Below are 55,788 nucleotides of genomic sequence, written 5' to 3'. Positions count from 1 at the left end.
CTGCAACGCTAAGAGCGTTGCAGTGCGTCCGGGACACGGAAGCAGAGCGACCCCGTCCCCACGAATGTGGCGAGATCGCATCGATCCGGCAAAAAATCCTCTGTCGACGGTTGCGCGCCGCACCTTGATGAATCAACCTCGGTTGGTCCATAAGCGGCGTCCCGCGGCCGGCGCTTTTCGCCCTGCGTCGCGTGCTTTGATAGAGGGAATCTCGCGTGGCAAATATCAACCACAAAATTGCGCAGGAGCTTGGGGTTCGCGCCGAGCAGGTCGAGGCGGCGGTGACGCTGCTCGACGGCGGCGCCACGGTTCCCTTCATCGCCCGCTACCGCAAGGAAGCGACCGGTGCGCTCGACGACGCGCAATTGCGCACCCTGGAGGAGCGCTTGGTTTACCTGCGCGAGCTCGAGGACCGCCGCAAGGCCATCCTCGAATCGGTCCGCGAGCAGGGCAAGCTCGATGCAGCCCTCGAAGCCACGATCATGGCCGCCGACAGCAAGGCGCGCCTCGAGGACATCTATCTCCCGTTCAAGCCGAAGCGCCGCACCAAGGCGGAAGTTGCCAAGGAAGCCGGCCTCGAGCCGCTCGCCCATCAGTTGCTGGCCGAACCCGGCAACGATCCGAAGGTTGTGGCGGAAGGCTTCGTCAACGCCGAGAAGGGCGTTGCGGATGCCGCTGCCGCGCTCGACGGCGCCCGCGCCATCCTGGTCGAGCGCTTCGACGAGGACGCTGACCTCATCGGCGCCTTGCGCGAGGAGATGTGGACCAACGCGCGCATGGCCTCCAAGGTGCGCGACGGCAAGAAGACCGAGGGCGAGAAGTTCGCCGACTATTTCGATTTCTCCGAGCCGCTGACCAAGCTGCCATCGCACCGCATTCTCGCGATGTTCCGTGGCGAGAAGGAAGAGATCCTCGATCTTCAGATCCAGGCCGAGGCGGAGGCGCCGCCGCCGGGCGTGCCGAGCGCCTATGAACTGAAGATCATGAAGCGGTTCGGCATCGCCGACCTCAAGCGACCCGGCGACCGCTGGCTGGTCGACACCGTGCGCTGGGCTTGGCGCACCAAGATCCAGGTGCATCTCAACATCGACCTGCGCATGCGGCTGTGGAATTCGGCCGAGACCGAGGCCGTGCGCGTGTTCGCCTCGAACCTGCGCGACCTCCTTCTGGCCGCGCCGGCAGGTACCCGCGTCACCATGGGGCTCGATCCCGGCTACCGCACCGGCGTCAAGGTCGCGGTCGTCGACGCCACCGGCAAGGTGGTCGACACCATCGCGATCTATCCGCACGAGCCGCAGCGGCAGTGGAACGAGTCGCTGGCGACCCTCGGCAGGCTCGCGCTGAAGCATCGTGTCGAGCTGATCGCGATCGGCAACGGTACCGCCTCGCGCGAGACCGACAAGCTCGCCGCGGACCTCGTCAAGGGCCTGCCCGAGTTGAAGATGACCAAGATCGTCGTGTCGGAAGCCGGCGCGTCGGTCTATTCGGCCTCGGCTTTCGCCTCGGAGGAATTGCCCGGCCTCGACGTCACCCTGCGCGGCGCGGTCTCGATCGCGCGGCGCCTACAAGACCCGCTGGCCGAGCTCGTCAAGATCGAGCCGAAGGCGATCGGCGTCGGCCAGTATCAGCACGACCTCGGCCAGGCCAAGCTCGCAAAATCGCTCGATGCGGTGGTCGAAGACTGCGTGAACGCCGTTGGCGTCGACGTCAACACCGCCTCAGCGCCGCTGCTTGCGCGCGTGTCGGGTGTCGGCTCGGGCCTTGCCCAGAGCATCGTGGCGCACCGCGACGCCAACGGCCCGTTCAAGTCGCGCAAGGCACTGAAGGACGTGCCGCGGCTCGGGCCGAAGGCATTCGAGCAGTGCGCGGGATTCTTGCGCATCCTCGGCGGCGAGGACCCGCTCGACGCCTCCGGCGTGCATCCGGAAGCCTATCCGGTGGTGCGCCGGATTCTCGCGGCGACCAAGAGCGACATCAAGGCGCTGATCGGCAGCAGCGAGATCGTGCGTACCCTCAAGCCGAAGGATTTCGTCGACGAGACTTTCGGCCTGCCGACCGTCACCGACATCCTGCGCGAGCTGGAAAAGCCGGGCCGCGACCCGCGCCCCGCGTTCAAGGCCGCGGTGTTCAAGGAGGGCGTCGAGGAGATCAAGGACCTCAAGAAGGGCATGATCCTCGAGGGCACCGTCACCAACGTCGCCGCCTTCGGCGCCTTCGTCGACATCGGGGTGCACCAGGACGGTCTCGTGCACATCTCGGCGATGTCCAAGACCTATATCAAGGATCCGCGCGAGGTGGTGAAGCCGGGCGATATCGTCAAGGTGAAGGTGCTAGACTTCGAGGTCGCCCGCAAGCGCATCTCGCTGACGCTGCGCCTCGACGACGAGGTCGGGCCTAAGAAGGACGCACCCGGCATGCAGCGCGACAACAGCTCACGCAATCCCGCCCGCATGACCTCGTCGGCTCCGCGCAAGCAGGAGTCTTCGGGCGGCGGTGCTCTTGCGGAGGCGCTGCGTCGTGCGGCCGAGAAGAGTGGCGGCAAGCGGGTGTGAGCCCTTTAACCTCTCCCCGCTCGTTGCGGGGAGAGATCAGATCAAGCACTACCCACGCCGTCATTGCTTCGCTGCGCTCGCAATGACGTGGGGAGAGCGGTGCCTTCCTGACACCCGCGTCAGAATCTGGCGTGTTTGTAAGTTGAAGGTGCCGGTGCCTTCCTTTCATCTGACCATCCTCGTGCGGCGCGGTGATCGCCGCACTGCAAGGAGGATGCTTCGATGAACAACAGGCTTCTCAAAGGCTTCATCGCGGTGACGGTCGCCGCCGCGATGGCGCTCGCTTCACCGGTGCTCGCCCGTGGCGGCGGCGGTGGCGGAGGCCATGGCGGTGGTGGCTTCGGCGGTGGCGGTCATGGCGGCTTTGGCGGTGGTGGCCATTTCGGTGGCGGCGGCCATTTCGGCGGTGGCATGCACGCCGGCGGCTTCGGCGGCATGCGCGCCGGTGGTTTCGGCGGCATGGGTCGCGCACACTTTGCTGGCGGCCCGGGCTTCGGCGGCCCGCGTTTCGCGCACGCGGCGATCGGTCCGCGCTTCGCCGGCGCAGGCTGGCACGGCCGCCACGGCTTCCGTCACCACCATTTCCGTCGTTTCGCCGTCTTCGGCGCGCCCTATTTCTACGGCGGCTACAATGACGGCTGCTGGAGCAGGAGCTGGACGCCCTATGGATGGCAATGGGTCAATGTGTGCGGAGACTACTGGTAGTCGCATCGCCGTACCGCACCATTGTCGCGATCGCCACCGGGCGGTTCCGCTCAGCCCCGGAACGGGATAGTCTGGTGGCGATCGTCGCGCGGAGCTTGTCATGAGCGGAGGTCACCGTCGCATCCTGGTCGTCGAGGACGATCCGGAAACCGCAGGTCAGCTCGTCGAGGAGCTGACGGTTTCGGGCTACGACGTCGACCTCGCAGCCAATGGCCGCGAAGCCCTGAGCCACGGCGCCGCGCGTGACTATGCCGTGATCACCATCGACCGCATGCTGCCTGATATCGACGGCATCAGCGTGATGCGCCAGTTGCGCGACGAGGGCATCGCCGCGCCGTTCCTGATCATCTCCGCGCTCGGCGAAGTCGACGACCGCGTGCGCGGACTGCGCGCCGGTGGCGACGATTATCTCGTCAAACCGTTCTCCTTCACCGAATTGCTGGCGCGGCTCGAAGCACTCGGCCGCCGCAGCGAGACCATCGCCAAGGAGACGCTGCTGCGCGTCGGCGATCTCGCGATCGACCTGATCGCGCGGGCTGCCTCCCGCCGCGGCCGCAAGATTCCGCTGCTGCCGCGCGAGTTCCAGCTGCTCGAATATCTCGTCCGCAACGAGGGCCGCGTCGTCTCCCGCGCGATGCTGCTCCAGCACGTCTGGGACCTGCATTTCGATCCGTCGACCAATATCATCGACGTCTATGTGGGGCGCGTTCGTCGCAAGGTCGACGATTCCCAGGACTATCCGCTGATCCACACTATCCGCGGCATCGGATATTGCCTCCGTGCTCCTGGCTAAGACCCTTCGCTCCTCGACCTTCCGCCTCGCGCTGATCGCGATCGCGGCGTTCGGGTTGATCGTCGCGGCGATCATGGCCTACGTCTATTTCGGGACGCTCGCTTACGTCGAGCGGCGGCTCGGCGGGGCCGTCGATCATGACGGCTTCACCGGCATGATCGAGCTCGCGATGGTCGCGGTCGCCATGCTGCTGCTGGTGCTCGCCGGGCTCGCGGCCGTGCTGGTGACGCGGCGCACTGTGGGGCGGATCGAACAGATCAACGCCACCAGCCGCGCCATCATGCTCTCCGGCCTCGACCAGCGTATCCCCTTGCGCGGCAGCAACGACGAGTGGGACCGCGTCGCCGAAAACCTCAACCAGATGCTCGACCGCATCGAGACGCTGATGGGCGAGGTCAAGCAGGTCAGCGACAACGTCGCGCACGATCTGCGAACGCCGCTGACGCGCATGCGCGGCCGGCTGGAGAAAGCTTATCACGCCCCGCGCAACAGCGAGACCGACGCCGCGCTGATCGGGGACACCATCGCCGATCTCGATGCCGTGCTCGGCATGTTCGCCTCCATCACCCGGATCTCCGAGATCGAGACCCGCGCCCGCACCGGCGCCTTCCGCGCGCTTGATCTCGCCGAGATCGCCGGCGAGGTCGTCGAGCTCTACGATGCCGCCGCCGAGCAGGTTGCTACAAAGCTCAGCCTTGCCGGAGAACGCGACGTGGCGATCACGGGCGATCGCGACTTGCTGTTCGACGCCATTGCCAATCTCGTCGACAACGCGATCAAGCACGGCTGCAAGGGCGGGCGGGTGACCGTGACTTGCCGCAGAGCCGATGGCGCTGCGGTGATCACGATCGCGGACGACGGTCCGGGCATTCCCGCCGAGCAGCGCGATCACGTCTTCAAGCGCTTCTACCGGCTCGAACGGAGCCGCTACACGCCGGGCAATGGCCTCGGCCTCAGCCTCGTCGCCGCGGTTGCGCACCTTCATGGCGCCGAGATCGCGCTGTACGACAATGCGCCGGGCCTGACGGTCAAGCTCAGCTTCCCGGCGGGGGCAGCGCCGTGAGGCTGAGCGGCGTCAAAGCTCGATCACGCCGCGACGCGCGGCGTGCGCGACTGCATCGGTGCGGCCGGTCGCGTCCAGCTTGTCGAGCAGCGAGCCGACATGGAACTTCACGGTGTGGACGGAGATGCCGAGCTGACGCGCGATCATCTTGTTCGAGGCACCTTCCGCCATCAACGCCAGCACGTCGAGCTCGCGCTGCGTCAGCGCGATGTCCTCGGGCATGATGCGCGGATCGCGCGCGACGATCGCCGCGGCCGCCTGCTCGCCAGGCGCAGCGAGACGAAGCCCCGGGATATTGCCGAGCAGCGCCGTCAGGCGATCGGCGAGGGCGGGGTCGTCGATCTCCAGCGCGAGCACGATCTCGGCCGTCTTGTCCTCGCTCACGTCTCCGGCCTCTCGCCGACCGTGACCCTGAAGCTGGCCGGCTCGCCGCCGCGACGCACCGCGACATCGACCACCGTGCCGACGCTCGAAGGTCCCAGCGTCCGCGACAGCGCATGCACGCCGGACAGTTTCTGGTCGTTGACCGCGACGATCACGTCGCCCTGACGGATGCCGGCCGCGGACGATGGGCCGGCCTTGTCGACATTCATCACCATGGCGCCGACGCCGTCGTCGAGCCGCACCGGCTGGAGCCCGAGGCCGAGATATCCCCGCGCGATGCGGCCGCGCGCCTCCAGTTGCGCCGCGACGCGCTCGATCGTCGCCGCCGGGATCACCAGGACGCGCCGCGGTCCGAGCACGGCCATGCCGAAGGCTTCGCCCGATGCATCGAGCGCGAGGCCGCCCTGCTGGCTGCCGCGCAGGCGGACGTCGAGCTCGATCCGCGCATCAATGTCGCCGCCGCGCAAGGAGCGCCAGCATTTGCCGGATGCCGACACCATCCCGAGCGCGGCGCTCGGCGTCTCGCGATTGGTGGCGACCACCACCGACAAGGCGCCCAGCGGCGGGACCGTCGCGGCGAGCTTGACCGGCGCGACGGCGGCATCGACGCGCAGCAGCGCGATGTCAGTCGTATGGTCGCGGCCGGCGATTGTGGCGGCCGCGGTGCTTCCGTCGGCAAGGCCGATCTCGACCGCGCCCTCGTCCGCCAGCGCCTCGTCGGCCGTGACGATCAGACCGGGTTTCCAGGCGAAGCCGGTGGCACGGGAGCGGTGCGAATGCACGGAGACGACGGACGGCGCCGTGCGCGCCACCATGTCCGCGAGGGCGGACGACAGGGAGGACAGGGGAGTAGGGGCGGTCATGGCAGGCTCCTGTAAGCTGTCCTCAATCTGGGATGTCGCGGGCGCGTGCGAAACTGGCCGGGTGGCCAGGACTTCCCTCCGCGCGGCCGACGAACATGTGATTGGGACCCGCTCACGGGAACGTGTAGCAATCGGCCGACATTGCGCCGCATGGCCTCAACCATTTTGAACGAGCCCTGACCGATGACCATCGATCTCACCCGCCGCACCCTGCTGCAACTCGCCGGTGCAACCTCGCTCGCGATGGCGGCTGCAGCCGCCGCGCGCGCCGAGGGCGTTCCTCAAGGCGGCGGGCCGACCTTTGCCAGCCGCACGCCGATGCGGGTCGGCATGGTGACGCTGCGGGTGAAGAATCTCGACAAGGTTGCGGACTACTACCGCGACGTGATCGGGCTTGCCGTGATGGAGCGTTCGGCGACCGCCGCGAAGCTCGGCACGGCCGGCATGGCGCTGCTGGTGCTGGAGGCCCGTCCCGATGCGGAAATCGAGCCGCGCAATGCCGCCGGCCTCTACCACACCGCCTTCCTGATGCCGACGCGAAAAGACCTCGCGCGCTGGCTGGTGCATGCCGCCTCGCATCGCGTGAAGCTGTCGGGTTTTGCCGATCACCTCGTCAGCGAGTCCGTCTATCTCGACGACCCCGAGGGCAACGGCATCGAGGTCTATGCCGACCGCGATCCCTCGCAATGGCAATGGAGCGAGGGCAGCGTCAAGATGGCGACCGACGAGCTCAACATCCCCGACCTGCTGTCGCTGACCAATACACGCGTCGCCGACTATGCCGGGGCGCCGGACGGCTTGCGCGTCGGCCACATGCATCTGCGCGTCGGCGATCTCGCGCAGGCCGAGAGCTTCTATCACGGCACGATCGGCCTAGATCCGACGCGCAAGCGCAGCGGCGCCGCGTTCCTGTCGTCGGGCCGTTATCACCATCACCTCGGCATGAATGTCTGGCAGAGCCAGGGCGCCGGCCGGCGCGACGATGCCACCACGGGCCTTGCATGGTTCTCGCTGGTGACGGCGAAGCAGGACATTCTCGCCGCGCAGGAGGAACGCCTGCGCAAGGGCGGTGCGCAGCTCATCACGCTTGCGAATGGTGTGGAGGCGATCGATCCATGGGGCACGCGGGTGCGGCTGCTCAAGGCGTGATCGAAGACGGCAGCTTCAGCCTGCTGCGCGTTCGAGGCGGATGTCCTCATCCGCCCATGCGCAGCGGCTGCCTCCGGCACGTTTGGCTGCGTAGAGGGCGCGGTCGACCTGCTCGAGAAGCTGCGCCGTCGCACCGGCGGTCGCAGCGCCGGCACTGACGAGAATTCCTGCGCTCGCGCCGATGCAGACCGGAATGTCGGTCAGCAGGAACGGGATCGAGAGATCGAGAATGGCCCGGCGCGCCAGGGCGAGCGCTTCCTCGCGGCCGGCTTCGCCGGCGGCAACCGGCTTGAGTATCATGAATTCGTCGCCGCCGAAGCGCGCGGCAAGTCCGGTCTCGCCGATGCAGACCGACAGCCGCTCCGCCACCTGCCGCAACAGATCGTCGCCGACGTGATGGCCGTGGCGGTCGTTGACCGGCTTGAAGCCGTCGAGGTCGATGGCGATGATGGCGAAGTTTCCGCGGGTCTCCGCCAGCGCCTGGAAGAACGCGGCGCGGTTCGGCAATCCCGTCAGGAAATCGTGGGTCGCCTGGCGCGCCAGCCGGTGCTTTGCTTCGAGCCGCTCGACGAAGGCGGCGCTGAGATGTTTCGACGCTTCGCGCAATGTGAGCCAGAAGAACACCAGCATGATCGCGCCGAGCTTGTAGGCGAACTCGGGGCGGAGCAGGCCGGCCAGGATGGTCGGCATCAACAGCACCGCGGCGGTGGTCAGGATGATCCAGGGGCGGATTGCCGCGCGCGAGACCATGCCGACGCAGAAGGACATCGAAAGGCCGAATGCGATCCAGGCGCCGGGTCCGTCGTCGAGCTGGAGCGCGCGGAAAGACAACATGCCCAGCGCGAGGCCGAAGGCGGACGCGCCGGCGCCGTAGAGCCCTTCCCAGCGGATTACGTCGGCATCGGAGAATTGCGCAGCGCGCGACTTGTAGCGGAACAGGGAAGCGATGCGGGCTGCGGCCGTGATGAAGATGAAGACCGAGATCACGGCATAGCCGGTATCGCCGCTCATGAGCGTCAGCGCGGCTGCACCGGTCACCGACGTGACGCCAATGGCGGACACCTGCGGAAGCGACGTGTACAGGAGATCCACGAGTTCGCGCCGGATGCGTGGGTCGGGATGCAGGAATCTGGACGACATTGTCAGAGTCATGGCCGGCACCATCCCTGCTTGTTCCTAATAAGGGGTGGGGAAGGGACACGAGATGATCGTTGCCGCCCAACGTCCTTAAAAAGTCGTCAATGCACAGGCTTGCTGGCGATTTTGCCCCGTGTTAGCAGCGATTGAGGCACGCCATGGCGGCCCGATGTCCCGAATGCACCTGACATGTCCGAATTCCACGGTGTCTTTCCCTATCTCGTCTCGCCCATCGATGCCGACGGCACGGTGCGGACCAGCGTGCTCGCAAAGCTCTGTGACGACCTGATCGGCGCCGGCGTGCACGGCCTGACACCGCTGGGCTCGACCGGAGAATTTGCCTATCTCAACGCCGAGCAACGCACGGCGATCGTGCAGACCACGATCGAGGCCGCGCAGGGCCGCGTGCCCGTCGTGGCCGGCGTCGCTTCCACCTCGACGGCGGATGCGGTGGCGCAGGCAAGGGCCTGCCAGAGGCTCGGCGCCGCTGGCATCCTGGCGATCCTGGAGGCCTATTTCCCGCTCACTGACGTCCAGGTCGAATCCTACTTCCGCGCCATCGCCGATGCCGTGGACATCCCCGTCGTCATCTACACCAATCCGCAATTTCAGCGTTCCGATCTCACCCTCGACGTCATTGCGCGCCTCGCCGAACATCCGCGCATCGGCTACATCAAGGATGCCTCGACCAACACCGGCCGGCTGCTCTCGATCATGAACCGCTGCGGCGATGCCTTGCAGGTCTTCTCCGCCTCGGCTCATATCCCCGCCGCAGTGATGCTGATCGGCGGCCGCGGCTGGATGGCGGGCCCGGCCTGCATCATCCCGCGCCAGAGCGTCGCGCTGTACGACCTCTGCAAGGCCGGACGGTGGGACGAGGCCATGGCGCTGCAGCGCCGGCTGTGGCGCATCAACGAAGCCTTCGCCCGCTTCAATCTCGCCGCCTGCATCAAGGCGGGGCTTTCGATCCAGGGCTACGACGTCGGCGATCCCGTCCCGCCGCAGGCGCCGCTCACGGCCGAGGCGCGGAAGGTCGTGGAAATGGCGCTGCGCGAGCTGACCTAGCTGTTTGGCACGCGGCAATATGCCCCGGCACCCGTGCATGAGCCAGAAAAGCCCTTACCTGCCCAACCGGGAAACTTCCGTTCGTTTGCGACGTTGCTGCGTAAGCCGGATCTGTCACCCCATGCATATGCATCCCAAGGCCGCATTCAGCACTGGAGACGGTGGTCACCGATGAATCGTCGCTACGCGATTGCCGCGGCAGCCTTCGCCGCCCTGCTGCTTGCCGTCACTGCCGCGAAGATCCTGCATGTCCCTGTCCCATGGACGGCGCCCTCCGCACGCGCGGTCGAGCAGCGGGGGCCGCTGTCCGAGGGCGAAAAAGCCACCATCGACATCTTCGAGCGCGTGTCACCTTCGGTCGTCCAGGTGGCAGCCAAATCGGCAGCCAGTCCTCTCATGGGTGAGGAAGGCCAGGGCGGCTCTTCCGGCACGGGCTTCGTATGGGATCGCGACGGACATCTCGTGACGAACAATCACGTCGTCGCCAGTGGCGGCGAGATCGCCGTGCGCTTTGCCTCGGGAGAGGTGGCCGAGGTCGACCTCGTCGGCACGGCTCCCAATTACGATCTCGCGGTGCTGCGGATCCGCAGCGTGCGCCAGCTTCCGGCTCCGATTGCGCTCGGCAGTTCGAGCGACCTGAAGGTCGGGCAATCCGCCTTCGCGATCGGCAATCCCTTCGGACTGGATCAATCGATGACGAGCGGCATTATCAGCGCGCTCAAGCGCAGGCTTCCGACCCATGGCGGCCGGGAAATTGCCAACGTCATTCAGACCGACGCCGCGATCAACCCCGGCAATTCGGGCGGACCGTTGCTCGACTCCGCCGGCCGGCTGATCGGCGTCACCACGGCGATCATATCCCCGTCCGGTTCGAACGCCGGCATCGGCTTCGCGGTCCCGGTCGACGTCGTGAACCGGATTGTGCCCGAGCTCATTCGCAACGGTCGCGTGCCGACACCCGGCATCGGCATCGTGGCCGCCGGCGAGGATGTCTCGACCCGGCTTGGCGTCGAAGGGGTGATCGTGGTGCGGACGGCCCCCGGCAGTCCGGCCGAGCGGGCGGGGATTCGCGGTGTCAATTTTTCCACGGGAGCGGTCGGAGACATCATCACCGCGGTGGAAGGCAAGCCGGTGCGGCGCCTTGCCGACCTGACCGATGCGCTCGAGCAGGCTGGGGCGGGAAAAGCCGTCCGGCTCACGGTCAAGCGCGGCTCGGACAGCCGTGACGTGAATGTGGGCATCGTCGACATCGACAGGTCCTAGGCGGCCGATCCGCTCCAGCAAGGGGCTCTGACGCGCATGGCCGATGTGCCGGGCTCGGTTGTCTGGCCCGCAAAATCCGTTAAAACCGCCGCGGTCGTTTTCCGGATTTCGAGGACATAACGGAATGAACATTCTTCCCGGCAATTTGCGTTTCGGAGCGGGCCAGCCCGTCAAGCGTTTGGAAGACCAGAGGCTGCTCACCGGGAAGGGACAGTTCATCGACGACAAGCCGGAGGACGGCGCGCTGTGGCTGCACGTGCTGCGTTCGCCGCACGCCCACGCGAAGATCGTCTCGATCGACACCAGCGCCGCGGCCGGAATGCCCGGCGTCACCGCAATCTACACCGGGGCTGATCTCGTCAAGGACGACATCGGCACCATCCCGACCCTGAACATCTTCAAGCGCCCCGACGGCAGCCCGATGACGGTGCCGCCGCGCCGGCTGCTGGCCCACGAGGTCGTGCGCCATGCCGGCGAGGCCGTGGCCGCGGTGGTCGCTGCCTCGCGTGTGGAGGCGCAGAGCGCGGCCGAGGCGATCGTGGTCGAATACGACGTGCAGCCCGCGGTGGTCGATCCCGTCGAGGCGTTGAAGCCTGGCGCGCCCGTGGTGTGGCCGGAGGCGCCCGACAACATCGTCGGCGCCATGAGCTATGGCGACGCCGCCAAGGTCGACGAGGCCTTCGCCACGGCGGCGCACACCGTCGAGCTCGATCTCGTCAGCCAGCGCCTGGTGCCTTCCGCGATGGAGCCGCGCTCGACCATCGCGGAGATCGACAAGAAGACCGGTCGCCTCCTGCTGCACGTGCAGTCGCAGACCCCTGCTTCGACCCGCGACGTGCTGGCGGAAGCCGTGCTCAAGCGCCCGAAGGACAGCGTGCGCGTGCTGGTCGGCGACATCGGCGGCGGCTTCGGCCAGAAGACCAACCTCTATCCGGAAGACGGCATCGTCGCCTATGCCGCGACCAAGCTGAACAAGAAGATCCGCTGGCGCGGCGACCGCACCGACGAGTTCGTCGGCGGCACCCACGGCCGCGACCTCACCTCGACGGCGTCGTTCGCGCTGGACGAGAAGGGCAAGGTGCTGGCCTATCGCGTCAAGTCGATCGGCTGCACCGGCGCCTATTCCTCGGGCGCGGCCAACATCATCCCGCTGGTGCTCGGGCCCTTCGTGCAGACCGGCGTCTACGATCTGCCGCTGGTGCATTTCGAAGTGAAGTCGGTGATGACGCACACCGCCCCGGTCGGCGCTTATCGCGGTGCGGGCCGCCCCGAGGCGGTTTTCATCGTGGAACGCCTGTTCGACGCTGCTGCGCGAAAAATCGGCATGGATCCGCGCGCGATCCGCAAGGCCAATTACATCAAGCCGGCGCAGCTGCCGTACACGAATGCAGCGGGCCAGGTCTACGATTCCGGCGCGTTCGCGCACATGCTCGATCGGGCCGTGAAGCTCGCCGACTGGGACGGCTTTGCCGCGCGCAAGAAGGCGGCGAAGAAGAAGGGCCTGCTCTACGGCCGCGGCCTCACCTCCTACATCGAATGGACCGGCGGCCGCGCGCATACGGAAAAGGTCACGCTGCAAGCGACCTCGCAAGGGCGCGTCGTGCTGCATTCCGGCACCATGGCGATGGGGCAGGGCTTGCAGACCACCTACACGCAGATGATCTCCGACACGCTCGGCATTCCCATGGACAAGATCGACGTGGTCCAGGGCGACACCGATCTCGCCATGGGCTTCGGCAGCGTCGGCTCGCGTTCGCTGTTCGTCGGCGGCACGGCGGTCGCGGTGTCCTCCAACGATCTGATCCAGAAGGCGCGCGAGAAGGCGGCCAACGCGCTGGAGACCTCGGTCGAGGACATCGAGTACCAGGGCGGCATGCTCACCGTGGTCGGCACCGACCGTCGCATCAGCCTGTTCGATCTCGCCGAGAAGGAGATCGGTGCCAAGCTCAGCGTCGATTCCGAAGGTGAGGTCGACGGTCCGAGCTGGCCGAACGGCACGCATATCTGCGAGGTCGAGATCGACCCCGAGACCGGTGTGTCCAAGGTGGTGCGCTACACCACGGTCGACGATGTCGGCGTCGCCGTGAACCCGATGCTGGTGACGGGGCAGATCCATGGCGGCGTGGCGCAGGGCATCGGCCAGGCGCTGTATGAAGGCGTGTCCTACGATGCCGACGGCCAGCTCCTCACCGCCAGCTACCAGGACTACTGCATCCCGCGCGCCGACGACGTCCCGCCGATCGAGGTGACGCTGGACGATTCCGCGCCCTGCCGCACCAACCCGCTCGGCGCCAAGGGCTGCGGCGAATCCGGCGCCATCGGCGGCCCGCCCTGCGTCACCAACGGCGTGATGGACGCGCTCGCCGAGCTCGGCATCACCCAGCTCAACACGCCGCTGACCCCGCAGAAGATCTGGCAGGCGATCCGGGACGCGAAGGCGGCGGGGTAAGTTGCGCTAGCTGTTGCGTCGAACTCAACTGTCGTCCCGGACAAGCGCGCCCCAAGCGCGCGCCGATCCGGGACCCATAACCACAGGGAGTGATTGTGGCGCGAAGCTGACAACTCCGCGTCCCCGTAACCACATCTGCCTGTGGCTATGGGTCCCGGATCTGCGCTTGCGCTTGTCCGGGACGACACTGCGTGTGTTGGGACGTTAAATCCCCAACATCATCTTCGCGATGATATCGCGCTGGATCTCGGAGGTGCCGCCGAAGATGGTATAGGCGCGGCCGTTGAGATATTCGGGCATCACGGTCAGCATTTCCTCGGGGATCACCGGCTCGTGGTTGAGCTTGTAGAGCGGCCGCATCGGCTCGACGGCGAGGGCGTCGTGGGCGATCACGTCGGCACCCAGCCGCGTCACGGCCTGGCGGATCTCGCTGTTGCGCAGCTTCAGGATCGATGACACCGCGCCGGGATTTTGCCCGGTCTGCAGCGCCGAGAGCACGCGAAGTTCGGTCATCTCCAGCGCGTCGATGTCGACCTCGAGCTCGGAGATGCGCGTTGCGATGTCGGGGCTGTCGATGGCGCGGCCCGTGAGGTCGGACTCGGCGAGATCTGAGATCGCCTTCAATCCCTCGCGCAGCTTGGCCGAGGCGATGCCCGCGCCGCGTTCGAACTCGAGCAGATATTTGCCGTAGGTCCAGCCCTTGCCTTCCTCGCCGACGCGGTTGGCGACCGGCACGCGCACGTCGTCGAAGAACACCTGGTTGACCTCGTGGTCGCCCCCGATGGTCAGGATCGGGCGCGTGGTGATGCCCGGGGTCTTCATGTCGATCAGGATGAAGCTGATGCCGTCCTGCTGCCGCGGCCCGTCGCTTGTGCGAACCAGCGCGAACATGCGGTTGGCGTGATGGGCATGCGTGGTCCAGATCTTGGTGCCGTTGATGACGTAGTCGTCGCCGTCGCGCACCGCACGCGTCTTCAGCGAGGACAGGTCCGAGCCGGAGCCGGGCTCGGAATAGCCCTGGCACCAATAATCCTCGCCCGAGAGAATCCGCGGCAGGTAGAAGTTCTTCTGCTCCGGCGAGCCGAAACCGATGATGACGGGCCCGACCATCTTCACGCCCATCACGTTGACGTTGGGCACGCCCGCGCGTGCGCATTCGGTCTCGAAGATCCAGCGCTGCGCCGAGGTCCAGGGCGGCCCGCCATATTCGACCGGCCAACCGGGCGCGCCCCAGCCCTGGGTGTGCAGTGCGCGCTGCCAGGCCTTGCCGATATCGGGGTCGGAGAACACCGAGGGCGTCAGCGCCGTCGCGCGCTTCATCTCGTCGGTGAGGTTCCTGGCGATGAAGCTGCGCACCTCGCTCTGGAAAGCGCGCTCCTCGGCATTGAAACTGAGGTCCATGAGGCTCTCCTGGTGTCAGGCCCTGCGGCCGAGCTCGGCGTGGCGGGCATAATGGTGCGCGCTGCCGCCGAACAGGGTGTCGAAGGCGACGAGCCGCTTGAAATAGGCGCCGACCTCGAGTTCCTCGGTGACGCCCATGCCGCCATGGAGCTGGATCGACTGCTCGCCGACGAAGCGCGCGCATCTGCCGATCTTCGCTTTCGCGCCCGATGCAGCCCGGGCACGCTCGATCGGCGCAGCATCCACCTTCAACGCGGCCCGCAGCGCCATCGAGCGGGCCTCGTCCACCTGCATCGCCATGTCGGCGAGGCGGTGGCGGATCACCTGGTTGGCGGAAAGCGGCCGGCCGAATTGCTTGCGGATCTTGGTGTATTCCAGCGTCGTGTCCAGCAGCGTCTGCATGATGCCGACGGCTTCCGCACCCAATGCTGCCATGGCGCGGTCGACGGCCCATTCGATCGCCGGCAGAGCATCGCTGCCGTCACCGAGCAGCACGTCTTCCGGCAGATGCACGTCGAACAGCTCGATGTTGCAGGCACGTCCGCCGCCAAGACGCGGATAGTCGCTGATGACGAGGCCCGGCATCGTCGCCTGCACGAGGAACAGGCCGATCCGCCCCGACGGCCCTCGGTGGTCATGGATATGCGCGGAGACGATGATCTGGTCGGCGGCATGTCCGTCGAGCACGGCGACCTTGCTGCCGGCGAGGCGCCAGCCTTGCGCCGTCTTGTTGGCGCTGGTCGTGACCTTGGCAAGATCGAACCGGGCCGCGCGCTCGGAATGCGCAAAGGCAAGCTTCAGCGATCCATCCGCCACCTTGGGCAGGCTTGCCTGCCTCTGCTCGATGGTGCCGCATCTCGCGATCAGCGCCGCGCCTAGCACCGCGGTTGCGACATAGGGCTCCGACACCAGCCCGCGACCGAAGGCTTCCATCAAGATGCCGATCTCGACCGCGCCGCCGCCGAGCCCGCCGAACTCCTCGGGAAGCGGCAGCGCCAGCCAGCCGAGCTCGGCGAATTGCTTCCACACCGACGGGCTGAAGCCGAGCGGGTCGTTCGCCATCTTGCGGCGGTGATCGGCATCGTAGCTCTCGGCCACGAAGCGGTCCGCGCTCTCGCGCAGCAATCTTTGTTCGTCACTCAGATTGAGGTCCATCGCGTCTACTCCGCGGCCGCCGGCGGCTTGCGCACGGAGGGATGCAGTCCGGAGGGATCGACGATCATGCCGAACTCCTGGAGATTATGGGCGTGGCAGAGCTGGTGCAGCGCAAAAGCCTGGTCGATCGCCGCCGGCTGGCCCATCACGTCGACCGAACGATTCACCGCTTCCTTGGTCAGCTTCAGCGCGAAGGACGGTTTTGCCGCGATCCGGCGCGCCAGCTCGAGCACGCGCGAAGACAATTCCGCGCGCGGCACGACCTGGTTGACCATGCCGAGCTGGTGCGCTTCCTGCGCACTCCAGCTGTCGGCCGTGAACAGGAATTCCTTGGCCTTGCGCGGGCCAAGTTCCCAAGGGTGCACGAACCATTCGACGCCGCAGACGCCCATGGTGACGACGGGGTCGCAGAACTGCGCATCGTCGCTGGCGACGATGAGGTCGCAGGCCCAGGCCAGCATCAGTCCGCCGGCGATGCACTTGCCATGCACCTCGGCGATGACAGGCTTGGCGAGGTTGCGCCAGCGCCGCGTGATCTGGAGATATATTTCCTGCTCGCGCGCGAAGCGGCCATGGGCGCCGGCTTCGGCGAAACCGCCCCAATGTCCGATCGGCGGAAAATCGACGCCTGCGGCATTCTTGCCGCCCGCGCGCAGGTCATGGCCGGACGAGAAGTGCGGCCCATTGCCGGCGAGGATGATGACCTTGACCGCATCGTCCTGCACCGCCGCGTCGAAAGCGGCATTGAGGTCGTATGTCATTTGCAGGTTCTGCGCATTGCGCGCCTCGGGCCGGTTCATCACGACCCGGACGATCGCCGGCTCCGGCCGTTCCACGAGGATGGTCTCGAACGAGCTCATCGCGTTTCCCCTGGCATTTCCGCTTTCGTTTTGCCGGAGTTGACTATGTCGGCCTGCGATAGGCAAGAGGCTTGCGTCAGGCGGCTGCTTTTCGAGCGCTCTGGCGTCTCGCGTGCTCGATCTGGTAGTTTGCGCCGGATTCCACCGGGAGAAATTTGATGCGCAAGATCCTGACCGTGCTGGCGGCGCTGGCCTCGCTGAGCCTGACCAATTGCGGCTACAATGCGATCCAGAGTGAGGACGAGCAGATCAAGTCTGCCTGGTCCGAGGTCGTGAACCAGTATCAGCGCCGCGCCGATCTCGTGCCCAATCTCGTCAACTCGGTGAAGGGTTTTGCCCAGCAGGAAAAGGACGTGTTGCTCGGCGTCACCAACGCCCGGGCCAAGGTCGGCAGCATCCAGGCGACGCCCGAGGTGCTGAACGATCCCGCCGCCTTCCAGAAATTCCAGGCCGCCCAGGGCGAACTCTCCAGCGCGCTGTCGCGGCTGCTGGTCGTCACCGAGAACTATCCGCAGCTGAAGTCCGATGCCTTGTTCAAGGACCTGATGTCGCAGCTCGAGGGGACTGAGAACCGCATCACGGTGGCGCGCAACCGCTACATCAAGTCGGTGCAGGACTATAACGTCACCATCCGCTCATTCCCGAGCAACCTCACCGCCATGATGTTCGGCTACAAGGAGAAGCCGAACTTCTCGGTCGAGAACGAGAAGGCGATCTCGACCGCGCCGAAGGTGGACTTCAACCCGGCCCCGGCGCCATCGAAGTAAGCGCGTTCGGCCCCGATGCGCATCCCACACACCGCTGTCATTCCCCGCGCAGGCGGGGAATCCAGTACGCCGCGGCTTCTCCGTATTCCGCCGGCGTCTCTGAAATACTGGATCGCCCGGTCAAGCCGGGCGATGACAGCGATGCTGTGGTGGGCTTGTTCGACGCTCGCTGCGCTTGTGCTCGCTATCGCGCTCTTCCTTGCCTTCGCGCTCCCCACCCACGCCGACGTCGCCGTCCCCCAGCTCACCGGCCGCGTGGTCGATCAGACCGGCACGCTCTCCAGCAGCGACATCGCCGCGCTGTCGCAGAAGCTGCAGGACTTCGAGAGCCGCAAGGGAAGTCAGATCGCCGTTCTGATCGTCCCGACCACGCAGCCGGAGACGATCGAACAATTCTCGATCCGGGTCGCGGAGGCCTGGAAGATCGGCCGCAAGAAGATCGACGACGGCGCGATCCTCGTCGTCGCCAAGAACGACCGGCACTTGCGTATCGAGGTCGGCTACGGCCTCGAAGGGGCGCTGACCGACGTCACGTCAAGGCGCATCATCGACGAGGTCATCACACCGAAATTCAGGACAGGCGATTTTGCCGGCGGCATCTCCGACGGCGTCGATCGGATGACCCGGGTGATCGACGGCGAGCCGCTGCCGGCGCCCTCGCGCAGCGTCAACTTCGCCCACAATCTGGATGATCTCGCGCCGCTCTTCATCGTGACGCTGTTCGCCTCGATCGGGGTCGGCGGGTTCTTCCGGGCTATCCTCGGGCGCCTGCTCGGCTCGCTCGCGGTCGGCGGCATCATCGCGGCGCTGACCTGGCTCATTCTCGGATCCTTCGCGCTCGCCATGGCGCTCGGCGCCATCGGCTTCGTGGTCGGCTTCGTCGCCGACCTGTTTTCGGCGATGGCGCCGGGCACCGGGCGCTCGCGCGGCGGATCCTGGTCGAGCGGCTCGTCGGGAAGCGGATGGAGCAGCGGATCGTCGAGTAGCGGCGGCTTCAGCGGCGGAGGAGGCAGTTTTGGCGGCGGCGGCGCCTCGGGGAGCTGGTAGCGGTCATGAGCATCAAGCGCATTGCCAGACATCTCGTGCAGCATCATTGGCGGGCGAAGCAGATCTTCCCGCAAGCCGTGCTCGAGCGCATCGAGCAGGCGATCAAGCGCGGCGAGGCCACCCATTCCGGTCAGGTCCGCTTCGTCGTCGAAGGCGCGCTTGATGGCGCGCCACTGTTCCGTAACCAGCCGGCGCGCGAGCGCGCACTCGACGTGTTCTCGCACTTGCGTATCTGGGATACCGCGCACAACAACGGCGTCCTGATCTATCTCCTGCTCGCCGACCGCGACGTCGAGATCGTCGCCGATCGCGGCATCGATGCGAAGGTTGGCGGCGAAGGGTGGGAGAGCATCTGCCACGCGATGGAGGCCGAGTTCAGGTCGGGCCGCTTCGAGCGCGGCGTGATCGGCGGCATCGAGGCGGTGTCGCGCGAGCTGGCGCGGCATTTCCCGCCACAGGGCCCGCATTCGAATGAGCTGCCGGATGCGCCGGTGGTGCTGTGACGGACTGTGATCTGGGACTGCAGGTGGTGACCCCTCCGTCGAAGTGACGATGTGGAGGCAGCGGGCATTCGCTCCATCGCGGTTACCCTGAGGCTCGAGCGCGACGAGGCTCGAAGGGCGACGACCCGGGCGTTGCGCCGCCGTTCATCTTCCCCCGGTTACAAATTGTTTCACACCCGCCACGCCGGTTCCATTTTCCCGGCCCAATTCGGCCCCGGATCAATTCCTAAAGTTTCGGTAAGCGGGTCCGAAGGTAAGGATTTCGCAAGCAATGAAAGTTACCAAAAGGTCAATCCAGACTGGAGTATTTGAGCCGTGAGCGAACCAATGCCCGACCAGGCTGCCCAGGATTCCGGTGCTACCGACGCAGCGCCGCCGGCCCTCGCGGTTGCTGCCGGTATCGACGCCCCCTCGATCGCCCCCGACCACGAGACGCCGCCCAAACCGGATCCGGTCAAGGCGGATGCTCCCAAAGTCGAGCCGCCGCGGATCGACGTGCCGAAACTCGAAGCGAAAGCCGAACCCGAGCCCGAGGCAAAGCCGGGCAAGCTGATCGTCATGGCGCCCTCGGACCGGTCCTGGGACCGCGAGGACTTCGCCCCTCATGTGAAGGCGGACGAGCCGCGCGAGACCGGCGGCAAGCGCCGCTTGTCTGCGATGGCTGCGGTGGTGGCGATCGCCGCCTGCGTCGGCGCGATCAGCGGCGCGCTCGCGACCGCCGGCATGATGCGTTTCGCAGCCCCGGCCCAGGCGCCGGTGCAGGTCGCCGACACCAGCGCGCTGGATGCTTCGGTCGCCCGGATCGATGCCGACCTTGTCGCGCTGAAGGCCAATGTCGAGCAGAGCTCGAAAACCGGCGTCAGCCAGTTCAACCGGACCAACGACCGCCTCGACAAGCTCGAGAAGGCGCAGGCCGAGCCGCTGGCCAAGATCGCCAAACTGTCCGAGACCGTCGACAAGCTCCGCGCCACGCCGCCCGCAGCCTCCGCGCAGGCTGCAGCAGCTCCCGCCAGGGAGACCACCGGCTCGATCGCGCCGACCCAGGTTGCGACCGCCGCAGCGGCACCGGCACCTGCCGCGCCCAAGACCGAGGTCGGCCGTCTGCCGACGATCGAAGGCTGGAGGCTGCGCAATGCCGGCAATGGCGGTGCGCTGATCGAGGGCCGCGACGGGCTCTACGAGGTCTATCCCGGCGATCCCATCCCCGGCGTCGGCCGCGTCGATGCGATCCGTCGTCAGGACGGCCGCTGGGTCGTCGTCACCAGCAGGGGCCTGATCGTGTCGCGCTGAGCGTTCGCTATCGACTTTCGAAAAGGCGCTTCACCACCATGTGAGGCGCCTTTTTACTTGAATAGGCGTCCCTGCGCGGTGTTACCTGAGGCATGAGCCGCGCGTTGCGAATTCTCGTTGCTGCCGCCGCATTGTTGGGCGGCGTCGCTTCGCTATTCGCGGCGGAGACTACAGCGCTGACGCGCGGCACTGCGATCACCGAGCCCGAACTCCTGCGCAAGCTCGACCAGAACAATACGCTGACGATCTCGCGTCTGCTCTCGCCGGAGCGGAGCGCGGATGTCCCGCTCACGACCGACCTGATGTTCGCGTCGCTGCCGCAGCTGAAAGAGATTCCGCCCGCGATCGATGCGGAATTCGACCGCTACATCGCGCGGTACAAGGCGGCATATCCGACCGAAACCATCGGCGTCGGCGAGGGCTTCGACGTCCAATTGTTCGACCGGGCCAATCTGAAGTCCCGCGACACGCGGTTCGTGCTGGCCGGGATCGTGAACCGCATGGACCGCGCCTATGTGTCGGAAGAGTCCTGCGGCGAGATCCGGCTGATCTACCGTCTTGCCCGTTTCGACGGCAGGCCCGATGGCGGCAAGACCGCAACGCGGCTGCCGATGACGCTCAACCTCGTGATGAAGGCGCGCGATCCGCGTCAGACCGATGCGAACGGCAAACCGGTCGCCTGCGCCGAGGTTGCCCGGCGCTGGCTCGACAATGGCGACTGGCAAGGGTTGATCGGTAGTCGTATCCCCCCTTACGACGCCATGCTCGACCGCATCGAGACCAACATCCAGGTCTCGGTCGCGCCGAAATCGGCGCTGCACGATTTCCGCTCCGACTATCTGCTCAAGGTGTTCAGGTACGACGCTGCCACCAAGACGTTCGAGGAATCGACGCTGGAGAACCAGATCGACCGCGACAGGATCCTCGCCGACGATGCGCTCCGGCGCGACTTCAAGGCCTGGCTGCTCGCGCCCGATCATCTGCGCGAGTTCGATCGCGGTACCGTGCTGATCCCGGAGAAATTCCTGGCCAGGGCCGCGGTGGTGCCGACTCCCGCCGGCTTCGATGCCTCGGCGCTGCAGCCCGAGTTCGGCATGATGCAAGGAGAGGGACAAGCGGAAGGCAAAGGCGATCCAGTCTTCACTGATAGTGACGTGGTCAGCGCGTTGAAGCAGGCGGCGGCACGCGGCGCCGACATGCAAAATGTCCGCTCGGTCGCCGGTTTCCAGCGCCGTCTCAACGACGTCACCTGCGCCGGCTGCCACCAGACCCGCGGCATCGGCGGCTTTCATTTCCCTGGCGTCGACTGGCTCGCGGACGACCCGTCCAATTCCGCCATCGTGCCGGCCTCGCCGCATTTCTTCGGCGACCAGCTCCGCCGCCGCGACATTCTGACCGCGTTTGCCTCCGGCAAACGGCCTGATTTCTCACGCGGATTTGCCAGCCGGCCGCAGACCCGCGGAGGTAAGGAACTCGCCGGCACCGAATATCAGGACGGCTGGGGCGCGCATTGTTCCCTGCAGGATGCGGGATCGGGAACGCCGGACAGGAGTTTTACGTCATGGAGCTGTGCTAACGGTCTCACCTGTCAGGCTGCCGCGGCCTCGCGCCGCATCGGCATGTGCTTCATCAAGACGCGTTAAACCAGCAAGCGATTTGGATGACCCATGACGGATACCAGCGAGTCCACCAAGGAGCGCAATCGCGAGATCGCGCGCAATGAAGAAGCCAAGCAGGTCACCGGCAGCGTCCGCGTCAGCACCTGGGCGGTCGCGGCGGCCGTCATCATCGGCGGGATCCTCTTCACGCTCGGCTGGCTGTCGCTGCGGTAGCCTCCGCTTTCCTTCGTGATACCCGGGACAAGCCCGGCCATGATGGCGCCGAGGCTTTGGCTCTCTCACTTCGCGTAATTCGTCATTCGCTTGCCCGGCAGCAGCTCATAGGCCGGCTTCCAGCCGGGCAGCGCGGCCATGCGGCCGAGCCAGGCGTGGATGGCGGGATGGCTCGCCGCGAAATCGAAGCCGTGCTCGTCGCTCGGATAGTGCAGATAGGCCATCATCGAGATGTCGGCGACCGTTGGCCTCGCTCCGATCGCGAAGTCGTTGTGCTGGAGATGCCCGTCGAGGATGCCGAGGAAGTCGTCGAGCCGCCGGCGAAAATGTTTCAGCACCTGCGGATCGTTTTTTTCGGTGAAGGCGCGCATGAAGCGGTACGTGGCCATGTAGCCGGTGAGCTTGTGGTTGTCCCAGAACAGCCAGCGCAAGAGCTCGAATTTCTCGTCGGCGTTCTCGGCGCCGAAGCGGCCATACCGCTCCGCAAGCTGCAGCAGGAGTGGCGCGGTCTGCGTCATCCTCACGCCGTCGATTTCGAGCACGGGAATCTCGCCCATTTCGTTCACGGCTTTGCGCCACTCCGCCGTGCGGGTGATGCCGCCGGCAAAATCGGTCCAGACCGGTTCGAACCGCTGGCCGCACATCGTCAGCATCAGCGCGAGCTTGTAGCTGTTGCCTGACTCGGGGAAATAGTGGAGTTGGTAGCTCGACATTGAACGCTCCTTGCCTCCGGGGGCCTGGATAATCATATTACATATGATCCGCATAACAGAACATTTGTTCTGTCGCAGGTCAAGAGCTGGATGCCAGGGCCGGATGAGCAAGGATACAAAAACAGAGTCGGGCGAGCGCGAGCAGCCCCTGATGCAGGCAACGTTGCGCATCATCGGGCGACATGGACTTGACGGCGTGACCCACCGGGCGGTCGCGGCCGAGGCCAGGGTTTCGCTCGGTGCGGTCACGCATCATTTCGGAACCCGTGATGCGCTGATTGAGGCCGCCCTGCAGTTCGCTCTGGCGCGCGAAATCGGCAGGCTGCGTGCGTTGGCTCTCAGCCTTCAGGACAAGGCGTTCGAGGTGGAGGCCTGGATCGACGCGCTGGTCGATTTCTACGCCCGCGAGATCAGCGCAGAAGCCGAGACGCATATCGCCTGCTATGAGGCCTTCTTGGCCGCCGCGAGGCAAGAGCACTATCGGCCCGTGGTCGCCGAGTGGTTTGACACGTGGCGGCAGAGTGCGGAGCTTGCGCTGAAAGCTGCGAAGTCCCCACACCCACGCCGCCACGCCGAGTTGTTCGTCTCGGCGCTGATTGGCTTGCTCTTTCGCCAACTCGCCACGCCCAGAGCCGGCTTCCGACGTGAGGCGAAGGCGGAGCTGTTGGACTTGGTGGGCGGCTTGATCGCGCGGAAGTAACGCCGGCGCGCCGGCCTATCCCACCGCCCCCTTCGACCGCAGCTGCTTGATCGCCGCCTCGTCGTACCCCGCGCCGCGCAAGATCTCGTCACTGTGCTCGCCAACGGCGGGCGGCTTGCGCGGCTGCACCTTCTTCGCGCCGTCGATCCAGATCGGACTGTTGATGGTGAGCATGGTGTCGTTCTCGAACGGCACCAGCACCTCGTTGTCGAGCATCTGCTTGTCGTTCGGGATGTCGTCGAGAATGGCAACGACACCGAACACGAGGCCGTTGCCGTCGAGGATCTGCCGCCATTCGGCGAGGTCCCTGGTGGCGAAAGTGTCGTCCAGAATCTTGATCAGTTCGACCGAGTGGGCGTGACGGTCGGCCTTGGTTGCGAAGCGGGGATCGTTGATCAAATCCTCGCGTCCGAGGCAGCGGGCCAGCGTCGGGAACTGCTTCTCCTCGTTCAGCAGCGACAGGATCAGCCAGCGGCCGTCCTTGCACTGGTAGTGATTGGCCACCGCGTTCAGCGCGCGCTCGCGCGGCCGCCGCTCGCCAAATTTGGCGCCGCACAGCTTGGCCTGCGCCAGCACGCTCGCGGCCCACACCCCGTTCGCCATCAAATTGGAGGCGACATGCGAGCCCTTGCCGGTCTTCTCGCGTTGATACAGCGCGGTGACGATGGCGCCGTAGAACGCCATGGCGCAGGGATGGTCGCCCATGCCCGCGACCGAGCGGGCCGGTGTGGTATCGGTGTCGGCGCGGACGAGGTCCATCAGGCCGGAGCGCGCCCAATAGGCGTTGCTGTCGAAGCCGGGCTTGTTGGCTTCCTCGCCCTTCTCGCCGTAGCCGGTGAAGGAGGCGTAGATCAGCCGGTCGTTGAGATGGGCGAGGTGGTCATAGGTGATGCCGAGCTTGGCGCGCACCGGCGGCGGCATGTTGGTGATGAAGACGTCGGCCTCCGCCACCAGCTTGTACAGCACCGCCTGCGCCTCGGGCTTGGCGAGGTCGAGCGCGATGCTCTTCTTGTTGCGGGCCTCCAGCAGCCAGGCGAAATTGTGCTCGCCGCTGGGATAGCCGGGCAAATTGGGCAGGTTGCGGTAGGGGTCGCCGGCGCCGGGCGGCTCGATCTTGATGACGTCGGCACCGAAATCCGACAGCACGGTCGCGGCCGCGGGCGCTGCAATGAAGCTGGCGCAGTCCAGAACCTTCAGCCCCGCAAAAATGCCCTTGTCCATCGCAGCGTCGCTCCCTTGCTTCAGTCGTTTCCCGCGCGCTGGAATTGGCGCGGGCCGGTGATGGCAGCATTAGATCGATGTTTTGTCGGGATGCAACGGCGCCTGGCGCAGGGCCTCACTCCTCCCCCGCAAGCAATGCAGCATTGCCGCCGGCTGCTGCGGTGTTGATTGTCACCGTCTGCTCGGTGGCAAAGCGCGCGAGGTAGTGCGGACCGCCGGCCTTCGGGCCGGTTCCGGACAGGCCGTTGCCGCCGAACGGCTGCACCCCGACCACGGCGCCGATCATGTTGCGGTTGACGTAGATGTTGCCGACCTGGGCGCGGTCGATGATCACCTCGATCGTGTCGTCGATGCGGGAATGGACGCCGAGGGTGAGCCCGTAGCCGGTGCGCTCGATCGCATGCAGGACGCCTTCGAGGTTCTCGGCGCGATAGCGCGCGATATGGAGGATCGGGCCAAACACCTCCTCGGTGAGCTGGCCGGGCTCCCTGAGCTCGAAGATGTGCGGCGCGACGAAGCAGCCGTCCGGCGCGTGGCCTGCAAAGTGCAACCGCGCCTCGTGCTTCATCCGCGCGATATGCGCGTCGAGACGCTGCTTGGCCTCCTCGTCGATCACAGGCCCGACATGGGTTGCGACGTCGGAGGGGTCGCCGATCTTCAACTCGCGCGCGGCGCCAGCGATCATCTCGATCATGCGGTCGGCGACGTCCTCCTGCACGAACAACAGCCGCAGCGCCGAGCAGCGTTGGCCGGCTGAACGGAAGGCCGAGGTCACGACGTCATCAGTGACCTGCTCGGGCAGCGCGGTGGCATCCGCGATCATCGCGTTGATGCCGCCGGTCTCCGCGATCAGCGGCACGATCGGCCCGTCCTTGGCGGCGAGAGTCCGGTTGATCAAGCGTGCCACCTCGGTCGAGCCGGTGAAGACCACGCCCGCAATGTCAGCGTGCGCGGTTAGCACGGCCCCGATGCGGCCATCGCCGGTGACGACGTGCAGCGCGCTCTTGGGGATGCCCGCCTCGTGCAGCACGGCCACGGCCTCGCGCGCGATGCGCGGCGTCTGCTCGGCGGGCTTTGCGACGACGCTGTTGCCGGCCATCAGCGCGGCCGTGACCTGTCCCAGGAAAATCGCCAGCGGAAAATTCCAGGGCGAGATCGCGACGAACACGCCGCGGCCGCGCAGGGTGAGCGCGTTGCTCTCGCCGGTCGGGCCCGGCATGGCAGCCTCGCCCCCGAACAGCTTGCGGCCCTGCGCGGCATAGTAGCGGCAGAAGTCGGCGGCCTCGCGCAGCTCCGACAGCGCGTCGTCAAGCGTCTTGCCGCCCTCGGCTTGCAGCAGCGCCATGAAGTGAGCGCCGCGGCTCTCCAGCAGATGCGCGGCCTGCTCCAACGCCGCCGCGCGCGCGCCTGCCGGCGTGCGGCTCCAGGCGGCAAAGCCGGCGCGTGCCGCGGCGACCGCCGCATTGGCCTGATCCGGCGAGGCATCGGCGATCGCCTCGAGGCGGGCCGTCTCGGCCCTGACGTCGGTCAGCAACCGATCGAGCGCGGCACGTTCGCCGAATTCGATGCCGCGCGAATTGCGCCGGTCCGGTGCGAAGAGATCGCAAGGCAATGGGATTTTTGGATGGGCCGCCGCCTGCGGCCGGACGATGGCATCTGCCGGACGCTGCAACAGCGCCGACACCGGCACGCGATAGTCGGCGGCCTGCGCCACGAAGGACGAGTTCGCGCCGTTCTCGAGCAGCCGCCGCACCAGATAGGCGAGCAGATCACGATGGCTGCCGACCGGCGCGTAGGTGCGGTAGGCGATGTCCGGGTGATCTTTCGCCAGCTGCTCGTACAGCGCTTCGCCCATGCCATGCAGGCGCTGGAATTCGAAGCCGCCGCTGCCGGCGGCTAGCTCCAGCACGGTCGCGACCGTCAGCGCGTTGTGGGTGGCGAATTGCGGGAAGATGCGGGGCCGCAAAGCCAGCAGCTTCGTCGCGCAGGCGACGTAGTTCAGATCCGTCATCGCCTTGCGCGTGAACACGGGATAGCCGCCGAGCCCGCGCTCCTGCGCGCGCTTGATCTCGGTGTCCCAATAGGCGCCCTTGACCAGCCGCACCATCAGCTTGCGATCATGTGCGCGGGCAAGCGCATCGACATAATCGATCACCGCGCCGGCGCGCTTCTGATAGGCCTGGATGGCCAGGCCAAATCCGTCCCAGCCTCCGAGCGAGGGGTCGGCGAGCGTCGCCGCGATCACGTCGAGCGACAGCTCCAGACGGTCGGCCTCTTCGGCGTCGACGGTGAAGTTGAGGTCATGGGCCTTGGCGCGCTGGGCGAGGTCCAGCAGCAGCGGCACCAGTTCGGCCATCACGCGGCCGCGGCTGATCGCCTCGAAGCGCGGATGCAGCGCCGACAGCTTGACCGAGATGCCGGGCCGGTCGGGCAGGGGATGGTTGCCTGCCGCCTTGCCGATCGTTTCAATGGCGCTGGCATAGGCGTCGAAGTAGCGTTTCGCATCCGCCGCTGTGCGCGCGCCTTCGCCGAGCATGTCGAAGGAATAGCGCGTCTTCTGGCCGGAGCGCGGCCGGCCCCGCTCCAGCGCCTGCTCGATGGTCTCGCCCAGCACGAAATGATTGCCCATCAGCCGCATCGCCTGGCGCGTGGCGGTACGCACGGCCGGTGCGCCGAGCCGCTTCACCAGCCGGCCGATGGTGCCGTCGGGCGTCTCGCCGGGCTGGATCACGCGCGCGGAGAGGCCGAGCGCCCAGGCCGAGGCGTTGACCAGGAACGCGGTGGACTTGGTCTCGTGGTGGATGAAGTCGCCTTCGCCGAGCTTGTCCTCGATGAACTGGTCGGCGGTGCGCGCGTCCGGCACGCGCAGCAGCGCCTCGGCCAGCACCATCAGCGCGAGGCCCTCTTTGGTCGAGAGCGCGAACTCCCGCAGCATGTCCTCGACCCCGCCAAGGTTACCTGCAAGCCGGTCGTCGCGCTTGCGGATCGCCTCGATCAGCCGCGTCGCGCTGCGGTCGATCCGCGCCTCCTGCGGCGGGGACAGCTGCGACGCCGGCAAGAGACGCGCGGCGATCTCGGTGTCATCGGGTGCGTAAGGAGCGGAGAAGGGAGGCGGGGTGTTCGGCATGGCGTGTCCTGTGGCTGAATCACAGGATAAGGCTCACGCTACCGTAGTTCGATAGACAAATTAGCCAGATTACCTTACAAACTGAAGGCAATATGCCATTTTGGCGGACATAGTATGGAATTGGATCGAATCGACCGCAGAATCCTCTCGATTCTCCAGGAAGATGGGCGCATCGCCAATGTCGAGCTCGCCGAGCGCATCGGGCTGTCGCCGACGTCGATCGGCGAACGGCTGAAGCGCTTGCAGCGCGAGGGTTTTGTCGAAGGCTATGGTGCGCGGCTCAACCCGCACCGGCTCGGACTTGGCCTGTTGGTGTTCGTGGAGGTGTTGCTCGACAAGACCACGCCCGACAATTTCGAGCGCTTTGCGCGTGCGGTGAAGCTCGCGCCCGAGGTGCTGGAGTGTCACATGGTAGCCGGCGGCTTCGACTATCTTGTGAAGGCGCGGCTTGCGGACATGGCCGCCTATCGACGCTTTCTCGGCGAGACCTTGCTGTCGATGCCGGGCGTGCGCGAGACGCGGACCTATGCGGTGATGGAGGAGATCAAGCGCGACGCACCGTTGCCGGTAGGCTGACGACATGCCGTCGCGATTGTCATTGCTGTGGCGTGGACAAGCGGTCTTCCAAGGAAAAATAACTATCCCCGTGCAATCGCAACGCCTGTCGTCGACTGCACTGGCCGTCTTCTAAATTTCTTGGCCCGGCTCCCGGATTAGTCCAGGAGGCAGCAAATGCTGGCGGGCTTATACTTTGAGGTTTTCTGCGGAGGTCTTGCCCCGGTTTGCGATCTCTTCGTATTCCACCGTCTGTCCCTCGTTGAGGGTCGACAGACCGGCTTTCTGCACTGCCGAGATATGCACGAACACATCCTTGCCCCCCGACGCAGGCTGGATAAATCCATAACCCTTCGTCGGGTTGAACCACTTGACCGTACCTTTAGCCATCACGACTTCTCCGCGGGTCTTCCTCCGAGATCGCGAACCGCCAGTCCCCGCCAACCGGCCGGTTCGGTCCTACAGGATACGCGGAATGTGGCAGGCTTGGTAGCTCAAACCACATCGGCATTTCGCTGAATTCCGCTCAACTTCGCGGCGTTTTTGCCGGTTTTGCCCGTTTCGCGGTCAAATGTCCGTACGCGTCCCCGCATTCGTCAATACGTCGCAGCCAGATAGTCGACGATCTTGCCGACATCGGCATCGTCGATCGGTGCACCATAGACCTTGATCATCTTCGTCACCTCGGCCTGCCAGAAGCCCTTCTTGTCCTTCATCGGCGGCTGCGTGGCGATGTAGTCGGACGAGTGGCAGGCGCTGCAATTGCCCTGCACGACCTCGAGATTGGGACCGGGCTTGAAGGCGGCGACCTCGTCGGGAGTCTTGTAATTGACCGGCGCGGCAAGGGCCGAACCTATCACGGCGGCGAGGGCGAGCGTGACGGCGGGGAGAGCGGTGCGCTGCATGATCATTCTCCTTCAGGCGACCGTCACGCGAACGGTTTCGACGACGTTGCGCAGATAGCCTGCCGGGTTCCAGCGCGGCGTGTCCGGCTGCGTCTCCCCGCCATTGCCGGTGGCGCGCACCTTGAGCTCATGGCTGCCGGCGGCGAGCTTCACCGGCAGCTTCCATTCGCGGAATGCGTATTTGCCAAGGTCCTTGCCGAGCTTTGCGCGGGCCCAGGTCTTGCCGCCGTCGGTGGAGACCTGGACTTCCTTGATGCCGTTGCCGCCGTCGAAGGCGATGCCGCGCAGGGTCGCGGCGCCTGCCTTCAGCTTCGCGCCATCGGGGACGCTGGTGATGAAGGAGCGGATGGTGAAGCGGTTGATCGGGATGGTCGCCTTCGGCGCGGTGCCCGGCTCGACCGCGTTGTCGGGCGTATCGGGAATGCGATAGGCCGACTTCATCCAGAAGCCGTCATAGACGTTGTCGATGACGGTGATCTCGTTGAGGTGCTTGACCCAGTAGGTGCCGAAATAGCCGGGCACGATCAGGCGCAGCGGGAAGCCGTTGAGGAACGGCAGGTCCTCGCCGTTCATGCCATAGGCCAGCATCACCTCGCCGTCGGTGGCGTGATCGAGATCGAGCGCCTTGACGAAATCGGGCGTCTTGTCGCTGACCGGTCCGTCCATGCCGCCAAACGTCACCTGCTTGGCGCCACTCTGAACGCCGGCCATCGCCAGCACGGATTTCAGCGGTATGCCGCGCCAGCGCGCACAGCCCATCGCGCCGTTGGCGAGCTGGCCGCCGGCGACGCGCGGCTCGAAGAAACCGCGGCTGTTGCCGGAGCACTGGTTGACGGCGACGATCTCGGTCGCCTTCATCTTCCTGATGTCCTTCAGCGAAAGTTTCAGCGGCTTGTCGACCTTGCCCTTGACCTCGAGCGTGAACTTGTCGGGGTCGAGATCGTAGGGCAGGTCGGAGAGGTGATAGCGCACGAAGAACGCGTTGTTGGGCGTGATCGGGCCGTCGTTGAACACGGCAAACGGCGTCTCGAGCTGCGGCGGCCGGCTGGTCAGGCCGATCATCGGTCGCTTCTGCGGATATTTCACCAGCGGCCGTTCGCCGTTGGCGAAGGGCAGGGTCACCGTGTCGAGGGCCAGCGCCTTGGTGGAATTCAGTGTAGCCGCAACGGCGGCAAGGCCCGCTCCTTTGAGCAGGTCGCGTCGGTCGAACATTCTGGTCTCCTCCCGGAGCTTTTGTTGGACCAGCGGTCATCACCGCGATCCTGCGCTCATCTGTCGCAACGATTTGAACGAAGTCAATTCGTGCTTTCGCAGCAGGCCCATGCCGCTGCGTTGCAGCAGGCCGGTGTTACGTCTGTCATGAGATCGAGCTGACGCGGCGAAGGCAGTGCGCTCCCTCGCCCCGTTCTTACGGGGAGAGGGTTGGGGTGAGGGGCCTCTCTCCGCAAGTGAAATTGTCGTGAGACCTTTACCCCCTCACCCGGATCGCAAGAGCGTCGACCTCTCCCCGCAAGCGGGGAGAGGTGAAGACATCAGGCCGCGACGCGCTCGGTTCGATCCACCAGCGCCGCCAGCTCCCGCGCATCCGCCACGACGCGCACCGCCATCGGCTCGTCGCGGCCACGGATTGCGGCCTCATGCTGCGGAAGGGCATCGTCGGCGAGGTCCGCGGTGCGGAGGATTTCCTCCGAGACGATCGCCTCGCAGGCCAGGGTCTTGGTCATGTCCTGCAGGCGGGCGGCGACGTTGACGGCATCGCCCAGCGCCGTGAAGACGATGTGATCGCGATAGCCGATGTCGCCGATGATGACCTCGCCGCCGTGGATGCCGATGCCGAAGCGGATCGGCTGGCGAAGATCGTGGCTCAGGAGCTCGTTGAGCTCGTCGATATGCGTGGCGATTCCGGCGGCGGCCTTCAGCGCCTGCCGGCACGCGGCTTGCGGGTCCGCCGACAGCCCGAACAGCGCCAGCATGCCGTCGCCGACGAACTGGTTCGGCAGGCCGCCATTCTCGATGACGGCCTGCGAGACCGCACCGAGGAAGCGGTTGACGATGAAGACCGTGTCGAACGGCAGCCGCTTCTCGGCAAGCTGCGTCGAGCCGCGCATGTCCACGAACAGGCTGACGAGATAGCGCTCCTGGCCGATGCTGGCGGGCGTCGAAGCCTGCGCATTCGCGGAGACTGTGTGCGGTGTGAAGAGCTGGAAGAAGGAGAGGTCGGAGGTCGGCCGCAGCTGGCAGGCGAGCCTGATCGAGGGATCGGAGGTGCCGACGCGGGTGAGCACGAAGGCCTCGCGCGGCGATGGCTCGGGCAGGGCCTCATGATCGCCGATGATGCGGATGCGGCAGGTCGAGCAGCGGGCGCGGCCGCCGCAGACGCTGGCATGCGGCACGTTGTGGCGCAGGCTCGCTTCCAGCACGGAGAGGCCTTTTGGCACGCGCACCGTCTTGCCGTTGCCGTAGGACAGCGCGATCATGCCGCCGCGCCGCTCGCGCAAGGCCCGTGCGCCGCGTGCCGCCAACGCCAAGGCGAGCAATCCGAAATAGCCGATGGTGAGGCCGCCCGCGATGCGGTCGAGTGTATTGCCTTCTGCGACCGTGCCGACCTGATCGCGGGTAAGGTTCTGGCTACGCCACTCTCGATCTTCGCTCTCGACGGCGACGCTGCGGCCGCCCTGATAGATGCCGAGCAGCGACAGCGTCGGGATCAGCACGGCGGCCGCGAGCAGATAGGGCGCCGCGCGCGTGAAGAACGGCTTCAGGCGAAGCCAGAAGAAAATGCCGATGCAGCCGTGCACCCATGCAATGAGGAGCAGGATCGTCATCTGCCAAAGCCGGCCCGGCGCTGCGACGAAGAACAGATAGAGCTCCTGCGGATAGAGCTTCTGATGATCGTACAGCGTGTAACCGAGCCGCACCCCGACCACGTGCCCCATGACCAGAGCGGGGATGCTCAGGCCCAGCACCAGCTGGAGCGGCTCGATCGTCCGCCAGCGGAACTGCCGGCGCTGATACAGGGCGTAGATGCCGAGGCCCATATGGGTGAGTGCAGCCGTGTAGAACACGATCGCGACGGGGAGGAACTGCCAGAACAGGGTATGATAGTAGACCCCGACCTCCATGGCATCCACCGAGATGTTGCCGAGCGCATGGTTGAGGAAATGGCTGCTCACATACGCGAACAGGATGATTCCGCAGATGAGCCGCAACTGCCGGACGCCGGTGGCGCGGACGAGTTCGGGCATGTGTACGGGAGCGGCGGCCATGATTCGCCTGTATCAGTTCACCAAGGAGAACAGCCAGCGTAGCGTTTAATTCCTGATGTGGACAGGCTCGCCAATCACATGCGCGGCAGGGTTACGAAATCGTAGGGTGGGCGCGTCTAACCTCCGCTGTCGTCCCGGACAAGCGCGCCCAAAGCGCGCGCCGATCCGGCACCCATAGCCACAGGGAGCAGTTGTGACGCGGGATGGCAACTGCGAGTCTTCGCCAAACCCTTCCCTGTGGCTATGGGTCCCGGATCTGCGCTCCGCTCTAGACAACGCTACGCGTTGTCGGGAGCTGCGCTTGTCCGGGACGACTCGGGGAGAGAGCTTGCCCTACATTGACTCCCCCTCTCAAGTCGGGGAAAAGCGCGGCCGTGACGATCGCTCCCGCCATTTCTGCGAAGCCCGACGGCGCCGAACGCCGTCTCATCCTCGTTGCCGCAGCGATCATCGCCGCGATGACGGTGATGCGCATCGTCTACGCCTCCGCCATCGAGCTGCGCACGGACGAGGCCTATTACTGGACCTGGTCGAAGGAAGCGGCGCTCAGCTTTCTCGATCATCCCCCCGGCATTGCCTGGATGATCCGCCTCAGTACCGCGATCTTCGGCGACACCGCGCTGGGCGTCCGCTTCGGCGGCATCGTCGCCATGCTGGTGACACAGCTGCTGCTCGCCGACATCGTCCGTCGCCTCACCCATGATGCGCGCGCGATCATGTTCGCGGTGCTGATGCCGGAGGCCGCGCTCTATTACGGTCTGCTGATGGCCAAGGTCGCGCCCGATGTCGCGATGATTCCGTGTGCGATGGCGATGGTGTGGTCGCTGGTGCGGCTCGCACAGGGCGGCGACGGCCGCTGGTGGCTCGCGGCGGGCCTGTTCGCAGGCCTTTCGATGCTGTCGAAATTCACCGCGATCATGTTCGCGCCGGCGGTTGCCGCCTTTCTGCTGGTGCCGGATTGGCGCTGGCGCTGGCTGCGGAGCCCTTACCCTTACCTCGCCGTGCTGGTTGCGATCGCCGTGTTCTCGCCGGTACTGATCTGGAATGCGCAGCACGACTGGGCCTCGTTCCGCTTCCAGGGCGTGCGCGCCACCGCCAACTATGGCATCTCGCTGCGGACGATCGGCGATTACATCGGCCTGCAATTCGGCCTGGTCGGCTTCGTCATGCTGCCGGTGGTCCTGACGGGCCTGGTGCTGACGGCGTGGCGCGGCTATCGCACGCGCGAGCCGGTCGCGATCCTGCTGTCGACCGCCGTGCTGGTGCCGTTTCTTTATTTCCTTGCGAAGTCGATGACGCTCCGGGTCGGCGACACCTGGCCGATGTTCATGTGGCCGGTCGGCTTCGCGGCCACCGCGGTGAACCTCGCAACGATGACAAAGGAGGGATGGTCGGCCCGGATGCTGGAATCGTCACTGTTCTGGGCCAGGACTGCAATCGTCTCGGGCATCGCCTTCGTCGTCATCGTGTTTCTCTATTACGTCGCCGCGCCCTGGAATTTCCTCGGCAAGAGCGATCCGATCGGCGCCGAGGCGGGCTACGAGCAGGTCGCCGCGCGTGCGCAGGCCGCGCTCGACGCGACCGGCGCGACCTGGATCGCGACGACGGACTACCGCACCTACGCCATGATGCGCTGGCTGTTCAGGGGCCGCGTGCCCGTGATCGAGATCAACGAGCGCGGCCGCTTCCAGGATTTCCGCGATCCCGGCATGGACAGGATCAGGGGACACGCGGGCATCTATGTCGGACGCGCGCCGGACGATCGTTCGTCGCTGTGGCAGAACATCCTGGCGAAGCGAGAGCGGCTCGGCGAAGTCGAGCGCCGTTGGCGCGGCGTTGTAACGGACACCTATGTGCTCGAAAAGCTCACCGGCTGGACCCCGGAGCTCGCCCCGCCGAAGGACTCGCCGCTGTTCCAGTGGAAAGTGCTGGCGGGCGCTTACCCTCCCCTGGAGGGGGAGGGTCGATCGCGCGCAGCGCGAGCGGGGTGGGGTGATCTCTCCACGCGGGCAGTGTGCGGAGAGGAGAGACCGTCACCCCACCCCGTCTCGCATCGCTGGCGCGCTGCGAGCCGACCCTCCCCCTCCAGGGGAGGGTAAGGAAGCGCCGCTACTCCTCCCCATCCTTCTTCCGCAGCAGATCCGTCGCCAGATCCGACAGCTTCGGCGGCGGCAGGGCCGCAAACGGCAATGGCCTCGTGACGTCGATCGCGGCGAGGCCCAGCCGCGCCGTCAGCAATCCGTTGAGCACGCCTTCACCCAGTCGCTGCGACAGCTTCGCCGCGATGCCATGGCCGAGCATCTGCTGCACCAGGCTGTCGCTCGCGGCCATGCCGCCGGTGATGGCGAGATGGGCGATGACGTGACGGAGCAGGCGGATCATGCCGAGCGCGCCTGGGCGACCGCCATAGAGATAGGCAAGCTGGCGGATCAGGCGCAGCGCTGCGACGAACACGAACAGCACGTCGATCGCCGCGCGGGGCGAGACCGCTGTGACGATCGAGACCTTTTGCGCGGCCGATGACACCAGCCGCCGCGCTTCCGCATCCAGCGGCGACATCAGTTCGCGCTCGGCGAGCCGGATCATGTCGGCGCCGTCGATGATCTCGCCGGCATGGCTTTCCAGCGTGGCGCGGGCACGCGCGAGCTGCGGGTTCTGGTGCGCGATCTTCAGCAGGTCCTGCACGATGACGCGGCTCTCGGCGCGATCGTCACTGGCGAGCACGTCGGCGGCGCGCTGATGCAGCTTCTCGATCGTCGCAAGCCGCGCCAGCCCGAACGCCTCGCGTCCGATCACGACGGCAAGCGCCAACGCAGTGACGAGCGCAAAGGCAAGCCCGACGTAGCCGAGGCTCTCGCTGCGCGCGAACAAATCCTCGATCAGATGGACGACGCCTAGCCCGACCCCGAGCAGCGTCAACCCGGCGAGGCCGGACCAGAACAGCGCGCCCCAGGGAAAGCGGCGCCGCGCGGGAAGTGTGGCCTGAATCGGCACCGGCAGTGTCGATGGATCGCTCTCCGGCGTGATCTGGATCGTGCCGCGACCGAGCCGTCCCGTCTCGTCGGCCTCGGTGACGACGACGCCGGGATCGTCGAGCCGGAACGTCGCCGGCCGCCGCTGCTGGGATCGCTCCGTCATGACAGCTTGTCTCCGATCAGGAACTGCAGGGCACGGTCGAGGCGGATGTGTGGCAGTGCCGGCTCGCCGTCGCCCTCGCGTTCGAGCTTGGGCGGGCGGAAGCGCAGGAAGCGGAAGTCGCTTGTCTCGGCCGCCTCCGTCGAGAGCCCGCGGAATGCATCCGTGTCGTTGAACAGCGGCTCGGGATCGACGGGCAGATCCCCCGGAAAGGTCGCGACTTCCGTGTTGCCGTCGAAGAACTCGCCGCCGGCGCTTTCGCCCGCGGCCGGAGTTCCCAGGATCGACGGCAATTTGTCGCGTCCCCGGGACACCTGCGCCTCGCGCGTGGCGCGGACGGCGGCGAGTGCAACGACGTCGATCGCCGCGCCGGTATTTTCCGCGCGCGCAACCGCGCCCGATACGGCGCGGCGCAGCACGGCCTCGAGCCGGTCATGGCTGGAATGATGCAGATGGTCCGCCTTGGTCGCCGCAAACAGGATGCGGTCGATGCGCGGCCGAAACAGGCTGGAGAGCAAGGTGCTGCGGCCGATGTTGAAGCAGCCGAGAATGCCGGCAAGCGCGGCTTCGAGATCGTGCAGCGCCTCGGGGCCTGAGTTGAACGCGGCGAGTGCATCCGCCAGCACGATCTGGCGATCGAGCCGCGCGAAATGATCGCGGAAGAACGGCCGCACCACGACGTCCTTGTAGGCCTCGAAGCGGCGCACCATCATCGCCCAGAGCGAGCCGTCGGGCGCTTGTCCGCCAGCGGGCAGATCGAGCGGCGCGAAGGTCAGCGCGGGGGAGCCTGCGAGATTGCCGGGCATCAGGAAGCGGCCGGGCGGCAACAGGCTCATCGCGAACCGCTCCTCGCGGCATGCGCGCAGATAATCGGTGAAGAGCTTTGCGGCCGTCAGCGTCGCCTGCTCGTCTTCGCGCGTTTCGGGCTTGAGCGTTGCGAGATGCGCGTGCCAATCCGCCGCGAGATGCGCCCGGGGTGTCTCGCGCGACAGCGCCAGGCTTTCCGCCGACCATTGCTCATAGCTTTTCTGGAGCAGCGGCAGGTCGAGCAGCCATTCGCCGGGATAGTCGACGATGTCGAGCGTCAAATTGCGGTCCGCGCCGTTCGGGCGCTGGTACTCGACGACGAGCCTGAGCTCGCTGATGTCGACCGTCGAATTCGGCCAGCGCCGTTCCTCGATCAGCGCGCGCAGGTGGCTCTCATAGGCAAAGCGCGGTACGGCGTCGTCCGGCTGTGGCGCCAGATGCGCCCGCGCGATGCGGCCGGAGGCATAGGCTTCGAACACCGGAAACCGGCCGCCGCGCGTCAGGCCGTGGATCAGGGCGGTGATGAATACGGTCTTACCCGCCCGTGACAGCCCGGTGACGCCGAGCCGCACCGTCGGGTTGAAGAAGTGCTCGCCATAGTCGATCAGCGCCCTTGCCGACAGCCGCGCCTCTTCGACCATATCCTGGAAACTGAATGCCATATGAACGTTAGAGGATCCGGGGCGGGAGGAATGTGCGGCCGTTCACAAAAGTGGCAATTGCGTGAGGAAAATCAAGCTCCATACTTCCACCGCCTTTGTCGGCCAGTCAGCCGTTTGAACGACGCGCCGATCCCGAAACACCCATACCAGAGGACGATTGCCTCACGTTAGCGGATTGCCCATGACCGTCTTCCAATTGAAAGAGTTCGCATCCAGCTCCGTCCACGCCGCAGCCGACATGGTCGGCTGGCATTACGACCGCGCCGAGCTGATCGCCGATGGTGTCATCCACGCGATCGGCGTCTTCGCCGGTATCGTCGCCGCGACCGTGCTGGTGGTGCTGACGGCGATCTATGCCGATGCGACCGACATCGTCGGCGTCTCGATCTACGTCGCCGGCCTGCTCTCGATGCTGGTGCTGTCGGCGACCTATAATCTCTGGCCGGTGTCGCCGGCCAAATGGCTGCTGCGCCGGTTCGACCATTCCGCGATCTATCTGCTGATCGCCGCGACCTACACGCCGTTCATCCTGGAGGTGAAGGACAGCGTGTTCGCGCTGGTGCTGCTCGCCGGGGTCTGGTGCGTGGCGATCCTGGGCATCGTGTTGAAGCTTCTCTATCCCGGCCGGTTCGACCGCGTCTCGGTCGGCATCTATCTCGCGATGGGCTGGAGCGGCATGATGCTCTACGACGCCGTGGTCAGGGCCTTGCCCGCGCTGGTGCTGGGCTTCATCGTTGCGGGCGGCCTGCTCTACAGCTTCGGCGTGATCTTCCACGCCTGGCGGCGTCTGCGATTCCAGAATGCGATCTGGCACGGCTTTGTCTTGGCCGGCGCGGCATGCCATTATACCGCGGTGCTCGACCTCGTGTTGAGCTGAGCAAGCTTTCCGCGACGCGGTACAAGAGACGCGGTCCAAAGCCGTACAAGACAAGAGGAGACGTCGCATGCAGGTGACCGGCAAGGTCGTGGTCGTCACGGGCGGCGCAAACGGCATCGGCAAGGCGCTGTGCGAGGCCTTTCATCATGCGGGCGCAGCCAAGGTCGTGGTCGCGGACATGGACGCCGCCAATGCGCGGGCGGTCGCAGCCATGGTTGATGGCGCCGCCTTCAAATGCGACGTTGCTCAGGAAAAGGACATCGCTCACGTCATCGAGGAGACCGAACGTCAGTTCGGGCCGATCGAGCTGTTCTGCTCCAATGCCGGCATCGGCGGCGGTTTCGATCCGATGTCGGAAAATGCCGGCGGCGCCTCGGATGAACCCTGGCAGCGCAGCTGGGCGATCCACGTCATGGCGCACGTCTACGCGGCGCGGCATCTCGTGCCGCGCATGAGGGCGCGTGGCGGCGGGTACTTTCTCAACACCATCTCGGCCGCGGGCCTGCTGTCGCAGGTCGGCAGCCCCGCTTATTCGACGACCAAGCACGCTGCGGTTGGCTTTGCCGAGAATCTCGCGATCTCGCACAAGGCCCACAACATCAAGGTCTCGATCCTCTGCCCGCAGGGCGTCGACACCAACATGCTGCGCTCGATCCCCAAGGGCCCGCAATCCGGCGACGGCGACCTGACGCCGGAGCAAGTGGCGAAAGACGTGCTCGCCGGCCTCGAGCAGGAAACGTTCCTGATCCTGCCGCATCCCCAGGTGCTCGGCTACATGCGCAAGAAGACCGAGAATTACGACCGCTGGATCGGCGGTATGGCCAAGATCCAGGCGAAGATGCGGGAAGAGTTCGGGAAGTGACCGCCAAGCCTGACGCTGTCATGCTCCGCGAAAGCGGGGCATCTAGTACGCCGCGGCCTATCGATTGAACCACCGGCGTCTCGGAGTACTGGATCGCCCGCTCAAGCCGGGCGATGACACCGAGTGTGTGGCTACCCCACGACCTTCTCCTCCTCCCGGCTCGCCCGCAGCGCCCGCGCATAAAGCATCATGCCCTCGCGCACGATGCGCTGTTCGGCCGGCGTCAACGCCGCCAGCGCACCACGCACCTGCTGCCGTCCGAACGCATGCAGCGCTTCCAGCGTGCGGCGGCCCTTCGCCGTCAGCGACAAGAGCTTGCTGCGTGCATCAAGCTCGTCAGGTGTCTCCCTGAGCTCGCCGCAGTCGATCAGCTTGCGCACCATGCGGCTGATGCTCGATTTCTCCAGACGCAGGAAATCACCGAGCTCGCCTGACGTCATCGGACCGCGGATGCCGATTTCCAGGATGGTGTGAACCGCCGAGGGCGGATAGTCCGATGCCGCCACCGTCGCGTCCATGAAGCCGAGCTCGCGCACCATCAGCCGCGACGCGGCGCGGATGTCGTCGATCAGCTCAAGCTGGTTCACCGCTTGACTCCCGGCATATAGTTGTATCATACAACTATATGGGCGCAACGCCGCGCGCAAGCGTTTTGGAGTGGGCGATGAGCGGAACTTTGCCAGCCGGGGTGCGAATGAGGGGCAAGGTCTGCCTCGTCACGGGCGGCGGCAGCGGCATCGGCCGCGCCACGGCGCTCAGGATGGCGGCCGAGGGAGCCGAAGCGATCTTCATCGCTGGCCGGCGAGAAGCCGAGATCGACGCCGCCGCCTCGGCGTGCCGCGAGCTCGGTGCGGAGGCTGTGCCGGTCAAGACCGATATCACTGAGGAGGACGACGTCGTGCGGATGGTGCGCGCGGCGGTCGAGCGCTGCGGCAGGCTCGACGTTGCCTTCAACAACGCCGGATTTCAGGAGCGCCGCGCGCCGCTGGAGGAGCAGGGCACGGCGATCTACGACAGCGTGTTCAATACCAATGTCCGCGCGCTGTTCCTGTGCCTGCGCCACCAGCTGCCGGCGATGCTGGCGCAAGGCCGCGGCAGCATCGTCGTCAACGCCTCCGTCAGCGGTGTGCGCAATCCCAATCCCGGCTTCTCCCTCTACTCGGCCTCGAAAGCCGCCGCGATCTCGCTGACGCGCTCGGCGGCGATGGAGAACGCTCCGCGCGGCATCCGCATCAACGCCATCGCCCCCGGCCGCGTCGTCACTGATATGATGCTGCGCGCCGGCGTCGGCGACGTCGCAACCGTCAGCGCCGGCCTGCCGCTGCGGCGGATGGGAAGCCCGGAGGAAGTGGCGGAGGCCGTGGTGTGGCTGTCGTCCGACGCGTCATCCTATATCGTCGGGCATGTGCTGGCGGCGGACGGCGGATTTCTGGCGTCGTGATGTCGAGGTGGCGCGACAAATTCAGTGTCGTCCCTGCGAACGCAGGGACCCATATCCCCAGGGAGAAGTTTGGCGAAGACTGGTAGTGTTTCTGTCCGCGGTACTGACACCTGCGCTTGACTGACAGATCACGCGGTATGGGTCCCTGCGTTCGCAGGGACGACATCCTCAATGCTTCTGCCCGTACAGCACCGGCACCGCGGAATCCACGACGACCTCGACGAGGCTCGTGCCTGCATAGGCCATGCCGTGCTTCAGCGCTTCGCCCAGCTCCGCCGCCTTCGTCACCCGCGCGGCATGGCAGCCCATGCCTTCGGCGAGTTGCACGAAATCGATTCCCGGCAGCTCCAGCCCGGGCACGTTGCGCACCTGCATCACCTGGCTGAACGAGCGCATCGCGCCGTAGCCGGAATTGTTGATGACGACGACGGTGAGCGGCAGCTTGCGCTGTGCGGCCGTCCACAGCGCCTGAATCGAATACATCGCCGAGCCGTCGCCAATCAGGCAGACGGTGCGGCTGCTCGGCTTGCCGAGCGCCATGCCGACGGCGGCCGGCAGCGAGTAGCCGAGACCGCCGCTCGACATCGTGTAAAAACTGTCCTGGCCGCGCATCGGCATGAACTTCTGCATCGCCGGCCGGTGCGAGGGCACTTCCTCGACCAGTGACGTCCCATCCGGCATCGCCTGCGACAGCGCGTGCAGCAGGAATTCGACCGGCAGCGGATCGGCGGCCTGCGGTGCCGGCGGCAGGGTGCGGCCCTTCGGCGCCGCGCGCTTGCTCTCCGGCAGCAACTCGAGCAGCATGGCGAGTGCCGGCTTCATCGTCGCGATGATGCTGGTGCCGACCGGCGTCACCGCGGCGGCATCCGGATCATCGGTGATCTGAAAAATGGTCGCCCCGCCATCGAAGATCGCGGCATGGCCCTCGACATGGAACGTAAACACGGGCGCGCCGACGACCACGACGAGATCGTGCGCGCGTAGCGCATCGGAGAGCTGCGCCGGCGATGCATGCAGGAAGCCCGCAAATTGCGGATGCCGCTCCGGAAACGAACAGCGCGCAGAGAACGGGCTGACCCAGACGCTGGCTTTCGCTTTCTCGGCGACGCGCACCATCAGGTCGACTGCGCCGGCGCGGTCGACGCCGGGGCCGACGACGAGGGCAGGTTGTTTTGCGGAGCCGAGTGCGGCAACCAGCGCCGTCATCGCGTCAGCCTCCGGACCGATCTCCCGGCTGACCTTGCGCGCTTCGATCGGAGCAGCCGCATGCGCCCAGTCGTCGATCGGGATCGACACGAATGTGGGACCGCACGGCGGCTGCATCGCTGTGTAATAGGCCCGCGCGATCGCAGCCGGCACATCCTCGGGCCGCGCCGGCTCGACGCTGTATTTGACGTAGGGCCGCGGAAATTCGGACGCGCGCTCGGCATAGAGGAATGCCTGCAAGGGCAGGATCGAGCGCGCCTGCTGGCCCGCGGTGATGACGAGGGGCGTCTGGTTGCGATGCGCGGTATAGATGTTGCCGAGCGCGTTGCCGACGCCGGCCGCTGAATGCAGATTGACGAAGCCGGCATTGCGCGTCGCCTGCGCGTAACCGTCGGCCATGCCGACCGCGGACGCCTCCTGCAGCGCCAGCACGTAGTCGATGTCGTCAGGCCAGTCGCTCAGGAATGGCAGCTCGGTCGAGCCGGGATTGCCGAACACCCGGTCGATGCCGAAGGCCCGCAGCAGGTCGAGCGTCGCCTGCTTCACGGTGACGGACTTGCTGCCGGTCTTGCCGTTCTTGGCCATGGTTTCCGGTCCCTGCGTTCTTATTGTTTGGTTCGTCATTCCAGGGTGCGAAGCGAACCGGGAATCTCGAGATTCTCAGGTGCGCAATTGCGCATCATAGTTCGGTCCTGCGGACCGCCCCGGAATGACGGTGTATTTATCACCACACCGCCATGCCCTTCATCGTCGGCTGTCCCTCCGCGTTCGCGGTCCACAGCTCCATGCCCGCCTCGATCTCATTGGCATTGACCGAGAACTCGCTGCCCTCGAACAGCGGCTGCAGGCCGCGATAGGTGAACTTCTTCGGCGCCTTGCCGCCGCGAAGCTTGGCCGCCATCTCGATGATGAGCGCCGCCTGCAGTGGTCCGTGGAAGATCAGGCCCGGATAACCCTCGACCTTGGTGACGTAGTCGCGGTCGTAATGGATGCGGTGGCCGTTGAATGTCAGCGCGGAGTAGCGGAACAGCAGCACAGGATCGGACACATGGGTCTCGCGATGCTGCGCCTTCGGCGGCGGAGGCGGCGCCTTGCCGCCAGCCGGCGCGCTGCCGGTCATCTCGCGATAGACGATGTCCTGCCGCTCGCGGATGGCGGTGCCGCGCGGCGAGGAGATGCTGTGCTCGACCGAGACGAAACACAGCGTGCCGGTCGAGCCCGTCTTCACCTGCACGTCGGCGATGCGAGAGGTCCGCGTCGATTCATCGCCGACGCGAAGCGGCTGCAGGAATTCGATCTCGCCGCCGGCCCACATCCGGCGCGGCAGCGGCACCGGCGGCAGGAAGCCGCCGCGGGTCGGGTGACCGTCAGGCCCGAGCATCGACATCGGAAACACCGGCTGCGCCAGGCACCAATGCACCGTGAATGGCGCAGCGTCGCCCGCCTTGGGCTCGCCGACCTCTTGGAACAGCGTCGCACGCAGGCCCTTCACGAGCTGCGCGGTGACGATGTCGGTGGCCTCCTGGCTGCGGCCGATCCATTGCCGCAAATGATCGATGTCGAGCTTCTCGGTCATGACGCCTCGCTCTCTTACTTCTTGGACTTTGGATTTTCGCCGATCGCGGGCACTGCACCGTAGCTCCGCGTCTCGCCGACGATGATCGGCGCCGGCGCGGGATAGCTGACGCGGCCGTTCGGCGTGTCGACCTCGATCCGGCGCAGATGCGGATGGTTGGTGAGGTCGGCCATGGTGTTGACCTCGGCAAAGGCGATGTCGGCATCCGACAGCCGCTTCAACAGCTCGTCGCGCGTCATCCTGCCGAAGGCATCCGCCACCGTCGTGTCGGTGAAGTCGCGGTTGCGCACGCGCTCGACCATGTTGGCGACGCGCGGATCGGCGGGCAGATCGGGCTGGTCCAGCACCTTCGCGCACAGCGTCTTCCACTCGCGCTCGCTCTGGATCGAGATCAGGATGTCCTTGCCGTCCTTCGAGGTGAACACGCCGTAGGGCGCGATCGAGGGATGGCGCAGGCCCATGCGCTTGGGCGGGCTGCCGGCTTCGGAGTTGAGCAGCGGCACGGTGCACCAGTCCGCCATCACGTCGAACATGGAGATGCGGATATCGGCGCCCTTGCCGGTGCGCCCGCGCGCGATCAGCGCCTCCAGGATCGCCGCATGGGCGGTGGCGCCGGTCGCCACATCCACGATCGACATGCCGACGCGCGAGGCGCCGTCGGGATTGCCGGTGATCGAGGCAAGCCCGCTCTCGGCCTGGATCAGGAGATCGTAGGCCTTGCGATGGGCGTACGGGCCTTCGTCGCCATAGCCGGTGATCGTGCACGAGATCAGCTTCGGATAGTCCTTCAACAGCCGCTCGCGCGAGAAGCCGAGCTTGTCCATCGAGCCGGGCTTGAGGTTCTGGATCAGCACGTCGGCGCCGGCGATCAGCTTCTCCAGCTCGGCGCGGCCTTCCTTCGTCGTGAGATCGACCACGGCCGACTGCTTGCCGCGGTTGAGCCAGACGAAATAGCTGCTCTGGCCCTTGGCCGCCGCGTCATAGCCGCGGGCGAAATCGCCCTCGGGCCGCTCGATCTTGATCACCTCCGCGCCGGCATCGGCCAGGCGCGAGGAGCAGAACGGCGCCGCGACCGCCTGCTCGACCGCGATCACCCTGATCCCGTCAAGTGCTCCCATGGCCGGACCTCAGTACGAGCGCGGCATGCCGAGCACATGCTCGGCGACGAAGGACAGCACGAGGTTGGTCGAGATCGGCGCCACCTGGTAAAGCCGCGTCTCGCGGAACTTGCGCTCGACGTCGTATTCCTCGGCGAAGCCGAAGCCGCCATGGGTCTGGATGCAGGCATTGGCCGCTTCCCAGGATGCATCCGCCGCCAGCATCTTGGCCATGTTGGCCTCGGCGCCGCAGTCGAGCCCGGCCTCGTATTTGCGCGTCGCTTCCTTCACCATCAGCTCGGCCGCCCGCATCGAGGCGTAGGCCTTGGCGATCGGGAACTGGATGCCCTGATTCTGGCCGATCGGCCGGCCGAACACGCTGCGCTCCTTGGCATAGTTCGTCGCCTTGGCGATGAACCATTTGGCGTCGCCGACACATTCGGCGGCGATCAGGATGCGCTCGGCATTCATGCCGGAGAGGATGTAGCGAAAGCCCTTGCCTTCCTCGCCGATCAGGTTCTCGGCCGGCACCCTCATGTCGGTAAAGAACACTTCGGTAGTGGCGTGGTTCATCATGGTGCGGATCGGGCGGATCTCGAGGCCGTTGTTCTTGGCCTCGCGCATGTCGACGATGAAGACCGACAGGCCATCGGTGCGCTTCTTGACCTGGTCCTTCGGCGTGGTGCGCGCCAGCAGCACCATCAGGTCTGAATGCTCGGCGCGGCTGGTCCAGATCTTCTGGCCGTTGACGATATAGCTGTCGTTGCCGTCCTTGCGCGCGAAGGTCTTCAGCGAAGAGGTGTCGGTACCGCTGGTCGGCTCGGTGACGCCGAACGCCTGCAGGCGCAGCTCGCCGCTTGCGATCTTCGGCAGGTACTTTGCCTTCTGCTCGGCATTGCCGTGCCTGAGCACCGTGCCCATGGTGTACATCTGGGCATGGCAGCCGCCGCCGTTGCAGCCCGCGCGCTGGATCTCTTCCAGGATTGCCGCCGCAGCCGACAGCTTCAGGCCCGCGCCGCCATATTCCTCGGGGATCAACACCGAGAGATAGCCGGCCTCGGTCAGCGCATCGACGAACGCCTTGGGATAGGCCATCTCGCGATCGAGCTTGCGCCAGTATTCGCCGGGAAACTGCGCACACAGCTTGGCGACGGCCTCGCGAATGTCGGCGTGATCTTCGGTGTGGTGTTCTTGACTCATGGCGTTCCCTGTTCGTCGCGGCAGTTAAGATAACGCCGGCCAGTCCCCTGGCGTTGTGAAAACAACGCCCGCCCCCTATGCTCATTTGTTATAGCGTATGGAGTAGCCTTCCAGGATTGGCAAGCATGGATTTCCGGCAGCTCAGGACCTTCAGTTGCGTGGCGGAGCTCGGCAGCCTCTCCAAGGCCTCCGACACGCTGCGCGTGGCGCAGCCGGCGCTCTCCAGGCAGATCAAGCTGCTGGAACACGAGCTGCGCACCGAACTGTTCACCCGCAACGGCCGCGGCATGGTGCTGACCGAGGCCGGCCGCCTGCTGCTGGCGCGCACCTCGGGCATCGTGCGGCAGATCGACCAGATCCGCGACGACATCCAGTCGGCCAAGGGGCCGCCCTCGGGCCAGGTGGTGCTCGGTCTCGTTCCGACCGTGAGCTGCGTGCTGTCGGCGCGCTTCGCGCGGCGCTGCGTCGAGAAATTCCCCGGCATCTCGCTGCGCATCGTCGAGAGCTACAGCGGCCATCTCGTCGAATGGCTGCATCGCGGCGAGATGGACCTCGCGATCCTCTACGGCCGCTCGGCGGATCTGCATCTCAACGTGCAGAGCCTGGGACGCGACAACATCGTCGCGGTCGGCCCGCGCGGCTGTGGACTGGCGCGCAAGAAGAGCGTCGACATCGGCTGGCTCTTGCGGCAGCGCCTGGTGCTGCCCTCTCATTCCCACGGCCTCCGCGCGCTGATCGAGCATGCAGCGGCCCAGCGCAAGATCAAGCTCAACGTCCAGCTCGAGGCGGATTCGTTTCGCGTGCTGACCAGCCTGGTCGAGGAGGGCCTCGGCTTCGCGCTGCTGCCGCCCTCGTCGGTCCACGGCGAGGTCGCGGACGGGCGGCTTGAAACCGCGCCCGTCTCCAGGCCGATGACGCGCGAGCTCATCTTTGCCTCTCCGATCGATCGCCCGGCCTCGACGGCCTCGCTCGCCATCACCGCCCTCCTGCGCGAGGAAGTCGCTGCCTGCCGCAAGGAAGGCCTGTGGGACATCAAATTGAGTTGAGCGCCGGTGCTTTCTTCGCCTCTCCCCGCTTGCGGGGAGAGGCCGGAATTTGCGCAGCAAATTCCGGGTGAGGGGGAGTCTCCGCGAGTCCAACTGTCACCACCCCCGTGGAGATTCCCCCTCACCCCAACCCTCTCCCCGCAAGCGGGGCGAGGGAGCACACCGATGTCTCGGCTGTGGTTTAGGACACCAGGGCCCAGCTTTGCCTTCGCATCTGGCGCGAGCTGTCATGCCGGAATTTTATAGCTGGACCGTCGCAGCGCTTGCCGCGGCCCTTGTGACACGCAGATGTGGCCTCGTCATTGCGAGCGCAGCGAAGCAATCCAGGAAACCCTCCGCGGCGGCAGTCTGGATTGCTTCGCTGCGCTCGCAACGACGGAGGAAAGAATCTACCCCGGTATCCGCACCGGCAGGGACTCATATCCCTTGATGAAACTCGAATAGATCCGCTTCGGCTCGCCGACCACCTCGATCCGGTCGAACCGCTTCAGCATCTCCTCCCAGACGATCCGCAGTTGCAATTCGGCGAGGCGCATGCCGACGCAGCGGTGGATGCCGAAGCCGAAGGAGAGGTGGGTGCGCGGCCGGGGCCGGTCGATGATGAACTCGTTCGGCCTCTCGAACATCTCCTCGTCGCGGTTGCCCGAGACGTACCACATCACGACGCGATCGCCCTTGCGGATCGGCTTGCCGCCGATCTCGGTGTCCACTAGCGCGGTGCGCCGCATGTGCGCCAGCGGCGTCTGCCAGCGGATCACCTCGGGCACCATGGAATCGATCAGATCAGGATTGGCGCGGAGCTTGTCGTACTGCTCCGGGTTCTCGTTCAGTGCCAGCACCGAGCCGGTCATGGTGTTGCGCGTGGTGTCGTTGCCGCCGACGATGAGCAGGATGATGTTGCCCATGAGGTTGTCGGGGTCCATGTGGCGCGTGGCCTCGTTGTGCGCCATCAGCGACAGCAGGTCGTTGCGCGGCGCGGAGTTGACGCGCTCGTTCCATAGCTTCGACATGTAGGCGTAGCATTCGTCCATCTCGCGGCGGCGCTCCTCGGCGGAGGCGACGATGCCGCTCTTGGGCAGCGCGGTCGAGACGTCGGACCAGCGCGTCAGCTTGCGCCGCTCTTCCCAGGGGAAGTCGAACAGCGTCGCCAGCATCTGCGTCGTCAGCTCGATCGAGACGCGCTCGACGAAGTTGAAGGTCTCGTTGCGCGGCAGATTGTCCAGCACGGTCTGCGAGCGCTGGCGGATCAATCTCGCCAGCTCGTCCAGATGCTGAGGGGTGAACATTGGCGACACGGTCTTGCGCTGCGCCGAATGCCGGGGCTGGTCCATCGCGATGAAGCTTGGATAGTCGTAGCCTTCCGGCACGTCGCGGATCGAGATGCCGCCGAGCTTCGAATCCGAAGAGAAGATGCCGTGATTGGTGTCGACATGCATGATGTCGTCGTACTTCACCACCGACCAGTACGGCTCGATCGGCGCGTTGGTGCAGTAATGCACCGGCTCTTCCTTGCGCAGCCGCTCGAACCACGGCCACAGCGTGTCGTCCTGGAACAGCCTGGGCGCGCCGGGGTGGAATTGCGATAGCGGCGTCGCATAGGCCTCCTCGCGCGCCCTGCGCATGCGTTCGGCCTTGTCCACTTTAACCGGCGCTTGGATGTTCATGGTCGTGACTCCAATTTGTCTCTGTTTTCGCCTCTCCCCGCTTGCGGGGAGAGGCCGGAATTCGAGCGAAGCTTGAATTCCGGGTGAGGGGGACTCTCCGCGAGTCCGTCTCTCAGCGTGTTCGCGGAGAGAGCCCCTCATCCCGACCCTCTCCCCGTAAGAACGGGGAGAGGGAGCTAGTTCACGCCGCAATCCTCACCGGCAACGTCTCCAGCCCCTTCACGAAGCTGGAATAGACCCGCCTGGGCTCGCCGACCACATCAATATGGTCGAACCGCTTGAGAATTTCTTCCCAAATAATCTTGAGCTGGAGTTCGGCGAGCCTGAGGCCCACGCAGCGGTGGATGCCGAAGCCGAAGGAGAGGTGCGTGCGCGGGCGGGCGCGATCGATGATGAAATCATAGGGCTTTTCGATCACCTCCTCGTCGCGGTTGCCCGAAACGTACCACATCACGACCTTGTCACCCTTCTTGATCTGCTTGCCGCGGAATTCGAAGTCGGAGAGCGCCGTGCGCCGCATATGCGCGAGCGGCGTCTGCCAGCGGATCACCTCGGGCACGAAGCTGTCGAGCAGATCAGGGTTCTGGCGCAGCTTGCGATACTGCTCCGGATGCTGGCTCAGCGCGTAGATCGAGCCCGACATGGTGTTGCGGGTGGTGTCGTTGCCGCCGACGATCAAAAGGATGAGATTGCCGAGGAAGTTCCGGGCGTCCATGTCGCGCGTGGCGGCACTGTGCGCCATCATCGACAACAGGTCGCTCTTCGGCGGCTGTTCGATGCGCTCCTTCCAAAGGCGGGAGAAATAGGCCGCGCATTCCGTCAGCTCGGCCATCCGTTCGTCCTCGGTGGCGACGAGGCCGTCGGGGCCGGGAATGGTGGTGGCGATATCAGACCAGCGCGTCAGCTTGCGGCGGTCCTCCCAGGGGAAGTCGAACAGCACCGCCAGCATCTGCGTCGTCAGCTCGATCGAGACGCGATCGACCCAGTCGAACACCTCGCCGCGGGGCAGGTTGTCCAGGCACTCGGCCGAGCGCTTGCGGATGTTGATGGCGAGATTGTCCAGGTGCGTCGGCGTGAACATCGGCGCCACGGTCTTGCGCTGGGCCGCATGGCGCGGCGGGTCCATCGAGATGAAGCTCTCGCGGCGCAAATCCGGATCGATGTCGCGGATGGTGATGCCGCCGAGGGCGGAGGCCGAGGAGAACACCGCATGGTTGGTCTCGATCTCCATGATGTCGTTGTAGCGCGTCACCGACCAATATGGCCCGAACATCGAGTCCTTGCAGTAGTGCACGGGATCGTCCCGGCGCAGGCGATCGAAATAGGGCCAGAACGTATCCGTCCTGAACAACTCCGGGTCGCCCGGATCGAACTGCTCCAGCGGCAGTGACGTGGCGCGCGCGCGAAGTGCGTCGAGCTTGGTCGCGCTCTCGATGGTCCCGTGCATGACCGTTCTCCCTGACCTGAACCGCGCGTTCTCGTTGAATTCTGCGCTGCGGTATTTGATTTGCAATTACAGCCGGTTGTCTGCGTCGGAGCAAGGGAGAGTTTTGCCACATCCAACCTTCACGAGAGCGTCGGATGGCCGTCACGCCGCCACGCGAACGTGACCTCCCGCACGCTGCGCGGTGGAGAATCATGCAAGAACCCTATCGGAATCGAGGTAAATCGAACCGGCCCAGCTTGGGGATTGACTAACCTCTGATCTATAGTTTGACCGCAACAGATCCGCATCCCGAGGTTGCTGCCGTGAACGACATGCAATGGACCCCCATTGGGTCCGAACCCTTACCGCCGCCGCTGCCGCCCACGCGGGTCGATTTCTCCGGCAAGCGCTCCGAGTTCCGCAGAATGGTCACCAGGGGTGCCATGCTGGAGCTCGTCACCTTCGGCTTCTACCGGTTCTGGCTGGTCACCGACATTCGCCGCCATCTGTGGGCCAACACTGCGATTGACGGCGATGCGGCCGAATATACCGGGCGGGCCAAGGAGCTTTTGATCGGCTTCCTCGTCGCGCTCGCGATCCTGGTGCCGATCTATCTCGCCTATTTTCTGATCGGCATCGAGTTCGAGCGCTGGCAGGGCTTTGCCTCGTTGCCGCTGTTCATCGGCTTCTACGCCTTCGGCCAATTCGCGATTTTTCGCGCGCGGCGCTATCGCCTGACGCGCACGGTCTGGCGCGGCGTGCGGTTCTGGATGGACGGCTCGGGCTGGGCCTATTCGCTCCGCGCCATGCTGTGGGGCTTGCTCGTGTTCCTGACGCTCGGCCTGGCGCTGCCGTGGCGCGCAGCTGCGCTCGAGCGCTACAAGATGCAGCACACCCATTATGGCGATCTCTCCGGCGACTTCGAAGGCGACGGCTGGACGTTCTTCAAGCGCGGCTGGTGGCTGTGGCTGCTCAGCCCGGTCGCGCTCGTGATCTTCCCGCTGGCGCCGTTCCTCTACGCCGAGTTCAAGGCGCGCGAGTGGCGCTGGTGGCTCGACGGCATTCGCATCGGCGGCGTCAGCCTGTCCTCGAACCTGCCTCATGACGCGTTCTACGGCCTGTACTGGAAGGTGGTCGGCTGGTGGACGCTGCTCTCGGCCGCGTTCGGTGCTTACATGGTCGGCGGCACCTTGCTCGTCGTCCAGCTCACCGGCGTGCCGGTCGATCAGGTCTTCGAGCCCGGCGACGGCGCGAACAGCATCCCGGTGGTGGCAATGATGGTGATCGGCTATTTCGCCGTAGCGCTGGCCATCAACATCGTCATGCGCGTCTATCTCCAGCGCGATCTCTGGGCGAAGGTGCTGGAGACCGTCGAGGTGCACGAGATCGCGGCCGCGGCGAATGTGCAGGGGCGCGGCGAACTCGTCGGCGCGCTCGGTGAAGGGTTTGCCGATGGACTGGATGTTGCAGGATTCTGAACCGTGAGTGACGTGTCCACCGGGGTCCCGGCCGGGTCCTCAAAGCCGACCATCTTCTTCGACGGCGTCTCGAGCCGCAGGCGTCAGGTGATGCTGACGCTCGGTGATGCGCTCGAAATCGCTGAGGACGGCGAAGCGCCCGTTCGCTGGGCCTATGCCGATATCCGCCGCGCCGACGGCCCGGCCGGCGTTTTGCGTCTGGCCTGCACATCGGCCCCGCCCCTGGCGCGGCTCGAGATCCGCGACGCGGCAGTGGCGGCAGATGTGACCGCGCGCTGCCTGCATCTCGACGAGCACCAGACCACGCGACGCGGCACAGCAAAGATCGTGGGCTGGTCGGTGGCTGCCGCCGTCTCCATCGTCTGCGTCGTCTTGTTCGGCGTGCCGCTCGCCGCCGATCGTCTCGCACCGCTGGTGCCGAAGCCGGTCGAACGGCGCATCGGCGATGCCGCCGAAGTGCAGATGAAGACGATCTTCGGCCGCAGCGTCTGCGAAGACCCCGCGGGCAAGGCCGCGTTCACCAAGCTCGTCAACCGTCTGCGCGATGCGGCCGGCCTCGACGACACCATGACGGCGGGCGTGCTGCCGACCTCGGTGCCGAACGCCTTCGCGCTGCCTGGCGGCAAGGTGTTCGTGCTGAAGGGCCTGCTCGACAAGGCTGAAAGCCCCGACGAGCTCGCAGGCATCCTCGCCCACGAGCTCGGCCATCTCAAGCATTACGACAACATGCGCGGCCTGATCTACAACGGCGGCACCTCGTTCCTGATCGGCCTCTTGTTCGGCGACGTCACCGGCTCCTCGGCCGTGATCTTCGCCTCGCGCAGCCTGGTCGAGGCCTCCTATTCGCGCGAGGCCGAGACCGGCGCCGACACCTTCGCGATCGAGATCATGCACAAGCTCGGCCGCTCGCCAAAACCCGCGGCCGAATTGATGTTCCGCATTACCGGCAAGGAGGGCGGTTCCGGTCTCACCACGATCCTCGCCAGCCACCCGCTGACCGAGGACCGCCTCGCGCGCATGACCAGGGAAGATCGCCCGGCCTCCGGCCCGCCGCTGCTGACCGACAAGGAGTGGCAGGCGCTGAAGGGCATTTGCGGCAGCGGGAAGGTGTGAGCAGGCGGGCTGTCCCGCAAGGAACGATCTCTGTGAACGAAGTTATCCTTCCGACGCAGAGATACGGAAGTTCCACATGAGCTATGGCCGCTTCGCCGCGATGATCGCGGCCTCTACCATCATCATGTTCGCCTTGATGTACCTCAACACGTTCGCCCTGGATCACGTCTGGTACAGCCAGACCCGGACCTGGATGGCGCTGCTGATGGGCGCCGTCATGGCGATCGTGATGCTGGGCTTCATGTGGAGCATGTACCGGAACCGGACCGCGAACATCGCCATTCTGGTGACCGGCGTCGCTGTGTTCGCGATTTCGCTCTGGCTCGTCCGCAGTCAGGAGACCGTGTCCGACGTCGCCTACATGAAAGCAATGATCCCGCATCACTCGATCGCGGTGCTCACGAGCGAGCGCGCACACATCAGGGATCCTCGCGTTCGCAAGCTGGCCGACGATATTATCGAGGCGCAGGTGCGGGAGATCGGCGAGATGGAACGTTTGATCGCCGATCTCGAAGCGAAGCCGCCGTCGGCGGACGCGAAGGATCTGCCACCGAGGCCACCGATCTGACACGACGCGATCGCGTCACTTCGCCGGGGCAGCAGGCGGATTCGACCCGGTGGTGACGTTCGGCGTCGTGTTCGGGTTCGAGGTCGTGGTCTGGGGGCCGAATTCGCGTCCATTGTAGAAGAAGACGGCCGCGACCACGGCGATCACGAAGATTACGCCGATTGCCCAGCCGACCGGACTGTTGCGACGCGCTCTGTCGGCCCTGCGGTCGTCATTCTGATAGGTCATCGTTGCTCTCCATCGCAAAGCAGGAGAACCGCGCGCGATGGAAGCTGTTCCTAAAGTGGTGCGGTGCGGACGCGCAGCACCTACCTCGTTCCATAGGCACGGTCCCCGGCATCGCCGAGACCGGGCAGGATGAAGCCGTTCTCGTCGAGGCCCTCGTCCACCGCCGCGGTCCAGATCGGCACGTCCGGGTGGAATCCGCGCAGCCGTTCGAGTCCCTCCGGAGCGGCGATCAGGCAGGCGAGGCGGATGTCCCTGGCGCCGCGCTCCTTCAGCCGGTCGATGGCGGCGACGGTGGTGTTGGCGGTGGCCACCACCGGCGTCACCACGATCGCCAGCCGCTCGCCGAGATCGGACGGCGACTTGAAGAAATATTCCACCGCGGCAAAGCTGTGCGGCTCGCGGTAGAGCCCGATATGGGCGACGCGCGCGGTCGGCACGAGGTCCATCATGCCGTCGACGAAGGTGGTGCCGGCCCGCAGCATCGGCACGAACACGAGCTTCTTGCCGGCGATCTTGGCCGAGTGCATCGTCGCCAGCGGCGTCTCGATGACGGTATCAGCGAGCGGCAGGTCGCGCGTCACCTCGTAGCATAGCAGCATGCCGATCTCCTTGATCAGCTCCCGAAACGATTTGGTCGAGATGGACTTGTCCCGCACCAGCGTCAGCTTGTGCTGCACCAGGGGATGATCGACGATCGTGACGCCTTCCATGATGGGATGCCTTTCTTCCTTCTCCCCTTGTGGGAGAAGGTGGCGCGAAGCGCCGAATGAGGGGTCTGCTTCCACGAACTCAAGCGAGAGATATGCCCGCGGAGACATACCCCTCACCCGGCTTCGCTTTCGCGAAGCCACCCTCTCCCACAAGGGGCGAGGGTCAGAACACGGTGCCGTCGCTGATCACCTTGAGCGGCGGCGAGCCGTCGGGACGGCGTGCGAAGGCGATGGCGCGACCGGCGGCCCAGCTGCCGCCTTCCAAAATGCTGACGAGCGGCAAGGTTTCGGGCGTGCGGCCGAGCTTGGTGCGAACCAGGTCGGCCAGCCGATCGAGCAGCGCGACCGTCAGCGCGCGCCACTCCACGACCAGCAGCGAATCCACCGCATGCGCGCGCCCGGAATCGGCGGCGTCGCGCAGGCGCAGCACCTCGTGGTCGACGAACAGCCCGCCATTGCGGTATTCGGCCAGCCCGGTCAGGCCGTCGATGTCGGTGACCGCGAAGCCAGCGCGCTGGAGCGGCTCGATCAGCGAGTAGCTCAGCCATTGCGATAGCTTGTGCAGCGGCACGAGGCCCACGGTCGCGTCATCGGCCTTGATCGCCGGATGGCGCCAGCAATCGCCGAGCGGGATGCCATCGAGTTCGAGCCGTGACGGCCAGATCGGTCCGAGCTGGTTCAGCACCGCCGACAGGATTGCGGGCGCGGCAATGGTGCCCTCATTCGCCTGCGCCGCGATGTGATCGAACAGGCCGCCTGGCCGCGGCGTGTCGTGCAGGCCGAACACGTCTGCGCGCTCCGCCACCAGCTTTCCCAGACGCCGCAGCAGATCGGTGCGCCCTTCGAGGCCGAGCAGCGGATTGGCGTCGCTCGCCTGGAAGGCGGATGTGAGGGCGGCGGGCGGCAACTTTGCGAGCACATCCGCATCGGCCCTGAATGGCGCACGCGCATCGCGCGAGAAGAGGCCGCCCGCGAACATGTCGAGGCTCGCAATCGCAAGCCCCTCGGAGCGGCCGATGCCTTGTCCCGTCACGGCGTCGCGATAGCGCCACGCGGCACCCGCGCCGGCATCGAGCAGCACGCTGACGATGGCGAGGTCGAATTCCGCGCGCGCCCGCGCAGCGCGATCCGGCCAGGACGCAGGATCGGCAAGCCGCGCCCAACGGTCGACACCGCCAAGCACAAAGTGCCGCCAGCGCGCATGGAAGGGGATATCCAGCGTCGGATAGGCCTTGCGCGTGACCGCAAGCACCGCCTCCGCGACGCCATCCATGCGGTCGAGATCGATCGTGAAATGTGAGAGCTTGCCGGCAAGGCCGAGATCGAGCATCTGGCCCGCGCGCGCGCACACCGCCTTTGCGGTGAGCAGCGAGCGTGCCTGCACTTCCAATGCGTCCGCCATCGCGCGATCAGTATTTTTCGAGCGAACGCCCGACCACGCCGTTCACGTCCTTTTCCGGCGCGATGTCGGTCGAGTAATAGCCGGCGGCCTTCTTCGCGGCGATCTCGACATAGGCGTCGGCCGGAATCAGCTCCGGCGGGATCGGCACGCGTTCGACGATGTCGATGCCCTGCGAGGTCAGTGCGTCGTGTTTCATGTCGCTCATCGACAGGAAGCGGTCGATGCGCTTGAGGCCCAGCCAGTGGATCGTATCCGGCATCAATTGCTGGAAGCGTGCGTCCTGGACGCCGGCGACGCATTCGGTGCGCTCGAAATAGGCGGCGGCCGCGTCGCCATCCTCCTGGCGCTTGCGCGCGTTGTAGACCAGGAATTTCGTGACCTCGCCGAGTGCGCGGCCCTCCTTCCGGTTATAGACGACGAGCCCGAGCCCGCCCTCCTGCGCGCCGCGCGCGGATTCCTCGATGCCATGGATCAGGTAGGGCCGGCAGGTGCAGATGTCGGAGCCGAACACGTCGGAGCCGTTGC

Annotated in this window: 50 protein-coding genes (1 of these 50 only partly in view); 24 read left to right on the top strand and 26 right to left on the bottom strand. The window is 65.9% G+C overall.

Features of this window, described 5'->3' with window-relative positions:
* The first annotated feature begins 215 nt into the window (after positions 1 to 215).
* The 4 genes from EDE08_RS11445 to EDE08_RS11430 all read left to right on the top strand — a co-directional run bounded on the left by EDE08_RS11445 (position 216) and on the right by EDE08_RS11430 (position 5,113).
* Positions 216 to 2,552, top strand: a complete 2,337-nt coding sequence (locus EDE08_RS11445; protein WP_131869313.1) for a Tex family protein — start codon at positions 216 to 218, stop codon at positions 2,550 to 2,552.
* Between the two features lie 222 nt (positions 2,553 to 2,774).
* Complete coding sequence (locus EDE08_RS39065; RefSeq protein WP_131869314.1) at positions 2,775 to 3,257, top strand: hypothetical protein; 483 nt, start codon at positions 2,775 to 2,777, stop codon at positions 3,255 to 3,257.
* A 100-nt stretch (positions 3,258 to 3,357) separates the two neighbouring features.
* A complete protein-coding gene (locus EDE08_RS11435) occupies positions 3,358 to 4,050 on the top strand; it encodes a response regulator transcription factor (RefSeq protein ID WP_131869315.1) in 693 nt (230 codons plus the stop codon).
* Entirely contained in the window at positions 4,037 to 5,113 is a 1,077-nt protein-coding gene (locus EDE08_RS11430) for a sensor histidine kinase (protein WP_131869316.1), read from the top strand. Before EDE08_RS11435 ends, EDE08_RS11430 begins: the two co-directional genes overlap by 14 nt.
* A 12-nt stretch (positions 5,114 to 5,125) precedes the next feature.
* Here the strand turns inward: EDE08_RS11430 and EDE08_RS11425 are convergent, their stop codons facing one another.
* Positions 5,126 to 5,497 carry a response regulator transcription factor gene (locus tag EDE08_RS11425; RefSeq protein WP_035674777.1) on the bottom strand — a complete coding sequence of 124 codons (372 nt, stop codon included), beginning with the start codon at positions 5,495 to 5,497 and terminating at the stop codon, positions 5,126 to 5,128.
* Complete coding sequence (locus EDE08_RS11420) at positions 5,494 to 6,360, bottom strand: S1C family serine protease (RefSeq protein WP_131869317.1); 867 nt, start codon at positions 6,358 to 6,360, stop codon at positions 5,494 to 5,496. Before EDE08_RS11420 ends, EDE08_RS11425 begins: the two co-directional genes overlap by 4 nt.
* A gap of 183 nt (positions 6,361 to 6,543) precedes the next feature.
* Between EDE08_RS11420 and EDE08_RS11415 the strand changes: the two genes are divergently transcribed.
* The gene (locus EDE08_RS11415) at positions 6,544 to 7,509 is read left to right on the top strand and encodes a VOC family protein (RefSeq protein WP_131869318.1); all 966 of its coding nucleotides are present in this window, start codon (positions 6,544 to 6,546) and stop codon (positions 7,507 to 7,509) included.
* 15 nt (positions 7,510 to 7,524) lie between these two features.
* Here EDE08_RS11415 and EDE08_RS11410 read toward each other — a convergent pair whose 3' ends face one another.
* On the bottom strand, positions 7,525 to 8,661 hold the full coding sequence (locus EDE08_RS11410) for a GGDEF domain-containing protein (protein ID WP_245524770.1): 1,137 nt from the start codon (positions 8,659 to 8,661) through the stop codon (positions 7,525 to 7,527).
* Between the two features lie 174 nt (positions 8,662 to 8,835).
* Here EDE08_RS11410 and EDE08_RS11405 point away from each other — a divergent pair, with 174 nt between their 5' ends.
* The 3 genes from EDE08_RS11405 (at position 8,836) to EDE08_RS11395 (ending at position 13,423) form a co-directional block, all read left to right on the top strand.
* Positions 8,836 to 9,711, top strand: a complete 876-nt coding sequence (locus tag EDE08_RS11405) for a dihydrodipicolinate synthase family protein (RefSeq protein ID WP_131869320.1) — start codon at positions 8,836 to 8,838, stop codon at positions 9,709 to 9,711.
* Between the two features lie 171 nt (positions 9,712 to 9,882).
* Positions 9,883 to 10,974, top strand: a complete 1,092-nt coding sequence (locus tag EDE08_RS11400; protein WP_131869321.1) for a S1C family serine protease — start codon at positions 9,883 to 9,885, stop codon at positions 10,972 to 10,974.
* Positions 10,975 to 11,098: 124 nt separating this feature from the next.
* Positions 11,099 to 13,423: a xanthine dehydrogenase family protein molybdopterin-binding subunit gene (locus EDE08_RS11395; protein WP_131869322.1), complete on the top strand. Its 2,325-nt coding sequence runs from the start codon at positions 11,099 to 11,101 to the stop codon at positions 13,421 to 13,423.
* Between the two features lie 204 nt (positions 13,424 to 13,627).
* On the opposite strand, the gene EDE08_RS11390 is transcribed toward EDE08_RS11395, so the two are convergent.
* From EDE08_RS11390 to EDE08_RS11380, 3 genes are read right to left on the bottom strand one after another with little or no spacing between them, the layout of a single operon-like run.
* The gene (locus EDE08_RS11390; RefSeq protein ID WP_131869323.1) at positions 13,628 to 14,824 is read right to left on the bottom strand and encodes an acyl-CoA dehydrogenase family protein; all 1,197 of its coding nucleotides are present in this window, start codon (positions 14,822 to 14,824) and stop codon (positions 13,628 to 13,630) included.
* Positions 14,825 to 14,839: 15 nt separating this feature from the next.
* Positions 14,840 to 15,979 carry an acyl-CoA dehydrogenase family protein gene (locus EDE08_RS11385; protein ID WP_131869324.1) on the bottom strand — a complete coding sequence of 380 codons (1,140 nt, stop codon included), beginning with the start codon at positions 15,977 to 15,979 and terminating at the stop codon, positions 14,840 to 14,842.
* Positions 15,980 to 15,984: 5 nt separating this feature from the next.
* Positions 15,985 to 16,839 carry an enoyl-CoA hydratase gene (locus tag EDE08_RS11380; protein WP_131869325.1) on the bottom strand — a complete coding sequence of 285 codons (855 nt, stop codon included), beginning with the start codon at positions 16,837 to 16,839 and terminating at the stop codon, positions 15,985 to 15,987.
* A gap of 158 nt (positions 16,840 to 16,997) precedes the next feature.
* Between EDE08_RS11380 and EDE08_RS11375 the strand changes: the two genes are divergently transcribed.
* From EDE08_RS11375 to EDE08_RS38370, 6 genes are all read left to right on the top strand, one after another.
* Positions 16,998 to 17,606: a LemA family protein gene (locus EDE08_RS11375; protein WP_061878947.1), complete on the top strand. Its 609-nt coding sequence runs from the start codon at positions 16,998 to 17,000 to the stop codon at positions 17,604 to 17,606.
* Between the two features lie 132 nt (positions 17,607 to 17,738).
* The gene (locus EDE08_RS11365; RefSeq protein WP_165935866.1) at positions 17,739 to 18,653 is read left to right on the top strand and encodes a TPM domain-containing protein; all 915 of its coding nucleotides are present in this window, start codon (positions 17,739 to 17,741) and stop codon (positions 18,651 to 18,653) included.
* A 5-nt stretch (positions 18,654 to 18,658) separates the two neighbouring features.
* Positions 18,659 to 19,156 carry a TPM domain-containing protein gene (locus tag EDE08_RS11360; protein WP_131869327.1) on the top strand — a complete coding sequence of 166 codons (498 nt, stop codon included), beginning with the start codon at positions 18,659 to 18,661 and terminating at the stop codon, positions 19,154 to 19,156.
* 327 nt (positions 19,157 to 19,483) lie between these two features.
* Positions 19,484 to 20,446: a hypothetical protein gene (locus EDE08_RS11355; protein WP_165935915.1), complete on the top strand. Its 963-nt coding sequence runs from the start codon at positions 19,484 to 19,486 to the stop codon at positions 20,444 to 20,446.
* 92 nt (positions 20,447 to 20,538) lie between these two features.
* A complete protein-coding gene (locus EDE08_RS11350; RefSeq protein ID WP_131869329.1) occupies positions 20,539 to 22,089 on the top strand; it encodes a hypothetical protein in 1,551 nt (516 codons plus the stop codon).
* A gap of 24 nt (positions 22,090 to 22,113) precedes the next feature.
* Complete coding sequence (locus EDE08_RS38370; RefSeq protein ID WP_165935865.1) at positions 22,114 to 22,278, top strand: hypothetical protein; 165 nt, start codon at positions 22,114 to 22,116, stop codon at positions 22,276 to 22,278.
* Between the two features lie 65 nt (positions 22,279 to 22,343).
* Here EDE08_RS38370 and EDE08_RS11345 read toward each other — a convergent pair whose 3' ends face one another.
* A complete protein-coding gene (locus tag EDE08_RS11345) occupies positions 22,344 to 22,991 on the bottom strand; it encodes a glutathione S-transferase family protein (protein WP_131869330.1) in 648 nt (215 codons plus the stop codon).
* Positions 22,992 to 23,094: 103 nt separating this feature from the next.
* On the opposite strand from EDE08_RS11345, the gene EDE08_RS11340 reads away from it, so the two are divergent.
* A complete protein-coding gene (locus tag EDE08_RS11340) occupies positions 23,095 to 23,691 on the top strand; it encodes a TetR/AcrR family transcriptional regulator (protein ID WP_245524769.1) in 597 nt (198 codons plus the stop codon).
* A 15-nt stretch (positions 23,692 to 23,706) separates the two neighbouring features.
* Here the strand turns inward: EDE08_RS11340 and EDE08_RS11335 are convergent, their stop codons facing one another.
* Positions 23,707 to 24,912, bottom strand: coding sequence for a CaiB/BaiF CoA transferase family protein (locus EDE08_RS11335; RefSeq protein ID WP_131869331.1), 1,206 nt, complete (start codon positions 24,910 to 24,912; stop codon positions 23,707 to 23,709).
* Between the two features lie 115 nt (positions 24,913 to 25,027).
* Positions 25,028 to 28,039, bottom strand: a complete 3,012-nt coding sequence (gene putA / locus EDE08_RS11330; RefSeq protein WP_131869332.1) for a bifunctional proline dehydrogenase/L-glutamate gamma-semialdehyde dehydrogenase PutA — start codon at positions 28,037 to 28,039, stop codon at positions 25,028 to 25,030.
* Positions 28,040 to 28,153: 114 nt separating this feature from the next.
* On the opposite strand from putA, the gene EDE08_RS11325 reads away from it, so the two are divergent.
* Positions 28,154 to 28,615: an Lrp/AsnC ligand binding domain-containing protein gene (locus tag EDE08_RS11325; protein ID WP_028182007.1), complete on the top strand. Its 462-nt coding sequence runs from the start codon at positions 28,154 to 28,156 to the stop codon at positions 28,613 to 28,615.
* Positions 28,616 to 28,783: 168 nt separating this feature from the next.
* On the opposite strand, the gene EDE08_RS11320 is transcribed toward EDE08_RS11325, so the two are convergent.
* From EDE08_RS11320 to EDE08_RS11305, 4 genes are all read right to left on the bottom strand, one after another.
* A complete protein-coding gene (locus tag EDE08_RS11320; RefSeq protein WP_008563500.1) occupies positions 28,784 to 28,984 on the bottom strand; it encodes a cold-shock protein in 201 nt (66 codons plus the stop codon).
* Positions 28,985 to 29,190: 206 nt separating this feature from the next.
* Entirely contained in the window at positions 29,191 to 29,499 is a 309-nt protein-coding gene (sorB, locus tag EDE08_RS11315) for a SorB family sulfite dehydrogenase c-type cytochrome subunit (RefSeq protein WP_165935864.1), read from the bottom strand.
* A 12-nt stretch (positions 29,500 to 29,511) separates the two neighbouring features.
* Positions 29,512 to 30,711 (bottom strand): SorA family sulfite dehydrogenase catalytic subunit, encoded by a 1,200-nt coding sequence (gene sorA / locus EDE08_RS11310; RefSeq protein WP_131869334.1) that lies wholly within the window; start codon positions 30,709 to 30,711, stop codon positions 29,512 to 29,514.
* A 320-nt stretch (positions 30,712 to 31,031) separates the two neighbouring features.
* The gene (locus EDE08_RS11305) at positions 31,032 to 32,765 is read right to left on the bottom strand and encodes an adenylate/guanylate cyclase domain-containing protein (RefSeq protein WP_131869335.1); all 1,734 of its coding nucleotides are present in this window, start codon (positions 32,763 to 32,765) and stop codon (positions 31,032 to 31,034) included.
* Between the two features lie 458 nt (positions 32,766 to 33,223).
* On the opposite strand from EDE08_RS11305, the gene EDE08_RS11300 reads away from it, so the two are divergent.
* Positions 33,224 to 34,864 carry a glycosyltransferase family 39 protein gene (locus tag EDE08_RS11300; RefSeq protein ID WP_131869440.1) on the top strand — a complete coding sequence of 547 codons (1,641 nt, stop codon included), beginning with the start codon at positions 33,224 to 33,226 and terminating at the stop codon, positions 34,862 to 34,864.
* A gap of 10 nt (positions 34,865 to 34,874) precedes the next feature.
* On the opposite strand, the gene EDE08_RS11295 is transcribed toward EDE08_RS11300, so the two are convergent.
* Both EDE08_RS11295 and EDE08_RS11290 read right to left on the bottom strand, forming a co-directional pair.
* Positions 34,875 to 35,903, bottom strand: coding sequence for a YcjF family protein (locus EDE08_RS11295; RefSeq protein ID WP_131869336.1), 1,029 nt, complete (start codon positions 35,901 to 35,903; stop codon positions 34,875 to 34,877).
* The gene (locus tag EDE08_RS11290) at positions 35,900 to 37,369 is read right to left on the bottom strand and encodes a YcjX family GTP-binding protein (protein WP_131869337.1); all 1,470 of its coding nucleotides are present in this window, start codon (positions 37,367 to 37,369) and stop codon (positions 35,900 to 35,902) included. The genes EDE08_RS11295 and EDE08_RS11290 overlap by 4 nt, the downstream gene beginning before the upstream one ends.
* Positions 37,370 to 37,550: 181 nt before the next feature.
* Here EDE08_RS11290 and trhA point away from each other — a divergent pair, with 181 nt between their 5' ends.
* Positions 37,551 to 38,246 (top strand): PAQR family membrane homeostasis protein TrhA, encoded by a 696-nt coding sequence (gene trhA / locus EDE08_RS11285; RefSeq protein ID WP_028179152.1) that lies wholly within the window; start codon positions 37,551 to 37,553, stop codon positions 38,244 to 38,246.
* A gap of 67 nt (positions 38,247 to 38,313) precedes the next feature.
* Positions 38,314 to 39,108, top strand: coding sequence for an SDR family oxidoreductase (locus tag EDE08_RS11280; RefSeq protein WP_131869338.1), 795 nt, complete (start codon positions 38,314 to 38,316; stop codon positions 39,106 to 39,108).
* A 131-nt stretch (positions 39,109 to 39,239) separates the two neighbouring features.
* Here EDE08_RS11280 and EDE08_RS11270 read toward each other — a convergent pair whose 3' ends face one another.
* Positions 39,240 to 39,695 (bottom strand): MarR family winged helix-turn-helix transcriptional regulator, encoded by a 456-nt coding sequence (locus tag EDE08_RS11270; RefSeq protein WP_165935863.1) that lies wholly within the window; start codon positions 39,693 to 39,695, stop codon positions 39,240 to 39,242.
* A 77-nt stretch (positions 39,696 to 39,772) separates the two neighbouring features.
* Between EDE08_RS11270 and EDE08_RS11265 the strand changes: the two genes are divergently transcribed.
* On the top strand, positions 39,773 to 40,549 hold the full coding sequence (locus tag EDE08_RS11265) for an SDR family NAD(P)-dependent oxidoreductase (RefSeq protein ID WP_131869340.1): 777 nt from the start codon (positions 39,773 to 39,775) through the stop codon (positions 40,547 to 40,549).
* A 168-nt stretch (positions 40,550 to 40,717) separates the two neighbouring features.
* On the opposite strand, the gene mdlC is transcribed toward EDE08_RS11265, so the two are convergent.
* The 4 genes from mdlC to EDE08_RS11240 form a co-directional block, all read right to left on the bottom strand.
* Entirely contained in the window at positions 40,718 to 42,340 is a 1,623-nt protein-coding gene (gene mdlC, locus EDE08_RS11260; RefSeq protein ID WP_131869341.1) for a benzoylformate decarboxylase, read from the bottom strand.
* Between the two features lie 139 nt (positions 42,341 to 42,479).
* Positions 42,480 to 43,331, bottom strand: a complete 852-nt coding sequence (locus tag EDE08_RS11250; RefSeq protein ID WP_131869342.1) for an HTD2 family dehydratase — start codon at positions 43,329 to 43,331, stop codon at positions 42,480 to 42,482.
* A gap of 14 nt (positions 43,332 to 43,345) precedes the next feature.
* The gene (locus EDE08_RS11245; RefSeq protein ID WP_131869343.1) at positions 43,346 to 44,449 is read right to left on the bottom strand and encodes a CaiB/BaiF CoA transferase family protein; all 1,104 of its coding nucleotides are present in this window, start codon (positions 44,447 to 44,449) and stop codon (positions 43,346 to 43,348) included.
* Positions 44,450 to 44,458: 9 nt separating this feature from the next.
* Entirely contained in the window at positions 44,459 to 45,628 is a 1,170-nt protein-coding gene (locus EDE08_RS11240; RefSeq protein WP_131869344.1) for an acyl-CoA dehydrogenase family protein, read from the bottom strand.
* A gap of 125 nt (positions 45,629 to 45,753) precedes the next feature.
* Between EDE08_RS11240 and EDE08_RS11235 the strand changes: the two genes are divergently transcribed.
* The gene (locus EDE08_RS11235; protein WP_131869345.1) at positions 45,754 to 46,674 is read left to right on the top strand and encodes a LysR substrate-binding domain-containing protein; all 921 of its coding nucleotides are present in this window, start codon (positions 45,754 to 45,756) and stop codon (positions 46,672 to 46,674) included.
* A gap of 389 nt (positions 46,675 to 47,063) precedes the next feature.
* Here the strand turns inward: EDE08_RS11235 and EDE08_RS11225 are convergent, their stop codons facing one another.
* Both EDE08_RS11225 and EDE08_RS11220 read right to left on the bottom strand, forming a co-directional pair.
* Positions 47,064 to 48,338 (bottom strand): cytochrome P450, encoded by a 1,275-nt coding sequence (locus EDE08_RS11225; RefSeq protein ID WP_165935862.1) that lies wholly within the window; start codon positions 48,336 to 48,338, stop codon positions 47,064 to 47,066.
* 181 nt (positions 48,339 to 48,519) lie between these two features.
* Positions 48,520 to 49,785: a cytochrome P450 gene (locus tag EDE08_RS11220; RefSeq protein ID WP_131869347.1), complete on the bottom strand. Its 1,266-nt coding sequence runs from the start codon at positions 49,783 to 49,785 to the stop codon at positions 48,520 to 48,522.
* A 311-nt stretch (positions 49,786 to 50,096) separates the two neighbouring features.
* On the opposite strand from EDE08_RS11220, the gene EDE08_RS11215 reads away from it, so the two are divergent.
* From EDE08_RS11215 to EDE08_RS11205, 3 genes are all read left to right on the top strand, one after another.
* Positions 50,097 to 51,242: a YjgN family protein gene (locus EDE08_RS11215; protein ID WP_207912990.1), complete on the top strand. Its 1,146-nt coding sequence runs from the start codon at positions 50,097 to 50,099 to the stop codon at positions 51,240 to 51,242.
* Positions 51,243 to 51,245: 3 nt separating this feature from the next.
* Positions 51,246 to 52,355, top strand: coding sequence for a M48 family metallopeptidase (locus EDE08_RS11210; RefSeq protein ID WP_131869348.1), 1,110 nt, complete (start codon positions 51,246 to 51,248; stop codon positions 52,353 to 52,355).
* A 76-nt stretch (positions 52,356 to 52,431) separates the two neighbouring features.
* Complete coding sequence (locus EDE08_RS11205; RefSeq protein ID WP_131869349.1) at positions 52,432 to 52,923, top strand: DUF305 domain-containing protein; 492 nt, start codon at positions 52,432 to 52,434, stop codon at positions 52,921 to 52,923.
* A 15-nt stretch (positions 52,924 to 52,938) separates the two neighbouring features.
* Here EDE08_RS11205 and EDE08_RS11200 read toward each other — a convergent pair whose 3' ends face one another.
* From EDE08_RS11200 to EDE08_RS11185, 4 genes are all read right to left on the bottom strand, one after another.
* Entirely contained in the window at positions 52,939 to 53,151 is a 213-nt protein-coding gene (locus tag EDE08_RS11200; RefSeq protein WP_131869350.1) for a hypothetical protein, read from the bottom strand.
* Positions 53,152 to 53,231: 80 nt separating this feature from the next.
* Positions 53,232 to 53,861, bottom strand: a complete 630-nt coding sequence (gene upp / locus EDE08_RS11195; protein ID WP_131869351.1) for a uracil phosphoribosyltransferase — start codon at positions 53,859 to 53,861, stop codon at positions 53,232 to 53,234.
* A gap of 163 nt (positions 53,862 to 54,024) precedes the next feature.
* Positions 54,025 to 55,263, bottom strand: coding sequence for a URC4/urg3 family protein (locus EDE08_RS11190; protein ID WP_131869352.1), 1,239 nt, complete (start codon positions 55,261 to 55,263; stop codon positions 54,025 to 54,027).
* Positions 55,264 to 55,270: 7 nt separating this feature from the next.
* Positions 55,271 to 55,788 carry the 3' end of a GTP cyclohydrolase II gene (locus tag EDE08_RS11185; RefSeq protein WP_131869353.1) on the bottom strand. The gene runs 739 nt beyond the window's last position, so only the last 518 of its 1,257 coding nucleotides appear in the window; the start codon falls outside the window, past its right edge — the gene reads right to left on this strand; it ends in the stop codon at positions 55,271 to 55,273.

It is taken from the genome of Bradyrhizobium sp. R2.2-H, assembly GCF_004346455.1.
Lineage (GTDB): Bacteria > Pseudomonadota > Alphaproteobacteria > Rhizobiales > Xanthobacteraceae > Bradyrhizobium > Bradyrhizobium diversitatis.
This window is presented reverse-complemented; position numbering and strand designations above follow the sequence as displayed.

What these genes read in the sequence shown, in the direction of transcription:
- EDE08_RS39065 (WP_131869314.1), top strand. Translation starts at nt 2,775, where the DNA reads ATGAACAACAGGCTTCTCAAAGGCTTCATCGCGGTGACGGTCGCCGCC.
- EDE08_RS11435 (WP_131869315.1), top strand. Translation starts at nt 3,358, where the DNA reads ATGAGCGGAGGTCACCGTCGCATCCTGGTCGTCGAGGACGATCCGGAA.
- EDE08_RS11420 (WP_131869317.1), bottom strand. Translation starts at nt 6,360, where the DNA reads ATGACCGCCCCTACTCCCCTGTCCTCCCTGTCGTCCGCCCTCGCGGAC.
- EDE08_RS11415 (WP_131869318.1), top strand. Translation starts at nt 6,544, where the DNA reads ATGACCATCGATCTCACCCGCCGCACCCTGCTGCAACTCGCCGGTGCA.
- EDE08_RS11410 (WP_245524770.1), bottom strand. Translation starts at nt 8,661, where the DNA reads ATGACTCTGACAATGTCGTCCAGATTCCTGCATCCCGACCCACGCATC.
- EDE08_RS11405 (WP_131869320.1), top strand. Translation starts at nt 8,836, where the DNA reads ATGTCCGAATTCCACGGTGTCTTTCCCTATCTCGTCTCGCCCATCGAT.
- EDE08_RS11400 (WP_131869321.1), top strand. Translation starts at nt 9,883, where the DNA reads ATGAATCGTCGCTACGCGATTGCCGCGGCAGCCTTCGCCGCCCTGCTG.
- EDE08_RS11395 (WP_131869322.1), top strand. Translation starts at nt 11,099, where the DNA reads ATGAACATTCTTCCCGGCAATTTGCGTTTCGGAGCGGGCCAGCCCGTC.
- EDE08_RS11390 (WP_131869323.1), bottom strand. Translation starts at nt 14,824, where the DNA reads ATGGACCTCAGTTTCAATGCCGAGGAGCGCGCTTTCCAGAGCGAGGTG.
- EDE08_RS11385 (WP_131869324.1), bottom strand. Translation starts at nt 15,979, where the DNA reads ATGGACCTCAATCTGAGTGACGAACAAAGATTGCTGCGCGAGAGCGCG.
- EDE08_RS11380 (WP_131869325.1), bottom strand. Translation starts at nt 16,839, where the DNA reads ATGAGCTCGTTCGAGACCATCCTCGTGGAACGGCCGGAGCCGGCGATC.
- EDE08_RS11375 (WP_061878947.1), top strand. Translation starts at nt 16,998, where the DNA reads ATGCGCAAGATCCTGACCGTGCTGGCGGCGCTGGCCTCGCTGAGCCTG.
- EDE08_RS11365 (WP_165935866.1), top strand. Translation starts at nt 17,739, where the DNA reads ATGACAGCGATGCTGTGGTGGGCTTGTTCGACGCTCGCTGCGCTTGTG.
- EDE08_RS11360 (WP_131869327.1), top strand. Translation starts at nt 18,659, where the DNA reads ATGAGCATCAAGCGCATTGCCAGACATCTCGTGCAGCATCATTGGCGG.
- EDE08_RS11355 (WP_165935915.1), top strand. Translation starts at nt 19,484, where the DNA reads ATGCCCGACCAGGCTGCCCAGGATTCCGGTGCTACCGACGCAGCGCCG.
- EDE08_RS11350 (WP_131869329.1), top strand. Translation starts at nt 20,539, where the DNA reads ATGAGCCGCGCGTTGCGAATTCTCGTTGCTGCCGCCGCATTGTTGGGC.
- EDE08_RS38370 (WP_165935865.1), top strand. Translation starts at nt 22,114, where the DNA reads ATGACGGATACCAGCGAGTCCACCAAGGAGCGCAATCGCGAGATCGCG.
- EDE08_RS11345 (WP_131869330.1), bottom strand. Translation starts at nt 22,991, where the DNA reads ATGTCGAGCTACCAACTCCACTATTTCCCCGAGTCAGGCAACAGCTAC.
- EDE08_RS11340 (WP_245524769.1), top strand. Translation starts at nt 23,095, where the DNA reads ATGAGCAAGGATACAAAAACAGAGTCGGGCGAGCGCGAGCAGCCCCTG.
- EDE08_RS11335 (WP_131869331.1), bottom strand. Translation starts at nt 24,912, where the DNA reads ATGGACAAGGGCATTTTTGCGGGGCTGAAGGTTCTGGACTGCGCCAGC.
- putA (WP_131869332.1), bottom strand. Translation starts at nt 28,039, where the DNA reads ATGCCGAACACCCCGCCTCCCTTCTCCGCTCCTTACGCACCCGATGAC.
- EDE08_RS11325 (WP_028182007.1), top strand. Translation starts at nt 28,154, where the DNA reads ATGGAATTGGATCGAATCGACCGCAGAATCCTCTCGATTCTCCAGGAA.
- EDE08_RS11320 (WP_008563500.1), bottom strand. Translation starts at nt 28,984, where the DNA reads ATGGCTAAAGGTACGGTCAAGTGGTTCAACCCGACGAAGGGTTATGGA.
- sorB (WP_165935864.1), bottom strand. Translation starts at nt 29,499, where the DNA reads ATGCAGCGCACCGCTCTCCCCGCCGTCACGCTCGCCCTCGCCGCCGTG.
- sorA (WP_131869334.1), bottom strand. Translation starts at nt 30,711, where the DNA reads ATGTTCGACCGACGCGACCTGCTCAAAGGAGCGGGCCTTGCCGCCGTT.
- EDE08_RS11305 (WP_131869335.1), bottom strand. Translation starts at nt 32,765, where the DNA reads ATGGCCGCCGCTCCCGTACACATGCCCGAACTCGTCCGCGCCACCGGC.
- EDE08_RS11300 (WP_131869440.1), top strand. Translation starts at nt 33,224, where the DNA reads ATGACGGTGATGCGCATCGTCTACGCCTCCGCCATCGAGCTGCGCACG.
- EDE08_RS11295 (WP_131869336.1), bottom strand. Translation starts at nt 35,903, where the DNA reads ATGACGGAGCGATCCCAGCAGCGGCGGCCGGCGACGTTCCGGCTCGAC.
- EDE08_RS11290 (WP_131869337.1), bottom strand. Translation starts at nt 37,369, where the DNA reads ATGGCATTCAGTTTCCAGGATATGGTCGAAGAGGCGCGGCTGTCGGCA.
- trhA (WP_028179152.1), top strand. Translation starts at nt 37,551, where the DNA reads ATGACCGTCTTCCAATTGAAAGAGTTCGCATCCAGCTCCGTCCACGCC.
- EDE08_RS11280 (WP_131869338.1), top strand. Translation starts at nt 38,314, where the DNA reads ATGCAGGTGACCGGCAAGGTCGTGGTCGTCACGGGCGGCGCAAACGGC.
- EDE08_RS11265 (WP_131869340.1), top strand. Translation starts at nt 39,773, where the DNA reads ATGAGCGGAACTTTGCCAGCCGGGGTGCGAATGAGGGGCAAGGTCTGC.
- mdlC (WP_131869341.1), bottom strand. Translation starts at nt 42,340, where the DNA reads ATGGCCAAGAACGGCAAGACCGGCAGCAAGTCCGTCACCGTGAAGCAG.
- EDE08_RS11250 (WP_131869342.1), bottom strand. Translation starts at nt 43,331, where the DNA reads ATGACCGAGAAGCTCGACATCGATCATTTGCGGCAATGGATCGGCCGC.
- EDE08_RS11245 (WP_131869343.1), bottom strand. Translation starts at nt 44,449, where the DNA reads ATGGGAGCACTTGACGGGATCAGGGTGATCGCGGTCGAGCAGGCGGTC.
- EDE08_RS11240 (WP_131869344.1), bottom strand. Translation starts at nt 45,628, where the DNA reads ATGAGTCAAGAACACCACACCGAAGATCACGCCGACATTCGCGAGGCC.
- EDE08_RS11235 (WP_131869345.1), top strand. Translation starts at nt 45,754, where the DNA reads ATGGATTTCCGGCAGCTCAGGACCTTCAGTTGCGTGGCGGAGCTCGGC.
- EDE08_RS11225 (WP_165935862.1), bottom strand. Translation starts at nt 48,338, where the DNA reads ATGAACATCCAAGCGCCGGTTAAAGTGGACAAGGCCGAACGCATGCGC.
- EDE08_RS11220 (WP_131869347.1), bottom strand. Translation starts at nt 49,785, where the DNA reads ATGCACGGGACCATCGAGAGCGCGACCAAGCTCGACGCACTTCGCGCG.
- EDE08_RS11215 (WP_207912990.1), top strand. Translation starts at nt 50,097, where the DNA reads ATGCAATGGACCCCCATTGGGTCCGAACCCTTACCGCCGCCGCTGCCG.
- EDE08_RS11205 (WP_131869349.1), top strand. Translation starts at nt 52,432, where the DNA reads ATGAGCTATGGCCGCTTCGCCGCGATGATCGCGGCCTCTACCATCATC.
- EDE08_RS11200 (WP_131869350.1), bottom strand. Translation starts at nt 53,151, where the DNA reads ATGACCTATCAGAATGACGACCGCAGGGCCGACAGAGCGCGTCGCAAC.
- upp (WP_131869351.1), bottom strand. Translation starts at nt 53,861, where the DNA reads ATGGAAGGCGTCACGATCGTCGATCATCCCCTGGTGCAGCACAAGCTG.
- EDE08_RS11190 (WP_131869352.1), bottom strand. Translation starts at nt 55,263, where the DNA reads ATGGCGGACGCATTGGAAGTGCAGGCACGCTCGCTGCTCACCGCAAAG.